Below are 57281 nucleotides of genomic sequence, written 5' to 3'. Positions count from 1 at the left end.
CGTTCATCGTCTACTTCGAGCGCGTCCGTGACGAGATCCGTGAGGGCCGCGGGATCGTCGCGGCCGTCGATCACGGCTGGGACCGTGCCCGGCGCACCATCCTCGCCTCCGACGCCGTCAACCTCGTGGCGGCCGTGGTGCTGTACGTGCTCTCCACGGGCGGCGTGCGCGGCTTCGCCTTCGTGCTGGGCGTGACGACCGTGCTGGACCTCGTGGTCGTCTTCCTCTTCACCCATCCGGTGCTGCAGGCACTCGCCCGCACGCGCTTCTTCGGCAAGGGGCATCCGATGAGCGGGCTGGACCCCGCGGTGCTGGGACGCTCCGTGCCCGCCTATGCGGGGCGCGGCCGCCTCCGGGACGCCGAGGAGCGGCGCGAGACGATCGCCGAGCGGAAGGCGCGGCTCGCGCGCGAGTCCGCCGAGGAGTCCGGCGCGACCGAGCAGGAGGACGAGCGATGAGCGCGACCCTGGCCCAGCTGGGCAACTCCCTCCACGACGGCACCCGCTCCGCGCCGATCGTGCGGCGCCGCCGCCTGTGGTACCTGATCAGCGTCGCCGCGGTGCTCCTGCTCGGCACGCTCGCCGTGCTGCGCGGCCCCAATCTCGGGATCGAGTTCACCGGCGGCTCCGAGTTCCAGATCTCGGGGGTCCAGGACACCTCGCAGACCGCCGCCCGCGACATCGTGCGCGAGCACGTGCCGGACTCCGAGCCGAAGGTGACGGTGCTCGGCGGGAGCACGGTGCGCGTGCAGACCGAGCAGCTGGACTCGTCGGAGACCTCCTCGCTCGCCGCCGACCTCGCCGCGGGCTACGACGTGGAGTCCTCCGCGGTCTCGACCTCGTACATCGGCCCGGTCTGGAGCCAGGACATCACGCAGAAGATGCTCCGCGGCATCCTCGTGTTCCTGGTCCTCGTCGCGATCGGCATGGCCCTGTACTTCCGGGACCTGCGGGCCTCCGGCGCCGCGATGATCGCCCTGATCCACGACATGCTGCTCACCGCGGCCGTGTACGGGGTGGTGGGCTTCGAGATCACGCCGAGCACGGTGATCGGCTTCCTGACGATCCTCGGCTACTCGCTCTACGACACGATCGTCGTCTTCGACAAGGTGCGCGAGAACACCGCGGGGATGCGGGTGCTCAACGGACCCGACTACGCCGACCGGGTGGAGCTCGCCGCGAACCAGACCCTCGTGCGCTCGCTGAACACGTCCGTGGTCGCGCTGCTGCCCGTCGGCTCGATCCTTGTGATCGGCGCCTTCGTGCTGGGAGCCGGCACCCTCAAGGACATCTCGCTCGCCCTGTTCGTGGGCATCCTCGTGGGCACCTACTCCTCCGTCTTCCTCGCCCCGGGGCTGCTCGTGGACCTCCACCGGCTCACCTCCCGCTCGCCGCGCGAGCCCGTCGCCCCGGAGCGCCGCACGACGCTCGCCGAGCGCCGTGCCGCCGAGCAGCGGGCGACGGCCGACGGGACCGAGGTCGGCCCCGGCATCGAGGAGGGGACCGACGAGGCTCCCGACGACGAGACTGCCGACGGCGAGGACACGGTCAGCGAGCACACGTCCGAGGACCCTGCCTCGCCGGGTGACGCCACGCCGGTCTCCGAGGACGACGGGTCGTCCCCGAGCGCCGCCCCCGCCCGCCGTGTGCAGCCCCGCCGCAGCACCCGCAGCGGCCGATCCCACTCCCGACGAGGACAGCGATGAGCACCCACCAGGACGCCCCCGGATCCGCGCGGCTCGCGGAGATCCTCGCGACCCGGATCGACGAGTACCCCGACTTCCCGGCCCCGGGGGTCCTGTTCCGCGACATCACCCCGCTCCTGCGGGACGCCGGTGCCTTCCGCGAGATCATCGCGCACTGGCGGGCGATGATCCCCGAGGGCGTGGAGTACGTGGTGGGCACCGAGGCGCGAGGCTTCGTGCTCGGCGCCCCCCTCGCCTTCGAGCTGGGCGCGGGCTTCATCCCCGTGCGCAAGGCCGGCAAGCTCCCCGGGTCACCGGCGAGCCTCCGCTACGACCTCGAGTACGGCAGCGCCGAGGTGCAGATCCCTGAGGGCTCGCTCCCGGCCGGGGCGCGCACCCTGGTGGTCGACGACCTGCTCGCCACCGGCGGCACGGCGGCGGCCACGATCGAGCTCACCCGGAGCTTCGGCGTCGAGCTCGTGGGGGCGTCCTTCCTGATCGAGCTCGAGGGCCTCGGCGGTCGCGAGAAGCTGCCCGCCGACGTCCCCGTCACGACCGTCTGGTCGATCCCCGACTGACCGCTCCCGGTCGGCCCCGGCCGGGAGCCCGCGGAGGCCCCGGACGGGCACCCGCGGCGGGCCGGCCCGGCGACCGGGGCGGACGACGGTCATCGGCACGATGACCCGCGCGTAGACTGACGGGCCACGGTCAGGAGGCGCGCGATGCAGGACAGATCACCGCAGGACGGGACGTCCGTGCCCCCCGAGGTCGACGGCGGCGCCAGCGCGACCCGCTCGGGAGGGCCGGGGACGAGCGCGGCCTCCTCCCCGTCGAGCCCGTCGCCGTCCGGGCGGAGCACCTCCTCCGTCCCGCGGCGCTCCCGCTCCCGGCTGTCGTTCTTCGGCGGTCGCGGCGGTCCGAGCGTCGATCCGCTGCTCGCGCCCCTGCTCGACACGATGGCCTCCGTGAGTCCCAAGGAGGACACCGCGCTCGTCCAGCGCGCCTTCACCGTCGCCGAGGCCGCCCACCGCGGCCAGATGCGCAAGAGCGGTGACCCGTACATCACGCATCCGGTCTCCGTCGCGACGATCCTCGCGGAGCTCGGCTCGCCCTCCGAGGTCGTCGCCGCAGCGCTGCTGCACGACACGGTGGAGGACACCGACTACCCCCTGGACCGGCTGCGCTCCGACTTCGGCGACGTCATCGCGGTGCTCGTGGACGGCGTCACCAAGCTCGACAAGGTGACCTACGGCGAGGCCGCGCAGGCGGAGACCGTGCGCAAGATGATCGTGGCGATGAGCCGCGACGTGCGCGTGCTCCTCATCAAGCTCGCGGATCGCCTCCACAACGCCCGCACCTGGAAGTACGTCCCGGCCGCCTCCGCGGAGCGCAAGGCCAAGGAGACGCTCGAGATCTATGCGCCGCTCGCGCACCGGCTGGGCCTGAACACCATCAAGTGGGAGCTCGAGGACCGCTCCTTCCAGGTGCTCTACCCCAAGGTGTACGAGGAGATCGTGGCGCTCGTCGCGCAGCACGCCCCCGCCCGCGAGCAGTACCTGCGCACCGTGTCCACGCAGATCCACGAGGACCTGCGCAAGGCGCGCATCAAGGCGGAGGTGACGGGCCGCCCGAAGCACTACTACTCGATCTACCAGAAGATGATCGTGCGGGGACGGGACTTCGCGGACATCTACGACCTCGTGGGCGTCCGCGTGCTCGTGGACTCGGTGCGGGACTGCTACGCGGTGCTCGGTACGCTGCACGCGCGCTGGTCCCCGGTGCCCGGCCGTTTCAAGGACTACATCGCGCTGCCGAAGTTCAACCTCTACCAGTCGCTGCACACCACGGTCATCGGGCCCACCGGCAAGCCGGTGGAGATCCAGATCCGGACCTGGGAGATGCACCGCCGCGCCGAGTACGGCGTCGCGGCGCACTGGAAGTACAAGGCGATGGCGGGCGGCGCCGCGGCGGCCGCGAAGCCCGTTGCGAGCGAGAGCGCCTGGCTGCGCCAGCTCATGGACTGGCAGAAGGAGACCACCGACTCCGGTGAGTTCCTCGACTCCCTGCGCTTCGAGATCGCCTCCCAGGAGGTGTACGTCTTCACCCCGAAGGGGGACGTGCTCGCGCTCCCGCAGGGGTCCACGCCGGTGGACTTCGCGTACGCGGTGCACACCGAGGTGGGGCACCGGACGATCGGGGCCCGCGTGAACGGGCGGCTCGTCTCCCTGGACTCGACGCTGAGCACGGGCGACGTCGTCGAGGTGTTCACCTCGAAGTCCTCCGAGGCGGGGCCCAGCCGCGACTGGCTCGGTTTCGTCACCTCGCCCCGTGCGCGCTCGAAGATCCGCCAGTGGTTCACGAAGGAGCGGCGCGAGGAGGCGCTCGAGCGCGGCCGGGAGGAGCTCGCCAAGGCGCTGCGCCGGCAGGACCTGCCGATGCGGCGCCTGCTTACCCACGAGACGCTCGCCGCCGTCGCCGGGGACCTCAACCTGCAGAGCGTCGATGCGCTGTACACGTCGATCGGCGAGGGGCACACGGGCGCGCAGAACGTCGTGGACAAGCTCCGGGCGACCTTCGGCGGCTCCGACGGCGCGGAGGAGGACGTCGCCGAGGCGACGATCCCGACCTGGGTGCGGCCCAAGCCGAGCACCCGCACCGAGCGCCACACCTCGGAGACGGACCAGGGGGTCATCGTCGAGGGCCATGCGGATCTCTGGGTGAAGCTCGCCAAGTGCTGCGCCCCGGTGCCCGGCGACCCGATCGTGGGCTTCGTGACCCGCGGGAACGGCGTCTCCGTGCATCACCGCGAGTGCGCGAACGCGATCCAGCTGACCGAGCAGCAGGGCGATCGGATGGTGGAGGTCAGCTGGTCCGGCCGTCACAGCACGGCCTACCTGGTGCACATCAAGGTCGAGGCGCTGGATCGACCCCGACTGCTCACCGATCTCGCGCTCGTGATCTCGGAGCAGCAGGTGAACCTGCAGTCCGCCTCGGCGCAGTCGAACGCGGACCGGCTCGCGGCGACCTTCTTCTCCTTCGAGCTCGCCGAGCCGAGCCACCTGCAGGCCGTGCTCGCTCAGGTGCGACGTGTGGAGGGCGTCTACGACGTCTACCGCGTCACCGCGGACGGCAAGCCCGTGGGCGCGGGGGAGCCGCTCACCCGCGGCTGAGCCCCGGGGTGATCGGTGCGGGGCGCCCTCATGCGGCGCGCGTGCCCCCGCCCACGTCGGTGACCGGCACGAGGGCGCAGGCACGGTCCATCGCCTCCTGCGCGGAGCGCGACCCGGGATGGTGGGTGATCGCCTCGAGCCGGCGGCGGATCCCCTCGGGTGAGGCGTGCCCCGCGGCGATCAGACGGGACACGGCCGCGAGCCGCTCGGCATCGGGGGAGAAGCGGAGCAGATCCATCGCGGTGCGGTCGGGGATCGTGAGCGGCGCCCCGCCGACGGTCTCCACCTCGTCCATGGCGACGCGGGAGCCGCGCAGGATCGTCCCGGCGATCGGTCCTCGGTGCGCGGTCGAGATGAGCTCGACCTGGACCGGCGCCGTCCCACCGAGCACGACCCAGGCGGCCGTCACGCCGGCGAGCACGTGATGGGGCCGCAGCGACGTCCCGAGCGCACTGCCCACGGCGAGCGCGCGACCCACGGCGGTGCCGACGATGTCCGGCGGGACGTAGATGCCCGGCAGCAGCCTCACGAGGTAGCCGTCGGCGACCATCCGCGCGGTGGTGGGGGTGTCCTCCCAGCGCTCGAGGGCGCGGGAGACGGGCACCGCGAGCTCCGCCGCATGGCGGGACCAGGCGAAGCAGGCGGGACCCAGGGGCGGCATCCGGGGACCGGGGGAGCAGGGAGGCGGGAGACCGTCGTCCTGCGGTGGCAGGGGCGGGCCGAAGGGCGCGGGCGGCGAGTTCTGCATGCACCGACTCTGGGGGCACGGAGGCCGCACGGCAACGCCCCGCCCGTCCTTGTGGACGGGCGGGGCGTGGGGAGGACCGACCGGGCCGTCCTCGTCAGCGGTGATCGCGGCGGTCAGCCGAGGTCGCGGGCCGAGCGCTCGATGACGGCGAGCCACTCGCGGCGGGCCTCGAGGGCGGCCTCCGCCTTCGCGATCCTCGCCGGGTCACCGGTCGCGCGCGCCTTCTCGAGGTCCTCCTCGTAGCCGGCGATCGCGGAGTGCAGCTGCGAGGAGGCGCCCTCGACGCGCGCCTTGGTGCGCGGATCGGTGCGTCGCCACTCGGCCTCCTCGGCGTCCTTCACGGCGCGCTCGACGCTGCGCAGACGGTCGTCGATCCGACGCATGTCGCCGCGCGGGACCTTACCGGCCGCCTCCCAGCGCTCCTGCACGGAGCGCAGGGCGTCCTTCGCCTTGTCGAGATCCTTCGTCGGGTCGATCTGCTCGGCCTCGGCCAGCAGCGCCTCCTTGACGACGAGGTTCTCGCGCTGCTCCGACTCGGAGGCCTCGAGATCGGCGTTCCGGGCGGCGAAGAAGGTGTCCTGCGCGGCCTTGAACCGGGCCCACTGGGCGTCGTCCTTCTTGCGCCCACCGCGCGGGGCGGCGCGCCACTCGGCCATGAGGTCCTTGAAGGCGCGGACCGTCGGACCCCAGTCCGTGGAGTCCTGCATCTCCTCGGCGCGGGCGATGAGCTGCTCCTTGACGGCCGCGGCCTCCTCGTGACGCTCGTCGAGCTGCGAGAAGAACTGCTTGCGGTGGCGGTCGAAGGTGGACCGCGCCGCGGAGAGCCGCTTCCAGAGGGCGTCCTCGGTGGGACGGTCGATGTTCACGTCCTCGCTCTGCATCTGCTTCCAGGTGGGGACCATCTGGCGCATGGTCTCCCCGGCGCTCTTCCACGAGATCTGCTCGGGCGGCGTGGCGACGAGCTGCTCGATCGACTCGACGAAGGCGGTGCGTCGGGCGATCGCCTCCTGGCGGGCGGCGGTGCGCGCGCTCTCGAGTTCGGCGATCTGCGCCTTCGCCTTCTCGCGGAGCTCGTGGGCGCGGGCCCGCAGCGCGGGGACGTCACCCACGACCTGCGGCTCCTTCATGTTCTTGCGCAGGTTCTCGAGGAGGCGGTTGAGCTCGTTGTGGGTGTGCCCGGTCGTGGAGAGCTTCTTCTCCGTGAGATCGAGGAAGGCCACGAGATCGAGGTAGGCGCGGGCGAACGGGTCCAGCGCGGTGTCGGGGTCGACGCCCTGGGCCTGGCCGGCCTCGCCGAGGGTGCGCACCTGGGTGCCGTCCTGCACGGTGACGGTGCCGTCCTCGGTGACGGAGCCGAAGGTCTTCGCCTCGGCGAGGAGGGCGGCGTCGTACTCGGTGACCGAGGGCGCGGCCGGCAGCAGCGGGGCGGCGGGCTTGCGCCCGGCGAGCGCGGCGGGGGAGGGCGCGCCCCCCGGCGTGGGCCCGGGGCGGCCGGGACGCGGTCGCGGCGAGGGGGCGGGTGCGGGAGCCGCGGCGGCAGGCGCCTCGGTCTCGGGAGCATCCGCGGCGGGAGCTTCCGCGGCGGCCGGCTCGGCGGCCTCCTTCGCAGACGCCTCCGGGGAGGCGTCGTCCGCGGCGGGTTCCGGAGCCGGGGCGGAGGGGGTCTCGGCGGCCTCGGCGGGCTCGACGGCGGCGACGTCGTCGGCGGGGGCGGCCATGTCGGCGGCGTCGGCCGCGGCGGTCTCCTCGGGCTCGGGGGAGGTGGGGACGGGAGTCTCGGACTCGCTCACGATGGAGCTCCTTCGAACGGATCCGCTGCGCGGCGGGACACTGCCGCCACGAGGGCGGCCGGGCGGTGCGGGACCCTCCCGCGGAGCGGGGTGGGAACCACGTCACGGAACTCTACAGCGAGCAGGCGTGCGCCCCGCCCCCTGCCCGCGCACGCACCGGGCCCCGACCGGGCGGAGCCCCGGGCGAGGAGGACGGGACGACGCCAGCGCGCCGAGGAGGGGATAATGGACCGGCCCGCTCTCCCCTCACCCTCGAAGGACGTGCACCCGCATGGCGAAGATCGCCGCTCTGTCCGGCTTCCCCGAATGGCTCCCCGCGGAGCGCCAGGTGGAGCAGCACGTGATCGACGTGTTCCGCGAGGTCGCGGAGCTCCACGGGTTCTCCGGCATCGAGACGCGCGCGGTCGAGCCCCTCGACCAGCTGCTGCGCAAGGGGGAGATCGACAAGGAGGTCTACCTCCTGCGCCGTCTGCAGGCCTCGGAGGAGGAGGACCCCGCCGCCGACGCCTCGCGGACCCTCGGTCTGCACTTCGACCTCACGGTGCCGCTCGCCCGCTACGTGCTCGAGCACCAGAACGACCTCGCCTTCCCGTTCCGCCGGTTCCAGATCCAGAAGGTGTGGCGCGGGGAGCGGCCCCAGGACGGCCGGTTCCGCGAGTTCTACCAGGCCGACCTCGACGTGATCGGGCAGGACGTCCTCCCCGCGCACGTGGAGTCCGAGGTCGCGATCGTCATGGCGGAGATCCTCTCGCGCCTGCCGCTGCCCGCCTTCAGCATCCACGTCAACACCCGCAAGCTCTCCGAGGGGTTCTTCCGCTCCCTCGGCTTCGAGGACCACACGGCGGTGCTGCGCAGCCTCGACAAGCTGCCCAAGATCGGGGAGGACGCCGTGCGCGCCCTCCTCGTCGACGAGGCCGGGGCCACCGCCGAGCAGGCCGACGCCGCCCTGGCCTTCGCGGGGATCCGCTCGCGGGACGCGTCCTTCGGGGACCGGGTCCGCGCGCTCGGCGGGACCGGGGGCATGGTCGAGGAGGGCATCGCCGAGCTGACCGCGGTGCTCGAGCGCGTCGAGGCGGCGGTGCCCGGGGTGATCCTCGCGGACCTCTCGATCGCCCGCGGGCTCGACTACTACACCGGCACCGTCTTCGAGAGCTTCGTCGAGGGCCACGAGTCGCTCGGCTCCGTCTGCTCGGGCGGCCGCTACGACCGTCTCGCGGAGGACAACCGCCACAGCTACCCGGGGGTGGGCCTGTCCATCGGGCTGTCCCGTCTCGTCTCGCGGCTGCTCTCCGCGGACCTCGCCCGGCCGAGCCGCCCGGTGCCCACCTGCGTGCTCGTCGCCGTCTCCGACGAGGCGTCCCGCGGGGCGAGCGAGGCCGTGGCCCGCACCCTGCGCGGGCGTGGTGTGCCCTGCGAGGTGGCGCCGACCGCCGCGAAGCTGGGCAAGCAGATCCGCTACGCCGACCGGCGGGGGATCCCCTTCGTCTGGTTCCCCGGGGCCGACGGCGCCGAGGACGAGGTCAAGGACATCCGCACCGGCGACCAGGCCACCGCGTCGGCCGGGTCCTGGGAGGTGCCCGAGGAGGACCGCACGGTGCGGATCCTCCCGGCGTCGGAGGTCGCGCGCCCGCGCTCGTGACCCGTCCCCGGGTACTCGCCGTCACACACGGCGGTGAGCACCCTCACCGTGTGCGACAGTGGGAATGATCCCCGCACCGAGATCGTTGGAGGAAGCATGGCTACTGTCACCCTGACCACCGAGAACCACGACACGACCGTCGAGGACGGCGTCGTCCTCATCGACTTCTGGGCGGGCTGGTGCGTGCCGTGCCAGCGCTTCGCCCCCATCTTCGACAAGGCGTCGGAGGAGCACCAGGACGTCACCTTCGCGAAGGTCGACACCGAGGACCAGCAGGAGCTCGCGATGCGCTACGGCGTCACCTCGATCCCCACGCTGGTCGCGTACCGTGAGGGCATCCCCGTGTTCTCCCAGCCGGGTGCGCTGCCCCAGGCCGCGCTCGAGGACCTCATCGGCCAGGTGAAGAACCTGGACATGGAGGAGGTCCGCAAGGCCTACGCCGAGGCGCAGCAGCCCTCCTGATCCGCGCCCGGCCCGCAGGGCCACGCCGATCGCACGACGAAGGGCCCGCATCCGTGAGGATGCGGGCCCTTCCCGCGTGCCGGGACGGGGCGGCGGTCGCCCGCCGCCCCGTCGGATCAGCCGTCGTGCCGGCGACCGCCGCTCCGCTTCGCGTCGTAGCGCGAGGAGCCCTCGCGACGGGCGCCGCCGCGGTAGCCCCCACGATCGCCGTCGCGGTGGCGCGGGCGGTCGTCGTCGAAGCGACGACGGGGACGATCGTCGCGCCCGCCGCGGCCGCCGCCGCCGCGGGGGCCGGTGTCCTCGCTGATGCGAAGCTCGCGGCCGGCGATGCGCGCACGGCTGATGTCGTCGATCTGCTTCGGGGAGAGGCTGCCCTTGATCTGGACGAGCGCGAAGTTGCCGAAGATCGAGATCTTGCCGACGTCCTTGCCGTTCAGGCCGCCCTCACCGGTGATCGTGCCGAGGATCGACGGCGGCTTCGCCCCGTGGGTGTGGCCCACGCCGATGCGGTACTGGGTGTAGCCGTGCTCGGTGCGCGATCCGCCGGAGCGATCGTCCCGACGGTCGCCGTGACGGTCGTCCCGACGGTCGTCGCGGTCGTGGCGACCGGTCTGCTGGGTGAACTCCTCGTCCTCGTTCGGCGCGCCCGGGCCGGCGTCGCCGACGGTCATCGCTCCCAGCACGGCGGCCAGCTCGAGCGGGTCGATGCCCTGGCTCTCGACGAACTCGCCGATCAGCTCGCGGTACAGCTCGAGGCGTCCGCGCTCCTGGCGGGCGGGGACCTCCTTGAGGAGGGTGGCCAGGCGATGCTTCGAGACGTCCCGCGGGGACGGGATCACGGCCTCCTCGAGCGTCTGCTTGGTGGCCTTCTCGATGGTGCGCAGCGTGCGGCGCTCGTGCCCGCCGATGAAGGTCAGCGCCTCACCGGAGCGGCCCGCGCGGCCGGTGCGGCCGATGCGGTGCACGTAGGCCTCGGGCTCGCGGGGCACGTCGAAGTTCACGACGAGCCCGATCTTCTCGACGTCGAGGCCGCGGGCGGCGACGTCGGTCGCGACGAGGATCTTCAGGGAGCCGTCGCGCAGGCGCTCCACGATCTTCTCGCGGTCCTTCTGCGGCACGTCGCCGGAGATGGTCGCCGCGATGTGACCGCGGGCCACGAGCTCGGTGCCCACCTCCTCGGCGGCGGCGCGGGTGCGCACGAAGACGATCGCGGCCTCGGCGTCGGAGGTCGCGAGCACGCGGGAGAGCGCTCCGGTGCGGTGACGGAAGGGGACGACGGCGAAGGTCTGGTGGACGCTCGAGACCGTCGAGGACTGCGGGGTGATGCTGATCCGCTCGGGGTCGGTCATGTGATCGGCCGCGACCTTGCGGATCGCGGGCGGCATGGTGGCGGAGAACAGCGCCACCTGGCGGGAGGCGGGAGCCTTCGACAGGATCTCCTCGACGTCCTCCGCGAAGCCCATGCGGAGCATCTCGTCGGCCTCGTCGAGGACGGCGAAGCGCACCGTGTCCAGTCGCAGGCTCGAGCGGCGCATGTGGTCCATGACGCGGCCGGGGGTGCCGACGACGACCTGGGCGCCGCGGGCCAGCGCGCGCTCCTGGGGCGGGTAGGGGGAGCCGCCGTAGACGGCGACGACCTCGAGGCCGCCGATCGAAGAGGCGAACGAGGTGATGGCATCGGCCACCTGCATGGCCAGCTCGCGGGTCGGGGTGAGCACGAAGGCCTGGACCTCGCGGAGGGACGGATCCACCGCGGCGAGCAGCGGGAGGCCGAAGGCGGCGGTCTTGCCGGTGCCGGTCTGGGCGACGCCGATGACGTCGCGACCCTGGAGCAGCACGGGGATGGCCTTGGCCTGGATGGGGGAGGGGCGCTCGAAGCCGAGGTCGGCGACCGCGCGGCGGAGCGCCGGCGGCAGGTCGAGGTCCTCGAAGGTGGGGCCCTCGCTGCGCGGGGCCGGTGCCTCTGCCGAGGGCTGCGCGGCGCTCTGCTCGTCCGTGCCGGGCTCGGCGGGGACGGAGGAGGCGGCGGCGCCCTCGTGATCAGGGGCAGGGGAGACGTCGGTCATGGTGTCCTTCGACGGAGGTGGGTGGTTTCCCGCACCAGGTCGAAGCGCAGGAGGCGGGCCCGCTCGGGGCCGTGACGGACCGGCGATGCCGCAGGTCGGCCGCTGGTCGGAACCCGCTCAGTCTACGGACGCCCCTTGCGCCGCGACAGGGGGCGCGGTGGCGAGATCGCTCACCTTGCGCGGTACTCTGAACCGGTGCCCCCGCGGCACGCCGACCTCTCGGCGGAGCCCCGCTCCCGCCGCCCCGAAGAACGAAGGACGACCTCGTGCTGCGCACCCACCACGCCGGCGAGCTCCGCACGGAGCACATCGGACAGACCGTCACCCTGACCGGTTGGATCGGCCGACGCCGTGACCACGGCGGAGTGACCTTCCTCGATCTGCGCGACGCGAGCGGCGTCGCCCAGGTCGTGGTGCGCGAGGACGAGGCGATGCACCTGCGCAACGAGTACGTCCTCAAGGTCGTGGGCACGGTCGACCGCCGCCCCGCCGGCAACGAGAACCCTCAGCTGCCCACCGGTGAGATCGAGGTCACCGCGACCGAGGTCGAGGTGCTCAACACCTCCGCGCCGCTGCCCTTCCAGCTCGACGAGCACACCGAGGTCGGCGAGGAGGCGCGGCTGCGCTACCGCTACCTCGACCTGCGCCGACAGGGCCCCGCCGCCGCGCTGCGACTGCGCTCGCAGATCAACCGCGCGGCGCGCGAGACGCTGCTGGACGACGGCTTCGTCGAGATCGAGACCCCGACCCTCACGCGCTCCACCCCCGAGGGCGCCCGGGACTTCCTGGTCCCCGCGCGCCTCTCGCCGGGCTCCTGGTACGCGCTCCCGCAGTCGCCGCAGCTGTTCAAGCAGCTGCTGATGGTCTCCGGCATGGAGAAGTACTTCCAGATCGCCCGCTGCTACCGCGACGAGGACTTCCGAGCGGACCGCCAGCCCGAGTTCACCCAGCTCGACATCGAGATGAGCTTCGTGGACCAGGAGGACGTCATCGCGCTCGCCGAGCAGCTGCTCGTGAACGTGTGGCGGACCGCCGGCCACGAGGTCAGCACCCCGATCCCGCGGATCACCTACGAGGAGTCGATGCGGCGCTACGGCTCCGACAAGCCGGACCTGCGCTTCGACCTCGAGATCGTCGAGATGACGGAGTACTTCGCGAACACGCCGTTCCGCGTGTTCCAGTCGCCGTACGTGGGCGCGGTCGTCATGGCCGGCGGCGCCTCGCAGCCGCGTCGCACGCTCGACGCCTGGCAGGAGTGGGCCAAGCAGCGCGGCGCGCGCGGCCTCGCCTACGTCCTGATCCAGGAGGACGGCAGCCTCACCGGCCCCGTCTCCAAGAACATCTCCGAGGAGGAGAAGGCCGGGCTCGCGGAGAAGGTCGGGGCGAAGCCCGGCGACTGCGTGTTCTTCGCCGCGGGCGAGGCCAAGCCGTCCCGCGCGCTGCTCGGCGGCGCCCGGGCCGAGATCGCCGAGCGCCTGGGCCTCATCGACCACGACGCGTTCTCCTTCGTGTGGGTCATGGACGCGCCCATGTTCGAGCCGGCCGGTGACGCGGTCGCCGCGGGCGACGTGGCCGTGGGCTCCGGCGCCTGGACCGCCGTGCACCACGCCTTCACCTCCCCGAAGCCCGAGTTCCTCGACAGCTTCGACAAGGAGCCCGGCGAGGCCCTCGCCTACGCCTACGACATCGTCTGCAACGGCAACGAGATCGGCGGCGGCTCGATCCGCATCCACCAGCGGGACGTGCAGGAGCGGGTGTTCTCCGTCATGGGGATCGACGAGGAGCAGGCCCGCGAGAAGTTCGGGTTCCTCCTCGACGCCTTCGCCTTCGGCGCCCCGCCGCACGGCGGCATCGCCTTCGGCTGGGACCGCGTCGCGGCCCTGCTCGCGGGCACCGACTCGATCCGCGAGGTCATCGCGTTCCCGAAGTCCGGCGGCGGCTTCGACCCGCTCACCCAGGCGCCGGCGGCGATCACGCCGCAGCAGCGCAAGGAGGCCGGGGTCGATGCGAAGCCCGAGCCCAAGGCCGTCGCGAAGGAGCAGCAGGCGACCGCCGAGGGCGCCGCGCAGGGCTCCGCCGAGGCCTGAGCGCCTGAGCCGACGCCACGACGAGGGAGGGCCCCGCACCGTTCGGTGCGGGGCCCTCCTCGTGCTGTCGGCCTGCCCGGCATCCGGTGTCCCGACGGACCGGGCCCGGGCGGGGCGGGAGCTCAGCGCTTCGCGCGGGACTTCTTCGGCTCGACAGGCGCGCCGCCGTGCTTGACCTGGGGCTTGGGCAGGCGGAAGCGGCGGATCTGGATCGCCCGCATGATGCCGTAGCCCACGAGCCCGCGCTTCACCTCGCCGAATTCCTCGGTGAGGGCGGCACGGAGCCGGCGGCGCAGGAAGAACGCGTCGATCACGCAGATCGCGATACCACCCCACAGCAGCGCGATGAGCAGGGTGCTCATCGCGAGGTACAGCGACTGGTCGATCAGCGGCAGGACGAGCGCGACGATCATGAACACGAGCGCGACCGGGAAGAAGTACTCGGCGACGTTGTGGCGGGTGTCCACCAGGTCCCGCACCCGGCGGCGCTCGGGGCCGCGGTGCTGGAGCGGCATCTTCGCTTCGTCACCGGTCACGAGGGCCTGCTGGGCCTCCATCTGACGGGTCCGCGAGCGCTCGCGGTCCCGGCGGCGGGCCTCCTTGCGGTCGGAGACGACGAGAGGCCGGCGACGGGCGGCCTCCGCCTCCTTGCGGGAGCGGGTGGGGCGGCCCTTCGCGGCGGTGCGCGCGGCATCCGTGTCGCGGGATGCGGGGCTCTCGGGGGTCGGCGGCTGGGAGGAGTTCACCACGGCAGTCTAGGCGGAGCGTCCCCAGGGACGCCTCCCAGGGGGCCGGTACGGTGGGAGCCATGAGCACGACCTCCTCCGCCCATCCCGTCCCGGCTCCCGATCCCGCCCTGGTCCAGGAGCTCCGAGCGCGGCTCGAGCCGATGCTCGAGCGCTCCGTCGCGGACCTCGAGGACCTCGTCCGCATCCCCTCGATCGCCTTCCCGGGCTACGACCGCGAGCCGGTGCAGCGCAGCGCCTCCGCCGTCGCCGCGCTGCTCGAGGACGCCGGGCTCCCGGACGTGCGGATCACGGCCGTCGAGGACGGTGCGCCCGCGGTGATCGGCCGTCTCCCCGCCGCGCCGGGACGCCCCACCGTCATGCTCTACGCGCACCACGACGTCCAGCCCACCGGGGACGTCGACTCCTGGTCGAGCGAGCCCTTCGCGCCCGAGCGTCGTGGGGACCGGCTCTACGGCCGCGGCGCGGCGGACGACAAGGCCGGCGTCATGGCTCATGTCACGGCGCTGCGTCTGGTGGGGGAGCGGCTCGCGGCCGAGGGGATCGGCGTGACCGTCTTCGTCGAGGGGGAGGAGGAGGCCGGATCGCCGACCTTCCGCCCCTTCATCGAGGCGCACCGCGACGCCCTCGCCGCGGACCTGATCATCGTCGCGGACTCCGCGAACTGGGCCGTCGGCACCCCTGCGATCACCGCCTCCCTGCGCGGCCTCGTGGACGCGGTGGTGGAGGTGCGCGTCCTCGAGCACGCCGTGCACTCGGGCATCTTCGGCGGCCCCGTCCTGGACGCGCCGACACAGCTCGCCCGGCTGCTCGCGACGCTGCACGACGACGAGGGCGAGGTCGCGATCGAGGGGCTCGTCCACGCCCCGGACCCGGCCGTCGAGATGCCCGAGGAGGACTACCGCCGCGATGCTGGCGTCCCCGAGGGGCTCGAGCTCTCCGGCCGCGGGTCCATAGCGGCGCGGATGTGGACGAGGCCCGCCCTCTCGGTGATCGGCATCGACGCGCCGTCCGTGCGCGAGGCGTCCAACACCCTCGTCCCGGTCGCCCGGGCCAAGGTCTCCCTGCGCATCCCGCCGGGCCAGGACCCGCAGGCCGCCGAGGACGCTCTGCTGGCGCACCTCGAGCGCCACACCCCGCGCACCGCCCGGCTGACCGTGCATCCCGGCGAGCAGGGCCGTCCCTACGGCGCGGATCTCGCGAGCCCGGCGACGGCGCTCGCCCGGCAGGCGCTCGGCGCCGCCTGGGGGACCGAGGCGGTGGACACCGGGCTCGGGGGATCGATCCCCTTCATCGCCGACCTCCTCGAGGTCTTCCCGCAGGCCTCCGTGCTCGTGACCGGGGTCGAGGACCCGCAGTCCCGCGCCCACGGGATCGACGAGTCCCTGCACCTGGGGGAGTTCGCCCGGGTCTGCCTCGCCGAGGCCCTGCTGCTCCTCGGTGCGGGCTCGCTCCCGCAGGCCGAGGGATGAGCCCGCTCGAGGAGGAGCGCCGTGCGGAGCCCGTGAGCGCCGCGGCCGTGCCGCTGCTCGGGCTGGGCCTCGTGCTCGGCTTCCTCGGCGGCTACATGCTCGGGTGGTGGGGAGCCGTCGTGGTGGCGCTCGTGCTGATCGCCGCGCTCTCGGCGGTGCTCGGCGGGCGCAGCCGCGCGGCCGCCGGGGCAGCGGCGATCGGTGTGGTCGTCGGCTACGTCGCCATCATGCTGGTCGCCGCGTTCCGCGGTCTGCTGTGGTGACCGGATCCTCCCGGGAAGGGGAGGGCCTGCACGAGCGGCAGGACGGGCCGTCCACGCGTGCGGTGCCACACACCATCCGCGGCGCCCGAGGCGTACGCTGGACCCATCCGCAGCACCCGAGGAGGACCGCATGACCACGACGACCGAGCGTCCCACCGCCGCGCACCAGGTGACCCTCACCCCGGAGGCGGCCGGCAAGGTGAGCACTCTGCTCGAGCAGGAGGGTCGCGACGACCTGCGCCTGCGCATCGCTGTGCAGCCCGGCGGCTGCTCAGGCCTCATCTACCAGCTCTACTTCGACGAGCGCCTCATGGACAACGACCTCACGGTCGACTTCGACGGCGTCGAGGTCGTGGTGGACAAGATGAGCAGCCCGTACCTCACCGGTGCGGTGATCGACTTCTCCGACACCATCGAGAAGCAGGGCTTCACGATCGACAACCCCAACGCGCAGAGCTCCTGCGCCTGCGGCGACTCCTTCGCCTGAGCCGCGAGACGGTCCGCGACGGCGGGCGACCCCTCGGGGGGTCGCCCGCCGTCGTGCGTCCTGCCCGGTCCCGGTCCTGCGAGGGCCGCGTCCGTGCACCGGTGACCGCGGCAGGTGGCAAGGGACACACCCTCCTTCGGTGAAGCCTCGTTCCCACAGCGTGCCGGTGGCCCGGGGCCCGCGAAGAGCACGTATGATGACGGGGTGCCGTGACGTGGAGGGCGCGCCGCCGTCGTGCGGATCGTCCCCCTCAACCCTCGTCCCCACGAGGCGCGGCGCCATGGGCACGTCCCCGCCCATGTGAGTACCAGCCCTGGCCCCCGCAGCAGTCCCGCCCTCCACGAGCGGGTCGCGCCACGGAACCGGTCGGGGACGACGAGCGGAAGGTCATCCTTGTGATCCCCCAGGCCCCCCAGCGCGCGCGGCGCAGTCGCCGCATGGCCGCCGGCATCGCTCTCGCAGCACTGGCCCTGGCCGGCTGCACCGAGAAGCAGCAGCGGGGGTTCCTCCCCGGATACAGCGACGGTCAGGTCACCGACCAGACCCAGCGCATCACCGACCTGTGGGTCGGGTCGTGGGTCGCGCTGGTCGTCGTCGGCCTCATCGTGTGGGGTCTGACGATCTGGTGCGCCGTCGCCTACCGTCGCCGCAAGAACGACACCGGCTTCCCGATCCAGCTGCGCTACCACGTGCCGCTCGAGCTCATGTTCACGCTGCTGCCCGTCGTCATGGTGCTCACACTCTTCTACTTCACCCAGCGCGACATCCACGAGATCGAGTCGCTCGACAAGGACCCCGCGGTCACCGTCACCGCCGTCGGCAAGCAGTGGAGCTGGGACTTCAGCTACGAGACCGCCGACGGCCAGCAGGTGCACGAGCCCGCCGGTGTGCAGTCCTTCGAGACCGGCGTGGAGGGCGCGTCCGACTCGCTGCCCGTCCTGTACCTCCCCGAGGGCGAGACCGTCGAGTTCCAGCTCGAGTCGCGCGATGTCATCCACTCGTTCTGGGTCGTGGACTTCCTCTACAAGAAGGACATGATCCCGGGGCACACCACGACCTTCCAGGTCACTCCCGAGCGCTCGGGCACCTACCGCGGCAAGTGCGCGGAGCTGTGCGGCGAGTACCACTCGGACATGCTGTTCAACGTCGTCGTGGTCCCGGCCGACGAGTTCCAGGCGCACCTCGACGAGCTCGAGGCCGAGGGCAACACCGGCGAGCTCGGCATCGACCTCAACCGCAACCAGGACGACTGGTCCATGCGCGAGAAGTACGACGAGGGCGTGGACCGCACGCAGCGCACCGCCGACACCACGACCACGCAGGAGGGGGACAAGTGAGCGCCCAGACCGAGACCCGCCCGGGAGCAGAGGCTCCGGCGCGGTTCAGGAAGACGCCCGAGACCGGCCTCGGCAAGCAGTTCTTCACCCTGCTCACCACGACCGATCACAAGATGATCGGCCTCATGTACATGGGGATGGCGTTCGCCTTCTTCTGCTTCGGCGGAATCCTCGCGCTCATGATCCGCGCCGAGCTCTGGGAGCCCGGCCTTCAGGTCGTGGTCTCCAAGGACCAGTACAACCAGCTGTTCACGATGCACGGCACGATCATGCTGCTCATGTTCGGCACCCCGCTGTTCAACGGCTTCGCGAACTACCTCGTGCCGCTGCAGATCGGCGCCGTCGACATGGCGTTCCCGCGCCTGAACATGTTCGCTTTCTGGCTGACCCTGTTCGGCTCGCTCATCGCCGTCGCCGGCTTCCTCACCCCGCAGGGCGCCGCCTCCTTCGGCTGGTTCGCCTACGCGCCGTTGTCGGACACCACGTTCACACCGGGCCTCGGTGGTGATCTCTGGGTCTTCGGACTCGGCCTGCAGGGCTTCGGCACGATCCTGGGCTCGGTCAACTTCATCACCACGATCATCTGCATGCGCATGCCCGGCATGACCATGTTCCGGATGCCGATCTTCACCTGGAACATCCTCATCACGGCCGTGCTCGTGCTGATGGCCTTCCCGCCGCTGGCCGCCGCGCTGCTCGCGCTGGGAGCGGACAGGCGGTTCGACGCCCAGATCTTCAACCCGGAGAACGGCGGCGCCATCCTCTGGCAGCACCTGTTCTGGTTCTTCGGCCACCCCGAGGTGTACGTGCTCGCGCTGCCGTTCTTCGGCATCGCCTCGGAGATCATCCCGGCCTTCAGCCGCAAGCCGATGTTCGGCTACAAGACCCTCGTCGGCGCGACGATCGCGATCGCCGCCCTCTCCGTGACCGTGTGGGCGCACCACATGTACACGACCGGCGCGGTCATGCTGGACTTCTTCTCCTTCATGACGATGCTCATCGCCGTGCCGACGGGCGTGAAGTTCTTCAACTGGCTGGGCACGATGTGGCGCGGCTCGATCACCTTCGAGACGCCGATGCTGTTCACGCTCGGCTTCCTCACCACCTTCACCTTCGGCGGCCTGACCGGCGTGATCCTCTCGTCGCCGGTGCTCGACTTCCACCTCTCCGACACGTACTTCGTGGTGGCGCACTTCCACTACGTGATCTTCGGGACCGTGGCCTTCGAGATGTTCGCGGGCTTCTACTTCTGGTGGCCCAAGATGTTCGGCCACAAGCTCCACGAGGGCCTGGGCAAGCTGCACTTCTGGCTGCTGATGATCGGCTTCCACACGACGTTCCTCGTCCAGCACTGGCTGGGCGTTGAGGGTGCGCCCCGCCGTTACGTGAACTACCTCGCGGAGGACGACTTCGGCTGGATGAACCAGCTCTCGACGGTCGGTGCCTTCATCCTCGGCGCCTCGACGCTGCCGTTCATCCTGAACGTGGTGCTCACCCACCTCAAGGGCAAGAAGGTCGAGGTCGACGATCCGTGGGGCTACGGCGCCTCCCTCGAGTGGGCGACCTCCTGCCCGCCGCCGCGCCACAACTTCCACTCGCTGCCGCGCATCCGGTCCGAGCGCCCCGCCTTCGACCTGCACCACCCCGAGGTCGCCGCGCAGGACCACATGCTGCACGAGGAGCCCGTGCAGAACCCGAGGAGCAACTGATCCATGAACACCACGTCGAAGATCTTCTACATCATCGGGACCTTCTTCCTCGTCGTCGGTATCGTGTACGGCGTGCTCTCGCACGGCAGCGAGCCGATGGGGATCGAGCCCGTGGGCGCGATCGCGCTCCCCGGCGCCTTTGCCATGTCGTTCATGATCGCGGCCTACACGGGCTTCAAGGCGAAGTCCTTCCCGGGCCGGCCCGATGACGACCACGACGCCGAGGTCGAGGCCGAGGCCGGCGTCCAGGGCAGCTTCGCCCCGTACAGCTGGTGGCCTCTCTGGACGTCCCTCGGCGCCGCGATGGTGTTCCTCGGTGTGGCCGTGGGCTGGTGGCTCTCGACCTTCGGGATCATCCTCGCCATGTACGGCGTGATCGGCTGGGTCCTCGAGTTCTCCCGCGGACAGCACGCGCACTGACACCCGGCTCCGCCTCGTGCGGATCCTCCGAACGGCCCCGCTTCTCTCCGGCGACGCGGGGCCTTTCCGCGTCCCGGGACGTCGAGGGGCCGTTCCGCGCCCCGAGATGCTGGACGGCGCGACCGCCACGCGGCAGGCTGTCGCTCGACGGCGCCCGGTCCGGGCAGCCGCGAGCCCCCGGAGGTCCCCATGTCCTTCTACCTGATCACCTTCCCGTCCCGCGCCATGCGGATCCCCGCCGAGGAGTTCCAGGACGTCGTGGACGCCTCCCATGCGGTCGTGGAGGAGGCGAAGGCCGCCGGGGTGTACCGCTTCGGCGGTGGGATCGACGAGAGCGTGGCGCCCGTGCTGATCGGGGCCGACGGCTCGCGGCAGGACGGGGCGCATCCGCTGCGGGCCCCGCTCGACGGCGGCTACACGGTCCTGGACCTCGCCAGTCGGGCGGAGGCGGAGCAGTGGGCCGCGCGCATCGCCGCCGCGTGCCGGTGCCCGCAGGAGCTCTACGTGTTCGGCGACGACCCGGCCAGCTGAGATCGCGGCAGCGGGGGAGCAGGCGGACCCGCACACGTCCGGAGGACAGGATTTAAAGGCTGTAGTAATGAGTACGTCCGGTCGAGTGTGTTCTGCAATGGCACTGCCCATCGGCGCCGGGCGGAGACGTGCTGGCCTCGGCAGAGCGGCCCACGATGAGCACGATCGGCAGCAGCCCGACGGACGAGCGCTGGGAGGTCCGCCTCTTCGACGGGACGAGGTGGGACGACTTCGCCGAGCTCGTGGAGCGCAACGGCGGCGTCCTCGGCGGCTGCTGGTGCAAGGGGCATCACGCCACGGCGGAGGGCATCTCGCATCATCAGGTCCCCGGGATCGACAAGAGGGCCACCAAGGAGGAGCTCGTCCGTTCGGGACGGGCGCACGCCGCCCTCGTGTACGACACGCACGGGGTCGCCCAGGGATGGGCCAAGTACGGAAGGCACGAGGAGCTGCCGCTGCTCGCGCAGCACCGTCGGGAGTACGAGAAGGAGCCCGGGACGCTGCCCGACTGGCGCATCCCCTGCCTCTCCACCGACACGCGTCATCGCCGTGTGGGGATCGCGAGAGTGGGTCTCGCGGGGGCGCTCGCCCTCATCGCCGCCGACGGCGGGGGAGTCGTCGAGTCGACGCCGGAGATCGTCGGGGGCCGGGTCGCCCTCGGGCGCTTTCTGTTCCACCAGGCGTCGGTGGAGCTGTTCGAGGAGCACGGCTTCGCGCGGATCCGCCGGCTCGGGACGTGGGCCTGGCTGGTGCGCCGCACCGTGGCGGCCGCGCCGCAGGAGTAGCGACGCCCGCGATCACGCCGCCTCCGCGGCGCATCACCGCCGGACACGAAGGAGCCCGGGAGAGTGGCTCTCCCGGGCTCCTGCGATCAACGGCGGCGGATGCTCAGTGCATCGCCTTCTCCGCAGGGATGCGGTAGTCGCCGTCCGTGACCTCGTCGATGACGTGCTTCTCGTGGTGCGCATGCTCCATGGCCTCCCGCAGCTCGGCGGGGGAGACGGGGGCGATGCGGTCCTTGAAGAAGAACGACGTGGCCTTGGCGCGCAGCGCCGAGACGCCGTTGCCGGCCTTGAGCGGACGGAAGTCGTCGTGCTGCACGAGGACCCAGCGCTCGAACTCGTCGAGCGGCTCGTGGATCTCGAGCATGTCGCCGGTCTTCGTCCGGACCACGCGTGAGGTCTCCTCGCCATGGAGGACGAGATTGCGCTTCTGACGCTGGATCGAGAGGCACAGGCGCTTCGTGATCCAGAACAGCAGCACCGGGGCGACGAAGATCGAGATCCGGAACAGCCACGTCAGGTCGTTGATCGACAGGTGCATCTTGAGCGCGATGAGGTCGTTCGTCGCGGCCATGGCGAGGATCAGGTAGACGCTGATCCAGGCGACGCCCAGACCCGTGCGGACCGGTGTGTTGTACGGAAGATCGAGCACGTGGTGCTCACGGTCGTCACCCGTCACCCACGCCTCGATGAAGGGGTAGAGCGCGAGGAAGGCGAGCAGACCGCCGTACACCACCATGGGCAGCAGGATGTTCAGGGACACCGTGTAGCCGAAGATCGTGAACTCCCAACCCGGGATCAGGCGGAGGCCGCCGTCGGTCCAGAGCATGTACCAGTCCGGCTGGGATCCCGCGGAGACCGGGGAGGGGTCATAGGGCCCGTACACCCAGATCGCGTTGATCGCCGTCGTGGCGGAGACGAGGGTGATGATGCCGAAGACGAGGAAGAAGAAGCCGCCTGCCTTCGCCGTGTACACCGGGAACAGCGGGAAGCCCACGACGTTGCGGTCGGTGCGGCCCGGGCCCGGGTAGTGCGCGTGCTTGTGGGCCACCAGCATGACGAGGTGGATCGCGATGAGCCCCAGGATCATGGCCGGCACCAGCAGGATGTGCATGGTGAAGAAGCGCGGGATGATGTGGGTGCCCGGGAACTCGCCGCCGAACAGCAGCATCGAGATGTAGGTGCCCACGATCGGGATCGCCTTCATCAGGCCATCCACCACGCGCAGGCCGTTGCCGGAGAGCACGTCGTCGGGGAGCGAGTAGCCGGTGAAGCCGGCGACCATGCCGAGGACCATGAGGGAGAAGCCCACGAGCCAGTTGAGCTCGCGCGGCTTGCGGAAGGCGCCGGTGAAGAACACGCGGAACATGTGCACGAAGATCGCGACCATGAACACGAGCGCGGCCCAGTGGTGCATCTGCCGGAACAGCAGGCCGCCCTTGACCTCGAAGGAGATGTAGAGGGTCGACTCGTAGGCGCGGGACATGTGCATGCCCTGCAGCGCCTCGTACGGCCCGTCGTACTCGACCTCGGTCATCGAGGGGTCGAAGAACATGGTCAGGAACGTGCCCGAGATCAGCAGGATGACGAAGCTGTACAGCGCCACCTCGCCGAACATGAAGGACCAGTGGTCGGGGAAGATCTTCCGCGCGAAGAACTTCACCAGGCCGCCGCCGCCGACGCGCTCGTCGAGCCAGTCGCCGCCCACGGCGCCGAGCTTCATCACGCGTCCGGGCTTCTCGCCGGCGCTCTGCGTCCGGGAATCAGAAGTCGTGGTCGTCACGTGATCACTTGTCCTTGTGGATGTCCCAGAAGCTGGGACCGATCGGCTCGGGGAAGTCTCCGGTGGCCACGAGGTAGCCCTCGGCGTCGACCTCGATCGGGAGCTGGGGGAGCGGGCGGTGCGCCGGGCCGAAGATGACCTTCGCGCCGTCCGTGACGTCGAACGTGGACTGGTGGCACGGGCAGAGCATGTGGTGCGTCTGCTGCTCGTAGAGGGCCACCGGGCAGCCCACGTGGGTGCAGATCTTCGAGAACACGAGGATGCCCTCGTGGCCGTTGGCGAGGCTCTCCTCGTTCTTGCCGAGGGCGGGGTCGATGCGGACGATCACCGCTGCGGCCTTCGCGCGCTCCTCGAGGAAGTGCTCGGTCTCCTCGGTCAGGTCCTCCGGCATGACGTGGAAGATCGAGTTCATGGCGACGTCGGCGGCGCGGATCGGCGTGCCGTCGTGGTCGCGGGCCAGGCGCATGCCGGCCTTCCAGAAGGTGTGGTGCAGCTTGTTGCCCGGGAGCGGGCCCAGCGTCGAGAGCGGGGCGAGCACGGCGATCGGCAGCGCGGCGAGCGCGGCGACCATCGTCGTGACGATGAGCGGGCGACGGCCGATGCCGGACTCCTGGAGACCCTCGGTGATGATCGCCGCGGCGGCCTGACGGGTCTCGTCGGTGCCGCGCAGCGCGTGGCGCTCCTCGACCATCTCCTCGTCGGGCATGAGGGTCTTGGCCCAGTGCACCGCAGCGGCGCCGATGAAGAACACCGCGATCGCGAGGCCGAGGCCCGTGATGAGGTTCGACCACCACACTGCGCGGGTGGAGCCCTCCTCCGCGAAGATGTTCGTCCCGGTCGGTGTGACGAGGAAGTACGCCGCGATGAACACCGCGGTGCCGAGGACGGAGAGGAGGAAGAGGCCCGCGACCACGCGCTCGGCGCGGCGCTCCGCGCGCTTGTCGGAGTCGGCCTGGCGGTGGACGTGGGGGGCGAGGCCCGGATTCGGGAACCCGCCGCCCTCCTTCGGGGCGATGGCGCTGACCCCGCGGGCGGGGGAGCTGCCGTCGAGATTGTCGTTCATGTGCTCGTTCACTTGGCCTTCGCCCCCAGCCACGTGGCCGTGCCGAGGAGAAGGGCGAGGATGATGGTCCAGGCGTAGAGGCCCTCGGTGACGGGACCGAGCGAGCCCAGGGAGAGGCCGCCGGGGGAGCCGGTCTCCTCGAGGGAGTGGAGGTACGTGACGACGTCACGCTTGTCCTCGGCGGAGAGGTTCGTGTCGTTGAAGACCGGCATGTTCTGCGGGCCGGTCTCCATGGCCTCGTAGATGTGCTTCGCCTCGACGCCCTCGAGGGTCGGCGCGAACTTGCCGCGGGTCAGCGCGCCGCCGGCGCCGGCCGCGTTGTGGCACATGGCGCAGTTGATCCGGAAGATCTCCCCGCCCTTGGTCGCGTCGCCCTGGTCGGTGTCGAGGTACTCGTCCTCCGGCACCGACGGGCCGGGGCCGAGCGAGGCGACGTAGGCCGCGAGCTGACGGGTCTGCTCGTCGTCCATCTGCGCGGGCTTGCGCATGGCCTGGGCGCCGGAATTCTCCATGGGCATGCGGCCGGTGCCGACCTGGAAGTCGACGGCGGCGGCGCCGACGCCGATCAGCGACGGGCCGAGTGTGTTGCCGTCCGAGTCGGTGAGGCCCTCGGCGTTGGTGCCGTGGCAGGTCGCGCAGTTCGCGAGGAACAGCGACTTGCCGGCGTCCACGTCCTCCTGCGTGTAGGCCTCGGCCTGGGCGGTGCGCGGCTGGAAGGCGGCGTACAGCCCGCCGGTCGCGACGAGCGCGAGCAGCAGGATCACGAGTAGCGCCATCGGGTGATGGCGACGTGCGGCGAGTGCCTTCACGGTTCGAACCTCGATTCGTGGAGGGGACGAGCGGGGGAGGGATGGGCGAATCCGGTGGGACGGGCGACCGCGGGGCGGCCGACCGCACCGCGGATCAGAAGATGGTCCAGTCGAAGCTGACCGGGACGACGTGATCCGGGCTGATGGCGGTCATCATCGGATCGAGCATGTAGACGATGAAGAACAGACCGATCCACACGACGTCCACGAAGTGCCAGTAGTAGGAGAGGCAGATGACGGAGATCTGCTCGTGCTGCGTGAACTTCTTCGCGGACCACAGGCGCACCATCACGAGCAGGAACGTGACGAGACCGCCGAGGACGTGCAGCCCGTGGAAGCCGGTGGCGAGGTAGAAGATCGAGCCGAAGGGGGAGGACGAGAGCGTGACGCCCTTGTGGATCAGCTCCGTGTACTCGAAGGCCTGGCCGGAGATGAAGAAGGCGCCCATGAGGAAGGTGAGGACGAACCACTCGATCGCACCCCAGCCGGCGATGTTGAAGATCGATCCGGTGCGGCGCTTGCGCGGCGGGAAGACCTTCTTGCCGAGGCGACCCTCTGCCATGAACACACCCATCTGGCAGGTCACCGAGCTGAGCACCAGGATCGTGATGTTCAGCAGGGCGAAGCCGTGGGTGAAGTGGGCCTGGCCGTCCGCGAACGTGTCCGGCACCGAGGATCGCAGCGTGAAGAACATCGCGAACAGGGCGCCGAAGAACATCAGCTCGCTCGAGAGCCAGACGATCGTGCCGATCTGCGTCGGGTTGGGGCGGCCGACGGCTGCTGTGGCAGCGGCGGCAGGGCGCTCAGACAGGGTCGCAGTAGTCACGTCACCATTATGTCGTGCGGTCAGATTCGGTGGATGCGGCTCACGACTCCCGCGCCCACTGCAGGGCACCGCCCTGACGGACCCCGCCAGCATATCCCTCCTGACGGCCTGTCACGAACCGGGACACGCCCCCGACGTCCCAGGTGGGTGGCCACTGCAGGTCCGGGGCCCGCCGCACGCGGGCGGCGGCGCCTCCCGCGGGCCGCGGTCGTGACGAGCATCCCACCGGTTCGTCGCCCGGCACCGGGGATCCGAGGCGTGGGAGCTGTCGCCCCCGGGCCCCGCCCGGTGGGAGGATCGGGCCATGAGCGCTGTTCCCGCCGTCCCCTTCACCTGGTCCCGGATCATCGGCCGTCTCGTGCGCGGCGAGGAGCTGGACGGCGCCGAGGCCGGCTGGGCCATGGACGAGGTCTTCTCGGGCGGCGCCACCCCCGTGCAGCTCGCCGGCTTCCTCGTCGCCCTGCAGTCCAAGGGGGTCACGAGCACGGAGCTCGAGGCGCTCGCGGACGCGATGATCGCCCACGCGCGGCCCGTCTCGCTGCCGGAGCGAGCGATCGACATCGTCGGCACCGGCGGCGATCTCGCCCACACCGTCAACATCTCGACGATGGCCTCGGTCGTCATCGCGGCGAGCGGTCGCACGGTCGTCAAGCACGGCAACCGCGCCTCGACGTCGAAGTCGGGCTCCGCGGACGTCCTGGAGGCCCTCGGCGTGCGCCTGGACCTCCCGGTGCCCCAGGTGGAGGCGCTCGTCGAGGAGATCGGCATGACCTTCCTCTTCGCGCAGGTCTTCCATCCCTCGATGCGCTTCGCGGCGGAGGCTCGCAAGGGCCTCGGCATCCCGACCGTCATGAACATCCTGGGGCCGATCACCAACCCCGGACGACCCCGGGCGAGCGCCGTCGGCGTGGCGGATCCCCTCATCGCCCCGACCGTCGCCGGCGTCTTCGCGGCACGGGGGACCTCGGCGCTCGTCTTCCGCGGTCAGGACGGGCTCGATGAGCTGACGGTCACCGCCCCGTCGGACGTCTGGGAGGTGCGCGGGGGAGAGGTGCGCGAGCACGTGCTCGACCCCGTCGCGCTGCTCGACGTTCCCCGCGCGGGGCACGACGCGCTCCGCGGCGGCACCGCCGAGGAGAACGCCCAGGTGGCGCGCGACGTCTTCGACGGGGTCCGGAGCGGGAGGCTCGAAGCCGTGCGTCACGCGGTGCTGCTCAACGCGGCGGCCGGGATCCAGGCCCATGACGGGATCGATCTCCCGGCGGAGGGAGGCTTCGAGGAGCGCTTCACCGCCGCCTTCGCCGAGGCCGAGGCGACCCTCGAGGCGGGCGGGGCCTCCGACCTCGTCGATCGGTGGGCCCGCGCCTCCCAGCGGGCGCAGGCCGAGGGCTGATCCTCCGGGGCGACCGGAGGGGGGATCCGCTCCGGTCAGCCGTCGAGGCCGAGGTCGAAGGCCGCGTCGAGATCCTGCTTGGAGTAGGTGCGGAAGGCGATGTTGGTCGAGGTGTCGACGATGCCCTCGACCTTCCCCAGCCGGTCCGCGATGACGTCGGCGAGGTCCTCGTGGGCCCGGACGCGGACCACCGCGATGAGGTCCACGTCCCCGGTCACCGAGTAGACCTGCTCGACCCCGTCGATGTCGACGACGGCCTGGGCCACCTCCGGGATGCGCTGGGGCTGCACGACGATCGAGACGATGGCGGTGATCATGGGGCTCCTCCTGGGACGACGGGCCGCTCCCGGCCCCGGGGCGCGGGAGGACGGCATGCAGTGCCGACCCTATGCCCCGGCGGCGTCCGCGTCCGGGTCCTCGTCCGCGTCCGTTCCGGTGTCGGTGCTCTCGTCATGATCGGGAGCGGTCCTCGCGAACCGCTCCGCGAGGGCCTCGGCGTCGAAGCGGGCGCGCGCCGGCTGCTCCCACGTGCCCTCGACGAGCACTGTGCGCACGCCCTCGCCCTCGAGCCACCCCAGGAGGATCTCCGCCTCCTGATGGTGGCCCTGGCACATGGGTGCCGGGACGGGGAGATCGGGGTCGCGGCGCGCCGCGAGCTCCTGCGCGGCGGCGACCGGGTCCGTGGACCACGGGACGAGCGCGGTGGCCGCGAAGGCGCCGTGCCGCACCGCCAGCAGCTCCCACCCGCGGCCGCCGATCACCGGGTCCGAGCTCGGCCGCGCCGCCACGAGGAGGTCGACCGCTCCGATCGCGCGGAGCCGGGATGCCCTCCGCGCGGCGGCGAGATAGGTGAGGGTCGTGCGGCGAAGCCTCTCCGCCTCCTCGTAGCGGCCCGCCGCGACGTGCGCCCGCAGTCGGCCGGCGACGTGGTCGAGGACCTCGGAGGGGTCCTCGAGCAGCGCGCGGCGGATCCGCGCGCGATGACCGCCCTCGAGGGGCGTCCCGGACGCCCCGTGCTGCTCGAGCGCGCGGCCGCGCCCCATGACCGCATCGGTGAGCAGGGCCTTGAGGGGCTCGAGGTCGTGGCGGCTCACGAGCGGTCCGATCTGCGCGGAGCCGTCCTCCTCGGGACGGGCGAGCCGCGCGGCGCGCAGCCCCTCGCGCCCCGGCCCGAGCCGGAGCCAGAGCGCCTTCTCGGGGGTGAGGCCCTGGCGGTTCGACGGGGGCTTCTCCGCGGCGATCATCCGCAGCTCCCGGACCGATGCCTCCGTGGGGGTCCGGCACTCGAGGATCCGCACCTGCTCCGCCCGCGGGAGCATGTCGAGCACCTTGCGCCGCGTCTCCGCTGCCGTGAAGTACGTGCGCACGCGGGAGCGGAGGTTGCGGGAGGTGCCGACGTAGAGGGCGTTCCCCGCGATGTCGACGAAGGAGTAGACCCCCGGAACCGCCGGGATCCCCTCGGCGAGGTGCTTCTTGCGCATCTGCGCGGGGCTCGTGCGCCGGTGGGCGGATCCGAGGTCCTCCAGGGTCCCCGCCGCCGGGCCGAGCCGCGCGATGATCGCGTGCAGGACGTCCACGGTCGCGCGGGCGTCGGAGAGCGCGCGGTGATCGGGGGTGACGGAGGCGCCGACGTGCGCCGCGAGGGTGCCCAGCTTGTGATCGCGCACCTCGTCGCGCCGGAAGACCGTCCGGGCGAGCGCGAGGGTGTCCAGGACCGTCGGGCGAGGCCAGGTGAGCTCGAGCCGCGCGGCATGGGCGGTGAGGAAGCCGACGTCGAAGCGGGCGTTGTGGGCCACGAGCGCCGCGTCCCCCACGAAGTCGAGGAACATCGGCAGCACCGTCCCGATCACGGGGGCGTCGCGCACCGTCGCGTCGCTGATCCCCGTCAGCGCCGCCACGTACGCGGGGATCGGCCGCTGCGGGTCCACGAAGCTGCGGAACTCCCCGAGCACCTCCCCTCCGCGCACCTTCACCGCGCCGATCTCGGTGATGCCGTCCGTGCTCGGATCCGTCCCGGTGGTCTCGAGGTCGACGACCACGAGCGTCGCCTCCGCGAGCGGGGTGCCGAGGTCCTCGAAGCTCATCTGTCGGCGGCGGGCGGGCATGGCGGCAGACTACGACGGGGCCCTGACGAGCGGGTGGGGACCACCGGCCGTCAGGGCCCCGTCGGGACCGGGACGCTCAGGCGCGGGGCCGGGAGTAGATGCCCTCGATGACCTCGGAGAAGTCCTTGACGACGATGTTCCGCTTGAGCTTCAGCGAGGGCGTGAGGTAGCCGTTCTCCTCGGTGAAGTCCGTGTCGATGACCTCGAACACGCGGATCGACTCGGCCCGCGAGACCGTCTGGTTCGCGCGGTCCACGGCCGTCTGGAGCTCCGCGTGGATCCGCTCGTCCTTCGCGGCCTCGGCGACGGTCATCTCCGGGAGCCCGTTGTTCCGCAGCCAGGTCGGCAGCATCTCCTCGTCTAGGGTGAGGACGGCGGCGACGAACGGCTTCTGATCGCCCACGACCATGCACTGGCTGATCAGCGGGTGCGAGCGCAGCACGTCCTCGAGCGGCGCGGGGGAGACGTTCTTGCCGCCCGCGGTGACGATGAGCTCCTTGGTGCGCCCGGTGATCGAGAGGGAGCCCTCCTCGTCGAGGGAGCCGAGGTCACCGGTGTGGAACCAGCCGTCCTGGAGCGCCTCGGCCGTCGCCTCGGGGTTGTCGTGGTAGCCCTTGAACACCATGACGCCCTTGACCAGGATCTCGCCGCTGTCGGCGATCGCCACGGCGGAGCCCGGCAGCGGCGGGCCGACGGTGCCCGGCTTCACGTCCCAGGGCATGTTCACCGCGACGGGCGCGGTGGTCTCGGTGAGGCCGTAGCCCTCGAGGATCGTCACGCCGATGCCGCGGAAGAAGTGCGCGAGGCGCTCGCCGAGCGGGGCGCCACCCGAGACGGCCCAGCTCACCTGACCGCCCATCGCGTTGCGCAGCGTCGAGTAGACGAGGCGGTCGAACAGGGCGTGGCGGAGCCGGAGCGTGACGGGCACCGATCCGGCCATCTTCGCGCGGGACCAGGCGATGGCGGTCTCCGCGGCCATGGCGAAGATCTTCCCCTTGCCGCCGGCGACGGCCTTCGCCTCCGCGCCGTTGTAGACCTTCTCGAACACGCGCGGCACGGCGAGCAGGAAGGTGGGGCGGAAGGCCTCGAGGTCCGGCAGCAGGTTCTTGGTGTCCGGGGTGAACGCCGTGGTCGCCGGGTGCGAGACGGCGAGCACCGTGAGCAGGCGCGCGAAGACGTGCGCGAGCGGGAGGAACATGAGCATCCGCGACCCCGGGGGCAGGACGATGTCGCCGAGCAGGGTCACCGCGCTGCGGGTGGTGTCCACGAAGTTGCCGTGCGTGAGCTCCACACCCTTGGGCCGGCCGGTGGTGCCGGAGGTGTAGATGATCGTGGCGACGTCGGAGAGCGACTGGGAGGTGCGACGGGCCTCGAGCTCGTCGTCGGTCACCTTCGCGCCACGCTCCTTGAGGACGTCGAGGATGCCGTCCTCGAGCACGCCGATCTGCTCGAGCGCGGGGAGCTCGCCGCGCACGGACTCCATGTCCTCGCGGTGACGGGCCTGCTCGACGATCGCGAAGCGCACCCCGGAGTTCGAGGCGATCCACTGGATCTGGCTGGGGGAGGAGGTCTCGTAGATCGGCACGGGGACGCCGCCGATCCACCAGGTGGCCCAGTCCACGAGGGTCCACTCGTAGGAGGTCCGGGCGAGGATCGCGACCGCGTCGCCGACCTGCATCCCGGAGGCCATCAGGCCCTTCGCCACCGCGCGCACCTCGTCGAGGAACTCCTGGCCGGACATCGGCACGAAGGCCCCGGCGTCGTCCCGACGCTCGAAGACCGGGATCGAGGGGTGGGACGCCACCCTCCCCAGCAGAAGGTCCGTGATGTTCTCGTCCTCGCGGCTGGTGTGCTGGGCGGCCGTGCCGTACTGCTTCATCGAATCTCCTTCGATCCGGGTCGTGCCCCCGCTCCGCGAGCGGCGCGGGCGTCCGGATGCGCTGGTGGGGGTCGAGGCGAGTGTACGGCAGGGCACCGTACGATGTGGGCGGCCAGCCGGCCGGACGACCTGGATGACTTGGACGACGTGGAAGGGGAGCCATGCTCTCGATCGGTGTGGACATCGGCGGCACGAAGATCGCGGCGGGCGTGGTCGACGAGGACGGACGCATCATCGCCTCGACCACCCGACGCACCCCGGCCACCGATGCCGAGCTCATCGAGGCGGGTGTGGCGGACGCCGTCACCGAGCTGCGGGCGCAGCACGAGGTCGTGGGCGTCGGGGTGGGGGCCGCGGGCTTCGTGGACGCCGACCGTCGCGTGGTGCGCTTCGCCGCGAACCTCGCCTGGCGCGACCGGGCGCTCGCGGAGCACCTCGAGACCGCCACCGGCCTGCCCGTCGTCGTCGAGAACGACGCGAACGCGGCCGGCTGGGCGGAGTACCGCTTCGGCGCCGCGCGCGACGCGGCCCACATGCTCATGGTCACGGTCGGCACGGGCCTCGGCGGTGCCGTCGTCCTGGACGGCCGCATGCTGCGGGGCAGCGGCGGATTCGCCGGCGAGATCGCGCACATGACCGCCGTGCCCGACGGCCAGTGGTGCGGCTGCGGCCGCCGCGGCTGCCTCGAGCAGTACACCTCCGGCACCGCCCTCGTGCGGTCGGCGAAGCACCGGGCGGCGATTGGCGACCCGGTCATGGAACCGCTCGTCGCCGCCGCCGGCGGGGACCGGGAGGAGATCACGGGACCGCTCGTCACGCGCCTCGCGCAGCAGGGTGATCCGGGGTCGGTGGATCTCCTCCACGACCTGGGCACGGCGCTCGGCCGGGGCGTCGCCTCGATCGCGGCGCTGCTGGACCCCGGGGCGATCGTCGTGGGCGGCGGCGTCGCCGCGGCCGGCGACCTGCTGCTCGAGCCGGCGCGCGCCGCCTACGAGGCGGACGTCACCGCGCGGATGCACCGTCCGATGCCCACCTGGGCGATCGCCGCGATGGGCAACGAGGCAGGGATCGTCGGAGCGGCGGACCTCGCCCGCTGAGGCGCCGCGGGACGGACGCGCGAGGGGATCAGAGCTCGATCCCCTCGTCGTCCCCCGTCCGGCGGGTGGGCACCTGCAGCAGCAGCGCGATCAGCCCACCCACGGCGATCAGCCCGCCGAGACCGCCGAGCCAGGCCGGCAGGGTCGCGGAGACGGTCGCGACGAGCAGCAGCACGAGCCCGCCGACGAGCGCCGTCCAGGACCACAGCATGGGGGAGGACGCCGGCTCGAGGTCGGGGTCCGGCGGCACGAAGTCGCCGAGCAGGGCGGCCTCCTCCTCGTCCTCGGCCTCCCGGTCCCCGGGAGCGGGGCGCGCGCCCGCCGAGGGGTGAGCGGCGCGGGCACGGGCACGGGACTCCTCGCTCGTCACGGCGGGGGCGTCGTCCGTTCCGCCCTCCCACGGGTCCACGTCCTCGTCACGCCGGGCGGAGTCCTCCGCGGCCGGCTCGCGGGGCGCCTCGCCGGGGCCCACCACGAGCCCCTCGTCGGCGAGCATCCGCGAGAACTCGGCGTCGACGTCCCGGTCCTCCGGGCGCTCCTCCCGCGGCGCGGTCACGTCGGCCGCCCGGGAGCGGGGACGTGCCGGTCCAGGAACGCCGCCGAGCGCGCGAAGAGCAGCTCCGCGTCGTGGTCCAGCGGCGCCAGGTGATAGCTGCGGGGGAGCGGCAGGCGCTCGACGGGGCCGCTCACGCCGGACGCCACGATGTCGCTGTCGCTCGCCGGGACGGTGTGGTCCTGCGGCGAGGTCGCCAGCAGCAGCGGGACCTCGACCGCGCCGAGACCGGACCGCGTGCGGGCGAAGAGCCGGCGGAGCTGGGCGACGGCCCGCGTGGGCGTGCGGTCGTAGGCCTCCTCCACGGCGCCGGGCAGGGCGACGTCCGAGCCGATCGGGGCGACGGAGCGCACGACGGGGGCGATCACCCCTGCGACGCGGGCGACCGGGGGCACGGTCATTCCCGGGTTCACGGCGACGAGCGCCGCGATCCTCCCGCGCAGCTCCGGGTCCTCCCCGAGGGCGAGGGTCAGCGCGCCGCCCATCGACAGCCCGCCGATCGCGATCGGGCCGTGGTCCTCGGAGAGCGCGAGCGCCCCGTCCCGCAGGGCGCCGTACCAGTCCTGCCAGGTGGTGCCCGCGAGGTCCTGCCAGCGCGTGGCGTGGCCGGGCAGCAGCGGCAGCTCGACCTCCCAGCCGCGCTCCGCGTGGTGCTCCGCCCAGGGCCGCAGCGACTGCGGCGATCCCGTGAACCCGTGGCACAGGAGCAGCCCGCCGCGGGGGCTAGAGTGACCCCGCGCACGCCACGGCCGGGACAGTTCGCTGAACGTCATGTGCCCATCGTCGCACCCGCGCCCGCGTGCTTCATCACGGGCCCGTCCCCGACCCCGGGCCGACCGCCCGCGGGAGCACCCCGCCGCCCCAGGAGGAGACCGGATGCTCTACGACATCGCCAAAGGACCGGTGCGGACCGTGATCCGCGTCGTGTGGCGACCCGACCTGCGCGGCGCCGACCGCATTCCCACGACCGGCCCCGTCGTGCTCGCGTCGAACCACTGCGCCTACTCCGACACCGTCATCCTCCCCGCGCTCATCGAGCGCACCGTCCACTTCCTCGGCAAGTCGGACATGTTCTCGAGCCGTTCGGCGGCCGGACGGATCGGCGGCTGGATCATGCGCCAGCTCCGGGTGATGCCCGTGGACCGTGCCGGGGGCAGCGCCTCGGAGGCCGCGATCGGCGCCGGGCTCGCGGTGCTGAGGTCCGGCGGCGTGCTCGGCATCTACCCGGAGGGGACGCGCAGCCCGGACGGCCGGCTGCACCGCGGCAAGACGGGCGTCGCACGGCTCGCGCTCGCCGTGGACGCTCCGATCGTGCCGGTCGCGATGATCGGCAGCTTCGAGGCCCAGCGGGGCCGCCGGTTCCTCCCGCGGCGTCACCCGCGGATCCGGGTGCTGGTGGGGGAGCCGATCGACGCGTCCGCGATCGCCCGATCGCTCGGCGACGCGGAGAGCGCCGTCGTGCTCCGCGCCGTGACCGACGCGGTCATGGACGCCATCGCGGAGATGTCCGGGCAGGAGCGGGTCGACGAGTACGCCGGTGACGTCAAGCGCCGCCTGCGAGAGGCGGGGAGCGCGACCTCCCCGGGGGGCCGCCGCCCCTGAGCGCGCTCGCCGCGCGGTCGGACCTCCGACGTCCGGGCCGCCCACGGTCCGAGGCCCGGACCGTGGGCGGGAGAGCTCCGCGGGGCCCGTACCCTGTGGGGGTGACCCAGTTCAGTCCCGATGCCCCTGCCCGCGCCCACTCCTTCACGCTCTCGGCGGCCGACGACGGCCTCGCTGCGCTCGGGGGCTGGCGCGAGTATCCGCGGGTCCAGCAGCCGACGTGGCCGTCGGAGGACGCGCGCGCGCAGGTCTTCGACCGTCTGCGCTCCGCGCCGCCGCTGGTCTTCGCCGGTGAGGTGGACGTGCTGCGCTCGCGGCTCGCGGCCGCCGCGCAGGGCGAGGCGTTCCTGCTCCAGGGCGGGGACTGCGCGGAAACCTTCGCGGACTCCACCGCGGACAGGATCCGCAACAAGATCCGCACGATCCTGCAGATGTCCGCGGTGCTCACCTACGGCGCGTCCGTGCCGGTGGTGAAGATGGGCCGCATGGCGGGCCAGTTCGCCAAGCCTCGCTCCTCGGACACCGAGACCCGTGACGGCGTCACCCTGCCGACCTACCGCGGTGACGCCGTGAACGCCTACGCGTTCACGGAGGAGTCGCGACTCCCGGACCCGCAGCGCCTGTGGGAGACCTACACGACGAGCGCCTCGACGCTGAACCTGCTGCGCGCGTTCACGGGCGGCGGGTTCGCGGATCTCCGCGAGGTGCACTCGTGGAACCGCGGCTTCACGTCGGGCCCCGGCTACGACCGCTACGAGGAGCTCGCCGGTCAGATCGACAAGGCGATCCGGTTCATGGACGCGATCGGCGCGGACTTCGACTCGCTCAAGGTCGTCGAGTTCTTCTCCTCCCACGAGGCGCTGCTGCTCGACTACGAGGAGGCGCTGTCCCGCGTGGACTCGCGGACGGGCGAGATCTACGGCTGCTCGGGCCACTTCCTGTGGATCGGTGAGCGCACCCGCCAGCTCGACGGCGCCCACGTGGACTTCATGTCCAAGCTGCGCAACCCGATCGGTGTCAAGCTCGGGCCGAACGCCTCGGTCGACGACGCGCTGCGTCTGATCGACCGCCTCGATCCCGACCGTGAGCCGGGGCGTCTGACCTTCATCACCCGGATGGGCGCCGACAGGATCCGCGACGCGCTCCCGGCGCTCGTCGAGGGCGTCCGCGACGCGGGTGCCCGGCCGGCATGGGTCACCGACCCGATGCACGGGAACACGATCACCTCGTCCAACGGCTACAAGACCCGCCGCTTCGAGGACATCCTCGACGAGGTCGTGGGCTTCTTCGAGGTGCACCAGTCGCTCGGCACGGTCCCGGGCGGGCTCCACATGGAGCTCACCGGCGACGACGTGACCGAGGTGCTCGGCGGCAGCGGCCACATCGACGAGGCCGGTCTCGAGCGGCGCTACGAGACGCTCGTGGATCCTCGTCTGAACCACCAGCAGTCCCTCGAGCTCGCCTTCCTCGTGGCGGAGATGCTCTCCCGACGCTGAGACGGCACGACGCCCGGCTGCACGCAGGGGCGGTGCGATCCTCGGATCGCACCGCCCCTGCGTCGTCCCGGGAGCGGGAGGCTCAGAAGACCGAGATGGTGACCGTGGAGCCCTTGGCGACCTGGTCGCCGGCGGTCGCGGACTGCTGGTAGACGAGGCCGAAGGCTGGGTCGCCCTTGGGGTGCTCCACGGAGACCTTCAGGCCGGCGGCCTCGAGCGTCGAGCGCGCATCCGCCTCGGACTTCTTGAAGACGTCGGGGACCGTGACCATCTCGGGTCCCTGCGAGATCACGAGGTTCACCGTGTCCTCACGGTGGAGGGTGCCGGAGGCCGGGGACTGGGAGACGACCGAGCCCTTGGGCACGCTGCTCGAGTGGGCGCTCGAGGTGGTGACCGTGAACCCGGCCGCCTCGAGCGCGCTGCGTGCGGCGTCCGCGCCGCGGCCGGTCTGGTCGCTCACCGCGATCGGGACCCGGCCCTGGGAGACGACGACGTGGACCTCCCCGCCCTCGGGGAGGGAGTCGGCCTCCTGGCTCTGGGAGATGATCTCGCCCTTCGCGACGTTCTCGGAGTACTCCGGGTCGTCCTCGACGAGCACGAGGTTCTGCGCCTCGACCGCGTCGCGCGCCTCGTCCACGCCGAGCCCCGTGAGATCGGGGACCTCGAAGACCTGCTCGCCGCGCGAGACGACGAGCTCCACCGCGGTCCCCTTCTTCACGACGCCCCCGCTGCTGGGGCTCGCGGTGATGACGTGGCCGGCGGGGACCGTGTCGTCGTAGCGCTCGACGGTGCGGACGGTGAGATCGGCGGAGTCGAGAGCCTGCTCGGCGTCGGTGAGCTGGGTCCCCACGAGCACCGGGATCGTGCGGTCGGCCCCGGGGCCGGTGTTCGCGTACCAGTCGACACCGCTCCAGGCGCCGGTGCCGAGCGCCGCGACGAGCGATCCGATCGCGAGCATCGCGGCCGGACGCGAGCGGCGACGCGCCGCGAGCGGCAGGTGGCGTCCGCGCCGGGCGCGGGGTGCACGCATGACGACGGTCCGCGGAGGCTCGTCCGCCCCCTCGCCGTGTCCGTCGGAAGGGACGTCGTCCCCGGCATCCCCGGTCCCGGTCGTCGCCCCGTCGCCGTCCTCACCCGGGGGGAGGGCGGTCCGGCCGGTGTCGGCCCCGTCATCGGGGAGCGGCTCGGGGCCGACCGCCGCACTCGCACGTGGACCGGCGTCGGCGGCGGTGTCGGTCCCGGGCGCGTCGACGTCGGGGGCCTCCGCGGCGAAGGGGCGCGGCCCGGTGCGCAGGGACGCGAGCGCCTCGTCGAGCCGCGCGGTCGCCAGGCGCACCTCGCCCGTGCTGGTGTCCGGTCCGTTCTCGAGCGAGCGCGGCCGGGTGGCGAGCACCCCGGCCGGGAGGGTCCGGCGCAGGTCCTGGACGCTGCGGAGCAGCTCGGCGGCGCTCGAGGGACGGTGCTCGACCGTGCGCGAGCTCGCCCAGGTGATGAGCGAGTCGAGCTCGGTGGGCACGCCCTCGACGCGGCCCGAGGGGGCGGGGATGTCCTCGTGGACGTGCTGGAAGGCGATGTGCACGGGCTGGTCGCCGGTGAAGGGCTGAACGCCGGTGAGCATCTCGAAGAGCACGACCCCGAGCGAGTACAGATCGCTGCGCTCGTCCATCTGCCCGCGCGTGACGACCTCGGGGCTGATGTACGCGACCGTGCCGAGCAGTGTCGCGCTCGCGGAGGAGTTCGAGGTGCCGATCGCGCGCGCCAGCCCGAAGTCGGCGACCTTCACCGTCCCCTCGCGGTCGATGAGGATGTTCTCGGGCTTGATGTCGCGGTGCACGATCCCCGCGGCATGGGCGGCGACGAGCGCCTGGAGGGTCTGTGCGGTGACGTCGAGCGCATCCCCCACGGTGAGGCGCCCCTGGTCGGCGATGCGGGAGCGGAGGGTCACGCCCTCGACGAGCTCCATCGCGAGGTAGATGCGGTCCTCGTCCTCGCCCTGGTCGAAGACGCCCACGACGTTGCGGTGCGCGAGGCGGGCCGCGGCGCGCGCCTCCCGGCCGAAGCGCCGGCGGAAGTTCTCGTCGGTCGCGAGGTGGGGATGCATGATCTTGAGCGCCACGACACGGTCGAGGCGCTGGTCATGACCGCGATACACGGTGGCCATGCCGCCGCGCGCGATCGGCTCCTCGACCCGGTAGCGGTCATCGAGGAGCAGGCTGATGCCGGGGGAAGTCGACGTCGCCGCGCTCACGAGGCCCACTGTAGGTCGGGCATCCGGGGAGAATCATGTGCGACACGGCGGCGGAGCGACCGGGATGCCCCGTGATGTCGGGAACACCCCGTGCGGCCGCACGGCCCGCGGCAGGCGCCGGGAGCGGCGCTGTGGCACCCTGGGGGACGTGGACGACCTCGAGAACCTCATCACCCAGTGGCTCCCCCTGCCCGACGTCGCCGAGCGCCTCGATGCCGAGGTCTCCCAGGTGCGACGGCTCATCGAGGAGGGGAAGCTCGTCGCCGTCCGCCGCGGCGACCCCGTGGTCCGCTCGGTCCCCGAGGAGCTGCTCGTCGACGGCGAGATCGCACCGCACCTCGCCGGGACGATCACCCTGCTGCGCGACGGCGGCTTCTCCGACGTCGAGCTGCTGGCCTGGCTCTTCCAGGCGGATGACACGCTCCCGGGGCGGCCGATCGACCAGCTCCGGGCCGGACAGCGCGGAGAGGTGCGCCGGCGCGCGCAGGCGCTCGCCTTCTGACCGCCCGCTGACGGCCCGCCGCCCCGTGGCCGGCCAGGAGCCGGGGCTCCCGCTCAGCCGCCGATCGACTCCACGTCGGTCGCGGAGTCCGCGATCGACTGCAGCCCGGTGACGCCCAGCGCTCCCAGCTCGCCGCCCTCCGCGGCCCGGGAGAGGATCGACCGGGCCCGCTCCGCGGCGGCGCGCACATCACGCACGACGGAGTCCACCGCGCCCGTCCGCACCATGAGCTCCTGCACCGCCGTGACGTCCTCGGCCGCGGCATCGGGCCTCCCGACGGTGCGCTCGAGCAGGCGGCGGCCCGCCGCGTCCGTCGCGGCCACCGTGCGGGCCAGGAGCACGGTGCGCTTCCCCTCGGCCACGTCACCGCCGATCGGCTTCCCGGTCGCGTCGGCGTCGCCCACGACGCTGAGCAGGTCGTCGCGCAGCTGGAAGGCGGTGCCGATCTCGGCGGCCCAGGTCGACAGCAGCTCGAGCGCCTCCGCCCCCGCGCCCATGAGGGCGGCCCCAGCGCGGACGGGGCGCAGCACCGTGTAGGGGACCGTCTTCCACCGGATCACGGCGAGCGCGGCCTCCTCCTCCGAGGGAGCGGACGTGAAGCCGCCCGCCTGGTGGAGGACGTCGAGGTACTGGCCGCTCATGACCTCCGTGCGCAGGCGCGCGAACTCGACCGCGGCGGCGGCGGGACGGGGGCCCGCGCCCGGGGACGCGACCTCGGCGGCGAGCTGCTCGGACCAGCTGAGCGCGAGATCGCCCAGGACGATCGCGGTCGCGATGCCGAAGTCCGCGGCGGAGCCGTCCAGGCCCCGTTCGCGGTGCGAGGTCGCCGCCTCGACGTGGAGGGCGGGGCGCCCGCGACGGGTGGGGGAGTGGTCGATGACGTCGTCGTGCATCAGAGCGGCGGCCTGGACGAGCTCGATCGCCGTGCCGAGCGCGGCGAGACGCGACACCTCGTCCTCGTCGGGGGCGCGGTCGAGCGCCGCGATCCCGCCCCAGAAGCAGAAGCGCGGGCGCAGCAGCTTGCCGCCTGCGAGGTAGTCCTCGACCACGCCGACGAGCTCCTCGGCCTCGGGGGCGACGGCGCCGAGGTGGGCGCGGTGCGCGGCGAAGGTGCGCTCCCGGCTCTGCGCGATCGCGGCGACGAGCTGCGCGTCCAGCGCCTGGGGTGCGGTCGTGGTGCCGGTGGGTCCAGCGGAAGTCATCGGGGCGTTCCTCCGTACGGTGCGTCCCTGGATCCTCCCACGCCCCGCCGGGACCTTTCCTCCCCAACGTCCCGGCGTCCACACCGTCGGCCGTGCCTCCCCGGGCCGGGCCGGCACCGGTCAGGGTCGGGACATGACCACCCACGTCCCTGCGGCCGACGGCCCCCGCGCCCTCCGCCTCCACGACCCCGCCGAGCTCCTCGCCGGCATCCGCCTCTCCTTCGGCGAGCTGATCGCCGACGCCCTCGTGCTCGTCGGCCACGCCGGCGACGGCGGCACGCCCGTGCTCGCCCGCTCCGACCTGGTGACCCTGCTCGTCCCCGACGCCGAGCTCCAGCTGCGCCACCAGCTGGCCCTGCTGAGGGAGCAGGGCTGCACCGCCGCCGCGGGGGTCCTCGTGATCGGCGACGGCCGGGAGAGCCTGCTCCCCGGCCTCGTCGAGGACGCCGCGCTGTTCCTGGGCCCGCTGCTCCTGGGCGCCGCCCGGGTCGAGGGGTGCTTCGCCCTCGGCCCGATGTGGGTGGTCGGCGACGGGACGGGCGTCGAGGTGATGCTCGGCGAGCGCTCCGGGTCGTGCGTCGAGGTCCTGGTCTCCCCTCCCCGGAGGCTCCGGGACTTCGAGGAGACGGACGTCGCCGTACGGGCCGTCCTCTCCGGGGAGTCGCTCGTCGCACCGGTGACCGCAGGTCCCGGGCTCGAGGAGCTCGGGCGGTCGCTGCGCCTGGGCGGCGAGCGGATGCCCGCCTTCGGACGCCCCGGGGACGCGCACCTCGTGCAGCTGCTCGAGCGCAGCGGGGACACGATCGCGCGCCGCTGCGGCCCCGGCCCGGCGGGAGGTCACGACGGCTCGGTGACGGACTGTGAACACCTCGAGGAGCTGCTCAGCGCACTCGCCCTGGACAGCGTGCACTGGGCGGTCATCGGGATCTGCGCCGACCGGGGACGCGAGGGGCGGGTCCCGCGCGACGAGCTCCTCCAGGCCATCACGAGCGACCCGGATCTCCGGCCTCATCCCGACGTCTGCGCAGGTGGGAGATGGTACGAGACGCTCGAGGGGCTGCGGCTCCTCGCGCTCGCCGCGCAGGGCTCCGGGGACGCGGAGCATCGCGGGACCGCTGCGGCGGCGTGGAAGGGGGCGACCGTCGCCCTCACGGTCCTGGCCTGGTGGAACCATCGTGGCGCGACGGCCGGGCATCTCGTGGAGGAGCTCCGGATCCACGATCCCGCCTCCACTCTGGCACCCTTGCTGACGCGCCTGATCGACACCCCGATCCGCCCGGCCTGGTGGCCGGAGCGCTGAGGAGGGCGCCGGACGAGAGGAGAGCGAGGCGGTGACCATGATCGGCGAGCGCAGGCCAGCCGCGGTGACCCTGCAGGACGACCGCGCACTCTCCGGCGGCGCGTGGCACCCCGAGCTGGGCCCCGGGCACCGGAGCTTCGCGGGGATCGGCGATCTCCCCCTCGAGAGCGGCGACGTCCTCGCGGACGTCACGATGGCCTACGAGACCTGGGGGACGCTCGACGAGGAGCGCGGCAACGTCGTGCTCGTCCTGCACGCCCTCACCGGCGACTCGCACGTCATCGGCGCCCAGGACGCGTCCCACCCGAGCCCGGGCTGGTGGGAGGACCTCATCGGCCCCGGGAAGGCGATCGACACCGACCGCTGGTTCGTCATCGCCCCGAACGTGCTCGGCGGCTGCCAGGGCAGCACCGGGCCCAGCAGCCCGGCACCCGACGGCAGGCCCTACGGCTCGCGGTTCCCCCTGCTGACCGTCCGTGACCAGGTGGCCGCGGAGCGGGCGCTGTGCGACCACCTCGGCCTCCTCGACCTCGCTCTGGTCATCGGCGGGTCGATGGGCGGCATGCGGGCGATCGAGTGGGCGTGCACCCACCCCGGGTCCGTGCAGCGCCTCGCCGTCATCGCCTCCTCCGCCCGGGCGAGCGCGGACCAGATCGCCTGGAACAGCGCGCAGATCGCCGCGATCCGCGCCGACGCCGGTTTCCACGGCGGCGACTACTACGACCTGCCGGCGGAGGGGGGGCCGCATCGCGGGCTCGGCGTCGCCCGCCGGATCGCCCACACCACGTACCGCACGGCCTCCGAGCTCGAGTCGCGCTTCGGGAACCAGGCGCAGCCGGGGGAGGACCCCTTCCGCGGCACGGGCCGCCACCAGGTGACGAGCTATCTCGACCACCACGCGGCGAAGCTCTCCCGCCGCTTCGACGCGAACTCCTACCTCGTGCTGGCCCAGTCGATGAACACCCACGACGTCGGCCGCGGCCGGGGCGGCACCGCAGCGGCGCTCGCCGCCGTGCGGGCCCGCACGCTCGTCGTCGCGATCGACTCCGACCGGCTCTTCCCGCCCGCCCTCGTCGAGGAGACGGCGCGGTACGTCCCGGGCGCCGCCTGGCACGTGGCCTCCTCGCCCGTCGGGCACGACGCCTTCCTGCTCGCGCACCCCGATCTGGACGAGTGGATCGCCCGCCTCCTGGCCAGCTAGGCTGGCGGGAGCCGGATCGGCGCGGAGTCGTCGCGGACCGGTCCGCACGCAGCGCACCCGCAGGAGGTTCACGCATGACGATCGTCGTGGGATTCACCCCGTCCGGTCAGGGCATGGCGGCGCTCGCCGCCGCCGTGCGCGAGGCGCGCCGCAGCCGGGACGCGCTCGTCATCGCCTCCCACACGTACCACCACTCCGAGCACGGTCCCGCCGTCGCCGGGGAGGAGGAGACGCGAAGCGCGCTCGCCGAGGTCGGGGGTGAGGACGTGGACTGGTCGCTCCGCCGCAGCGGGGACCAGGAGGACGTGGGGGAGTTCCTGCTCTCCGCCGCCGCGGAGTCCTCCGCGCGCCTCCTCGTGATCGGCCTGCGACGGAAGTCGCCGATCGGCAAGCTGAACCTCGGCGCCGCGGCCCGGCGCGTGGTGCTCGGCGCCGACATCCCGGTGCTCGCCGTCAAGGACGAGACCCCGTCCGGCGCCCTCGCGTCCTGAGGTCCTCCGCGCACGGTCGCACCGCTCCTGCATCTCGCGCTCCCCGTCGGAGCGCGGCTCCGCCCCCGGGCGAGGTCTGCGTCACCGGTTCCCGCCCTCGGGGGGCCATGGGAATAGACCGTGCCCGGAGACGTTATACTTTCCAGGCTTGACGGCACCGTGCCTTCGTGCGCCATGAACCCGGTGGGGACCGGGACGGAGTGAGGCGCCGGTACCTGTCAGCCGCGCGAGAAGACCGAACGCCACAGCGCGCTCGCACCGCAGGGTGCAGCGCCGGAAGAAGGAACTCTGTGACCTCCTCCAAGACCCTTGAGACCACCGCCGACACCACGACCGAGGTGGATGTGCAGGCCGAGGAGACCCCTGCCGCCGGCACCGCGGCGAAGAAGACCGCCGCGAAGCGCGCCGGGGCGAGGACCACCGCCAAGAAGCCCGCCGCCAAGAAGGCCACCGCCAAGAAAGCGGCCGCGAAGGCCTCCGGCGAGGAGCCCGAGGTCGAGGAGCCCGAGGCCGAGGAGGCCGACGAGGCCACGGCGGAGAACACCGCCGCCGATGCCAAGGTCGAGGACCGCGGCGGCTTCGTGTTCAACGCCTCCGAGGACGATGCCCCCGCGCAGCAGGTCGTCACGGCCGGTGCGACCGCGGACCCGGTCAAGGACTACCTCAAGCAGATCGGCAAGGTCGCGCTGCTGAACGCCGCGCAGGAGGTCGAGCTCGCCGAGCGCATCGAGGCCGGCCTGTTCGCCGAGCAGCTGCTCAAGCGCGACGAGTCGATCGTCAAGACCAAGCAGGGCCGTGAGCTCGGCATGATCGCCGAGGACGGCCGCGCCGCGAAGGACCACCTGCTCGAGGCGAACCTCCGTCTCGTCGTGTCCCTCGCCAAGCGCTACACCGGTCGCGGCATGCTCTTCCTGGACCTCATCCAGGAGGGCAACCTGGGCCTCATCCGCGCCGTCGAGAAGTTCGACTACGCCAAGGGCTACAAGTTCTCCACCTACGCCACCTGGTGGATCCGCCAGGCGATCACGCGCGCCATGGCCGACCAGGCTCGCACGATCCGCATCCCGGTGCACATGGTCGAGGTCATCAACAAGCTCGCCCGCGTGCAGCGCCAGATGCTCCAGGACCTGGGTCGCGAGCCCACCCCGGAGGAGCTCGCCAAGGAGCTCGACATGACCCCGGAGAAGGTCGTCGAGGTCCAGAAGTACGGTCGCGAGCCGATCTCCCTGCACACCCCGCTGGGTGAGGACGGCGACAGCGAGTTCGGCGACCTCATCGAGGACTCCGAGGCGGTCGTCCCCGCGGACGCCGTGAGCTTCACCCTCCTCCAGGAGCAGCTCCACTCGGTGCTCGACACCCTCTCCGAGCGCGAGGCGGGCGTGGTCTCGATGCGCTTCGGCCTCGAGGACGGTCAGCCCAAGACCCTCGACGAGATCGGCAAGGTCTACGGCGTGACCCGTGAGCGGATCCGTCAGATCGAGTCGAAGACGATGAGCAAGCTCCGTCACCCCTCGCGCTCGCAGGTCCTGCGCGACTACCTCGACTGAGCCCCGCGCTCCCGGCCCTCGCGGCCAGGTCGCACGAGACGGCGCCGGCACCCTGTGAAGGGGGCCGGCGCCGTTCGGTGTCGGTGGCTGAGGCTGGAGCAGGGGAGACGGGACGAGGGCGCCCACCATCAGGTGGACGCCCTCGGATGCTCGGGTCCCGCAGGGGACGGGAGATCAGTCCTCGACCGGCTCCGGCTTCGCGTGGAGGCGCTCGGTCTCGTCGATGACCTCGGAGGCGATGTCCTTCAGGGCATCGCCGTGGGCGCGGGCGTGGTGCGCGCAGAACAGCAGCTCGCCGCCGGCCTGCAGCACCACCTTGACGTACGCCTGGGCACCGCAGCGATCGCAGCGGTCCTTCGCCGTCAGGCGGGGGGCTTCGAGAGTGAGGTTCATGGGTCCTTTTGTAGCACCTGGGCCCGCGCGGGGGGAGGGAGTCGTGACCCGGTTCGCCAGGGGCGCAACACCCTGTGACCCCGGTCCCCGTCGTGCCTGCGTCGGCGACGCCGACGGCGTGCGGGAGCGGGCAATGCCGGGCCCGGAGGCCTCGCGGCCGTAGGATCGCAGGGTGTCCAGCTCCTCCACCTCCTCCCGTCCCGCGGCCTCCGCCTACGACGCCCGCAACCTCCAGGTCCTCGAGGGTCTCGAGGCCGTCCGCAAGCGTCCCGGCATGTACATCGGGTCCACCGACTCGCGCGGCCTCATGCACTGCCTGTGGGAGATCCTCGACAACGCCGTGGACGAGGCCCTCGGCGGCAACGGCGATTCCATCGGCGTGCTGCTGCACCCCGACGGCTCCGTCGAGGTCCGGGACACCGGGCGAGGCGTCCCCGTCGACACGGAGCCCCGCACGGGCCTGACGGGCGTCGAGGTCGTGTACACGAAGCTCCATGCGGGCGGGAAGTTCGGCGGCGGCTCGTACGCCGCCTCGGGCGGCCTGCACGGCGTCGGCGCGAGCGTCGTCAACGCGCTGTCCGCGCGGCTCGACGTCGAGGTCGACCGTGCAGGGAAGACGTACGCGATGAGCTTCCAGCGCGGCCAGGCGGGTGTCTTCGAGGACGACGGCGACCCGAGTCCCGCCGCGCCGTTCACCCCGGCGGACGGCCCCGCCGAGCTGCGGATCGTCGGCAAGGCCAAGCGGGGTGTCACCGGCACCCGTGTGCGCTACTGGGCGGATCCCCAGATCTTCATCAAGGGCAGCCACTTCTCCCTCGACGACCTCACCCGCCGCGCTCGCCAGACCGCCTTCCTCGTCCCCGGGCTCGAGATCGCGATCACCGACCACCGCCCCGAGGCGTCCCCGGACCAGCCCGCGACCCGCACCTACCGCTACGACGGCGGCATCTCCGAGTTCGTGGACTACCTCGCCCAGGACCAGCGGATCACCGATGTCGTGCGGCTCCAGGGCACGGGCGAGTACACCGAGACCGTCCCCGTCCTGGACAGCAAGGGGCACATGGTCTCCCAGGAGGTGTCCCGCAGCTGCGAGGTGGACATCGCCCTGCGCTGGGGCGCGGACTACGACACGACCCTGCGCTCCTTCGTGAACATCGTCGCGACCCCCAAGGGCGGCACCCACGTCGCCGGCTTCGAGCAGGCCCTCGTGAAGGTCATGCGCAAGCAGGTCGAGAACCAGGCGCGGCGCGTGAAGTTCAACGTGAAGAACGAGAAGATCGAGAAGGACGACACCCTCGCCGGCGTCACCGCCGTCGTGAGCGTGCGCATCGACGAGCCGCAGTTCGAGGGGCAGACCAAGGAGGTGCTCGGCACCCCCGCGATCCGCCAGATCGTCGGCCGCGTCGTCGAGGAGCGCCTGACGGCCTTCCTCACCTCGACCGCGAAGGGCGAGAAGGAGCAGGCCGCGCTCGTCATCGACAAGGTCGTCTCCGAGATGCGCGCCCGCATCGCCGCGCGCATGCACAAGGAGGTCTCGCGGCGCAAGAACGCCCTGGAGTCCTCGACCATGCCCACCAAGCTCGCCGACTGCCGCTCGACCGACGTCGAGCGCTCCGAGCTGTTCATCGTCGAGGGCGACAGCGCGCTCGGCACCGCGAAGCACGCCCGCTCCTCGGAGTTCCAGGCCCTGCTGCCCATCCGCGGCAAGATCCTCAACACCCAGAAGGCGTCCATCACGGACATGCTCAAGAACGCCGAGTGCGCGGCGATCATCCAGGTGATCGGCGCGGGCTCGGGACGCACCTTCGATCTCGACGCGGCCCGCTACGGCAAGATCATCATGATGACCGACGCCGACGTCGACGGGGCCCACATCCGGACCCTCCTGCTCACGCTCTTCCACCGCTACATGCGTCCGCTCGTGGAGGCGGGGAGGGTCTACGCCGCGGTGCCCCCGTTGCACCGCGTCGAGATCGTCCACGGCGGGTCCAAGAAGAACGAGCTCGTCTACACCTACTCCGAGGCGGAGCTGCTGCGGCTGCTGAAGAACCTCGAGAAGCGCGGCAAGCGCTACAAGGAGCCGATCCAGCGCTACAAGGGCCTCGGCGAGATGGACGCCGACCAGCTCGCGGACACCACCATGGACCCCCGTCACCGCACCCTGCGGCGGGTCCGCATCGAGGACGCCGAGGCGGCGAGTTCCATGTTCGAGCTGCTCATGGGCTCCGACGTGGCGCCCCGCAAGCAGTTCATCATCGAAGGAGCCGAAGAGCTCGACCGGGAGAGGATCGACGCATGAGCGTCTCCGTGCGCGTCATCCCCTGCCTCGACGTCGACGCCGGTCGCGTCGTCAAGGGCGTGAACTTCCAGGACCTGCGGGACGCCGGTGACCCGGTCGAGCTCGCCGCCCGCTACGACCTCGAGGGAGCGGACGAGCTCACCTTCCTCGACGTCACGGCCTCCTCCTCCGGCCGCTCGACCATGATCGACGTGGTCCGTCGCACTGCCGAGCAGATCTTCATCCCGCTCACCGTGGGCGGCGGCGTGCGCAGCGTCGAGGACGTCGACCAGCTGCTGCGCGCCGGCGCGGACAAGTGCGGGGTGAACACCGCCGCGATCGCCCGCCCCGCGCTCGTGTCGGAGATCGCCGAGCGCTTCGGCAACCAGGTCCTCGTGCTCTCGATCGACGCCCGCCGCGTCACCGAGGGCACCCCCGAGGGCAGTGCGCGCACGGGCTCCGGCTTCGAGGTGACCACCCACGGGGGCCGCCGCGGCACCGGTATCGACGCGATCGCCTGGATCCGTGAGATCTCCGAGCGGGGTGCGGGGGAGATCCTGCTGAACTCGATGGACGCCGACGGCACGAAGGACGGCTTCGACCTCGAGCTCATCACGCTCGCCCGGGAGGCGACCGGGGTGCCGCTCATCGCCTCCGGCGGGGCGGGCACGCCCCAGGACTTCGCCCCCGCCGTGCACGCCGGGGCCGATGCGGTCCTCGCGGCGAGCGTCTTCCACTTCGGGACGATGACGATCGGCGAGGCGAAGGCCGCGATGGCGGCCGACGGCATCTCCGTGCGGTGAGCATCCCGCTGGGCACCGGGCCGGACGACAGCGGCTCCGGCGGCGTCCTCGCACCCCTCGACGTCGCCGCACCCGTGCTGGAACCGCACAGTCGGCGGCGCGTCCTGGCGGCCCGCGCCGTGCTGGCCCTCCTGCTCGCCCTCGCGGTCGGAGCGGCCTGGCTCGTGTGGGACAACCGCAGGCTCGTCGTCACCCCGGTCGCCGTCGCCGCGAGCACCTGGCCCGCGGGGGAGCGGCCGCTGCGGATCGCCCATGTCTCCGATCTCCACGGCGGCGGGGACAGCGCCGCCCGCGCCGCGCTCGTGGAGGCCGTCGCCGCGCAGCACCCGGACCTCGTCGTGATCACCGGAGATCTGGTGGACCGCCGCACCCGGGACCTCTCCGGGGCGCTCGAGGTCGCGTCCTCACTGGCCGGCATCGCGCCGACGACGATGGTGCTCGGCAACCACGAGGCGGACTCCCCGCTGCGCGACGAGCTGCTCGCGGGCATGACGGGCGCCGGGGTGCAGGTGCTCCGTGACGAGGCGACCACGATCGAGGTGCGGGGCACGACCGTGACCGTCGCCGGGATCGACGACCCGCGGGTCGCCTCGGTGGACGGCGTCGTCCCCGCGGACCCGGGCACGGTGCTCGACTCCCTGCGCCTCCCCACGGACGCTCCGGTCGTGCTGCTCGCCCATCGCCCCGAGCTCTGGGAGCACTACGTGCGCGAGGACGTGGACCTCGTGCTCTCCGGCCACGCCCACGGAGGGCAGGTGCGTGTGCCCGGGATCGGCGGTCTCTACGCCCCGCACCAGGGATGGCTCCCGGCGCTCACCGAGGGCGCGCACGTGAGCGGGACGACGACCATGGTGATCAGCCGGGGCCTCGGCGACGGCATGCTCCCGGTGCGCGTGAACAACCCGCACGAGCTGGTGATCGTGGATCTCGCCGCGTCGCCCAGCGGCTGACGCTCCGTCGCTGACCCTCAGCGGGACCTGCCGTGCACTGGGCAGCACGGACGAGACGGCCCCCGGTCCCACGAAGGGACCGGGGGCCGGTCGTCCGCGGCCGGGGTCACAGCACGTGCAGGACGCCGGAGGCGAGCAGCGCGCGCTGATGGCTGCGCTCCCGCTCCCTCAGGCGCTGCTCGTGGCGGAGCACCTCCTGGGGTGAACGGCGGCGCAGGAGCCTCCGCGCGAGGAGCAGGGCGCCCGGGAGCGCGGGCTCCTGGGGGCGGGCCGGCACGGTGCCCGGCGCCGTACGGTGCTCGTCCTCCGCGCGTTCGGCGAAGCTGTGATCGTCGAACACGGGGTGGTGGAGCGGAGCAGGATGGCGCGCGGTGACGGGGAAGGAGGGATCGGTGGTGTCGGTGGGGGGATGACGGCGGTCGACGTCGAGCTCGATGCTCATCTGGGGTCTCCTGAGTCGGTGGTCACGATCCTTCGCCGGTGCGCGGACAGCACCTGACCGCGGATCGGGAGGGATCCGGGCAGGGGAGGGCGCGCGGCAGGACCGCAGGGGTGAGGGGGGGGCGGAGCGGGCTCCGCCGGTGAGGGACGGGGACGCGGTGCGTCACCGGGCCCTGTCGGGTCTCCGCCCGGTCAGGACGGGAGGCGGGTGGCCGTCAGCGGACGGCGGCGGTGCCGGTCGGCGTGCCGGGGCGGGAACCCCCGGGGCCGAACGCCTTCCGCGCGGCGGGCTGCCGCAGGGACCGGGGGATCGTCGCGCCCAGCACGGCCGGACCGGCCGCGGGGGCCGTGGTCGTGGTCGGGGTCGTGATCTCCATGGGATGTACTCCATCACGGCGCCTCGCCCGGGTCCAGCGAATAAACCTGCAGGCAGCACGACGCCCCGTCACCGGGCTCGGGACGAGCGGCGGTGACGGGGCGAGGGGAGCGGGCGGCGGCCCGGAGCGGGCCGGGCCGGGAGGGTCAGCCGAGGACGGTGTAGGTGACGCCGATCGTGAGGCTGTCGCCGGTGGTGAGCTCCACTGCCGCGTCCTTGGCGACCGCCGGCTCGACGCACAGGAAGCCGGGCCAGGAGTCGTCGGGCACGTCGGCCATGCCGGCCGCGAGCTCGGTCCAGGGGTTCCAGACGACGGTCTTCGCGGTGCCCCGCGGGCTCGAGACGATCGTGCGGCCCGCTCCCTCGTCGACGATCCGCACCTCGCCGGCGCGGTCCACGACCCGGTCGGTGGGGCCGGTGAGCACGAGGTCCCCGGCGGGGAGGACGTCGGCGGCGAGGCCGCGCGTGTTGTCGAGGTACTCGGCGCCGCCGAGGCCCTCGATCCGCACCCGGCGCACGTCGGACACGGCGAGGTAGGTGTGCAGGGCCGCCTCGACCTCGAGAGCGATGCCCGCGGTGAGCGTGAGGTCCAGCGAGAGCTCCGCACCGATCCGCACCACGAGATGTGCGGAGAGCTCGGTGCGACCGGCGGGGGAGACGAGGTGCAGGACCACGTCCTCACCGGCGGTCTCGGCGCGCTCGAGCGTCCATCGGACGTTGCGCAGCCACCCGTGCTTGACCTCCTGGTCGCCATGCCGGCCCGGGCCGAACCAGGGGCCCACGAGCGGCACGCCGCCGCGGATCGCCGCCCCGTGCCCGAACGCCGAGTCGGGGGAGAGCCAGAGGACGTCCGTGGTCCCCGCGGGCGCCCAGCTGGTGAGGTGGGCGCCGTCGAGGTGCAGGGCCGCGCGGGCGGCGGGGGTGTCGACGAGCACGGCGTCGGCGCCGTGGTCCTCGCCCCGGCGCACGCCGGCCGGGAGGGGGAGGTCTGCGGGTGCTGTGGTCATGGCCCCATGCTCCCATCCGGGGCGGCGAGCGCGTCGTCGCCGTTCGTCGGCGGGTGCTCCTGCGCGTCCTCGGCCCGGGCCTCCTCGGCGCCGTCGGCCGCGGCGGAGACGATGCGGATGAACAGCAGCAGCCACGCGTAGACGATCGCGGCGGCGCCCATCTCGAAGGCCGTCATGTTGAGGTAGCGCACCTCCACGAACATCACGGTGATCGCGACGAGGAGCGCGAAGGCCGTGATCGTCACCGGCAGCAGCCCGCCGGGCATCCGGCGCAGCAGCACCGGGGTCACCACGAGGAGCGCACCGAACACCACCACGAGGGTCTGGGCGATGACGTCGTGCCAGGTGACGCTCACGTCGCGGGAGACGAGCGCGACGAGGGCCACGAGCACCCCCACGGCGGAGAGCAGGGTCCGGACCACGGCGGTCACCCAGGCCGGCTCCCCGGCGGAGGCGGCCCAGCGGTCGAGGTCGTGGGCGAGGAACTCGGTGACCGTGAGCAGCGCGACGCCGGTGAGGAGCAGCGTGAGGTTGAAGGTGACGCTCGCGAGGTCGCCGCCCTCGCCGAGCTCCGAGAAGTACCGCTCCCACCAGTACCGGTCCGTCGCGTTCATCGCGCTCGCGAGGACCCCGGCGGTGAGGAACACCGCGAGCAGCGTCGCGAGGGAGCGACCGGTGAGCGCGGACCCGGCCGCGGAGGTCGCATAGGCTCCCGCCGCGCTCGCCACGACCACCCAGAAGGTTCCCGCCATGCGGTCCAGGGCGACGCCCTGGAACGCCTGCTGGAACACGCCGAACAGCGCGCTCGTGAGGAAGAGCCCCAGCAGCCCGTACACGAGGGCGAGGCCCACGATGTCCAGCGCCCTGCGCCACCGGTGGGCGCCGCCGAACCACGGCATCGACCGCGGCGTGACGACGGCGAGGACGAGCGCCGCGGTCGCCGCGGCGCAGCCGAAGACCGACAGCGCCGCGACCTGGCCGATCGACCCGGTCCCCGCGAGCGGAGCGGTGCCGCGCAGGAACACGAGCCCCACGGCGAGGCCCACGACCGCCCCGCCGCCGCCGAGCACGAGGTGCAGCGACTCCTCCCTCGTCGCGCGGGAGGCCATGAGGGCGAGGCGGGGAGCCATGGGGGAGGTCAGCCCACCGCGGCGATCGGGACCGCGACCGGGGTGCCCGAGCCGTCGCGGCGACCGAGCGGATCGGGCAGGTCGATCGGCTGCCCGGCCTCCGAGCAGGCGCGCGCGGGGTGCGGCACGACCCAGGCGCCGATCAGCACGTCCTCACCGCGCAGGAAGCGGTGGCAGCGGACACCGCCGGTCGCACGGCCCTTCGCGGGGAACTCCGCGAGCGAGGACACCTTGAGCGAGCCCGTCTGCAGTAGCGGCAGGGTCGCCGAGGAGCCGGAGACGGTGACGACGTCCGCCGGGGCGGTGACGTCGACGACCCCGAAGGAGAGGACCCGCGCACCGGCGCCCAGCTTGACGCCCGCGACGCCGCCCGCGGAGCGCCCCTGCGGGCGCACGCCCGACGAGGGGAAGTGCAGCAGCTGCGCGTCGGAGGTGATGAGCACGAGGTCGAGGTCCGCGTCGTCCTCGAGGTCCACGACGCCGACGACCTCGTCGCCCTCCTTGAGCGAGATGATCTCGAAGCCGTCGGAGCGCGGGAAGTCCAGCTGGACCCGCTTGACGACCCCCTGCCGGGTGCCGAGCGCGATCGCCCCGCCGCGCTCGAGGTCCGCCGGCGCGAGGCGCACGAGCGCGAGCGCCCGCTCGCCGTCCTCGAGGTCGACGAGGTCCGCGAGGCGCGTGCCGCCCGCGAGCGAGGGCGCCCCGGCGGTGGGGGCGAGGGAGGGGAGGTCCACGACGGAGAGCTGCAGCACCCGGCCGCGGCTGGTCGCGACGCCGGCGGTCGCGCGGGTCGTCGTGACCACCCGCGAGACGATGACGTCGTGGGAGGCGCGGCCGCCCTCGCGCACGAGATCCTCGGTGCCCGCCGTGCGGGCGACGAGCCCGGTGCCGGTGAGCAGGACCGTGCAGGGCTCGTCGGCCACCTCGAGCCCGGCGCCGGAGGCCGCGGGGCGGCTCTGCTCGGAGGCCTCGAGCAGCACGGTGCGGCGGGGCGTGCCGTGCTCGGCGGCGACCGCGGCGAGCTCGTCGGAGACCAGGGCGCGCAGCACCTGGTCCGAGCCGAGGATCTCCTCGAGGCGCGCGATCTCGGCGAGCAGCTCGTCCCGTTCGCCCTCGAGCTCGATCTGGGAGAACTTCGTCAGCCGGCGCAGCCGCAGCTCGAGGATGTACTCCGACTGGACCTGCGAGAGGTCGAAGACCTGCATGAGCCGCGTCCGCGCGGAGTCCACGTCGTCGCTCGTGCGGATGATCTGGATGACCTCGTCGATGTCGACGAGCGCGAGCAGCAGGCCCTCCACGAGGTGGAGGCGCTCGGAGCGCTTGCGCAGACGGTGCTCGGTGCGGCGGCGCACCACCTGCAGACGATGGTCGACGAACACCTCGAGCAGCTGCTTGAGGCCCAGGGTGCGCGGCTGCCCGTCCACGAGCGCCACGTTGTTGATGCCGAAGGACTCCTCGAGCGGCGTGTAGCGGTAGAGCTGCTCGAGCACCGCCTCGGGCTCGAAGCCGGACTTCACCGTGAGCACGAGGCGCAGGCCGTGGTGGCGGTCCGTGAGGTCCTGGTAGTCGGTGATGCCCTGGACCTTCTTCGCCTGCACCGCGTCGCGCAGCTTCTCGGCGACCTTCTCCGGGCCCACCTGGTAGGGCAGCTCGGTGACGACGATGCCCTTGCGGCGGGTCGTGACGTTCTCGATGCGCGTGGTGGCGCGCATGCGGAACGAGCCGCGGCCCGTGCGGTAGGCGTCGCGGACCCCGTCGAGGCCCGTGATCCGGCCGCCGCTGGGCAGGTCCGGCCCGGGCACGAGGCGCATGAGCTCCTCGAGGGGGGCGTCGGGATGGGCGATGAGGTGGCGGGCCGCGGCGATCGTCTCGACGAGGTTGTGCGGCGCCATGTTCGTCGCCATGCCGACGGCGATCCCCGAGGCGCCGTTGACGAGGAGGTTCGGGTACTGGGCCGGGAGCACCTCCGGCTGGGTCAGCTGGTTGTCGTAGTTCGGGACCAGGTCCACGACGTCCTCGTCGAGGGAGTCCGTCACCAGCTGCGCCGCCCGGGCGAGGCGCGCCTCCGTGTACCGGGGCGCGGCGGGGCCGTTGTCGAGGGAGCCGAAGTTGCCGTGGCCGTCCACGAGCGGCAGGCGCATCGAGAAGTCCTGCGCCATGCGCACGAGCGCGTCGTAGATCGCGGTGTCGCCGTGGGGGTGGAGCTTGCCCATGACCTCGCCGACCACGCGCTGGCTCTTGACGTGCCCGCGATCCGGGCGCAGGCCCATCTCCGCCATCATGTAGAGGATGCGGCGCTGCACCGGCTTGAGCCCGTCGCGCGCGTCGGGCAGCGCCCGGGAGTAGATCACCGAGTAGGCGTACTCGAGGAAGGACGTCTCCATCTCGCTGGTGACGTCGATGTCGACGACGGTCTCCTCGAACGGCTCCTCGGCGGCCGGGGACTTCGTGGTGCGTGAACGGGCCATGGGGGCCATTCTTGCCCATGACCGGCACGGGGACGGGGAGGCGTGGCCCGGCGCGGGACCGTGGTCCCCGTCTCCCGGACCGTGCGCGACGATAGGATCCCGGCATGGCGGATCGGCACGGACCCTTCCCGTCCCCCTCGGAGCGGAGCGCGGGACGACGCTCGCGGCGCCGCGGCGCCCCCGCGCCGGCGCCGGCGGCGTACCCCGCCCACTGGGAGGCGGACATCGCGCTGCGCGACGGCTCCGCCGCGCACCTGCGCCCCATCCTCCCCGAGGACGCCGACGCCCTCCAGGACTTCCACGTGCGCCAGTCCGAGCACTCCCGGTACCTGCGCTTCTTCGCCCCGATGCCGCGGCTCTCCCCCCGGGACCTGGAGCGGTTCACCGTCGTGGACCATCACGACCGGGTCGCGCTCGTCGTGCAGCGGGGCGAGGAGATCATCGCCGTCGGCCGCTACGACCGGACCTCGCCCGAGGAGGCGGAGGTCGCCTTCAACGTCTCCGACGCGAGCCAGGGCACGGGGCTCGCCTCTGTGCTGCTCGAGCACCTCGCGGCCGCGGCCCGCGAGGTGGGGATCTCGGTCTTCACCGCGGAGGTCCTCCCGCAGAACGCCCGCATGCTCTCCGTGTTCACGGACGCCGGCTTCGACGTGCGGCGCGTGCTCGACGACGGGGTGGTCATGGTCACCTTCCGCATCGACCCGACGGCGCGATCGCTCGAGGTCATGGCGGAGCGCGAGCACCGCGCGGAGGCCCGGGCCATGGAACGGCTGCTGCATCCCTCCTCCGTGCTCGTGGTCGGCGTCTCCACGCGCGCCGACTCGATCGGCGGCCGTGTGCTCTCCGCCCTCGAGGGCTCGGGATGGCAGGGCGATCTGCACCTCGTCTCCCGTGACGCCTTCGAGGTGCGCGGGCACCTCGCCCGGCCCCGCATCGCGGACGTCCCCGGACCCGTGGACCTCGCCGTGATCGCCCTGCGCCCCGAGTCCTGGCTCGAGGCGATCGAGGAGTGCGCCGCGATCGGCGTGCGCAGCGTGCTCGTCCCCACCGAGGGGCACACGGACAGCGTGGAGGGCCGGCGCCGGCAGCGCGAGCTCGTCGCCGAGGTCCGACGCCACGGCATGCGGCTGCTGGGCCCCGGCTCGCTCGGCGTCCTGCGCACGGGGGAGGACGCGCTGAGCGTCTCGCTCTCGCCGCGCCTCCCGCGGCCGGGCACCGCCGCCGTCGCCGGCCAGTCCAGCGCGCTCGGCGCGATGCTCCTCGCGGGGGTCGACGAGCGCGGCACCGGCGTGCACGAGTTCGTGGCCGTCGGGAACCGGGCCGACGTCTCCCTCAACGACGTGCTCCAGCACTGGGAGGACGACGAGCGCATCGAGGTCATCGGCCTCGCCCTCGAGACGATGGGGAACCCGCGCAAGTTCACCCGGATCGCCCGCCGCCTCACCCGCAGCACGCCCGTGGTGGTGCTCCGCCCACCGGGGTTGCGGGTGAGCGGCACCCCCGGTCACGACGTGCGTGAGTCCTCCCTCCCGCGGCGCGCGCTCGACCAGGTCCTCGCCTCCTCCGGGGTGGTGCAGGCGCGGACGGTCGACCACCTGCTCGACGTGGTCGACGCCGTCTCCCGCCAGGGCGTCCCCAAGGGGCCGCGGGTCGCCCTGCTCTCCAACACGGCGGCGCTCGGCGCGAGCCTGCGCGGCGCGGCCGACGAGGCCGGCCTGCAGATCGTCATCGACGACCGGAACGTGCCGCTCGCGGCGGACCCCCGCGTCATGCAGCGCGCCCTCACCGCCGTCGCCGGTCCCGATCGCGCGGACCTCATCATCGCCGGGGTGATCGACCCGCTCGCGGGGGACCACCTTGGCGCCCTGCGGGAGATGGCGACCATCGCCCGGCACAGCGAGGTCGCGCTCGTCGTCTGCCTGGTCTCCGAGCGCAGCCGCTTCCAGGAGGTGCACGAGGCGGTCCGGGAGGACCTCGCCCTCCCGCCCGTCCACGTGACCCCCGCGCTCGCCGTGCGCGCGGCCGCCGGCATGCTCGCCGCCGCCGAGCGGCCCGCGGCGGACCGCGAGGAGCTCGCGGTGCGGGAGGACGTGGACCGCGCCGCCGCCCGCAGGATCGTCGAGCGGCACCTGCCGCCGGTGGGGGAGCGGGTCACCCTGGACCTCGAGACCACGCGCGCGCTGCTCGCGGCCTACGGGCTGCCGCTGCTGCCCTCGCTCCCCGCCGCGGACGCCGAAGAGGCCGTCCGCGCGGCCTCAACGGTGGGCTACCCCGTCGCGCTCAAGAGCACCGACCCGGTGCTGCGCCACCGCGCGGACCTCGGCGGCGTGCGGCTGGACATCACCGACGCCGTGCAGCTGCGGCACGCCCACGCCCGGATGCGCGAGGACCTGTCCTTCTCGAGCGCGCCGCTCGAGGTGCAGTCCATGGCCCCCACGGGCGTGCCGATGGTCGTGCGCAGCGTCGAGGACCCCTCGCTCGGCCCCGTGGTGTCCCTCTCCGTGGCCGGGGACGCGACGGACCTGCTCGAGGACATCGCCTACGCGATCCCGCCCTTCTCGCAGCGCGCCGCGCGGGAGCTCGTGGACGCCCCCGCGAGCGCCGTGAAGCTCTCGGGGGAGCGAGGGCTCCCGCCGGCGGACAGGGACGCCCTCGCGGACGTCGTGGTCCGCACCGGCCTGCTCGCCGAGGACGTCCCGGAGCTCGCCTCCTTCGAGCTGTACCCGGTCGTCGTCGCGCGGGAGGGCGCCTTCGTGGTCGGTGCGCGGGCGGAGCTCGCCCCGGCCCCCAACCGGACGGACGGCGCCCGCCGCGCGCTGCTGGGCGGCCGCTCCGGCTGAGCCGCTCCGCCGTCCCCTCCCGCATGGGACAATCGGAGGATGACGACCGCGCTCCCCGCCTCCCTGACCGCGGACCTCGAGACCGCGGGCTACTTCCCGCAGACG

Annotated in this window: 50 protein-coding genes (2 of these 50 cut by a window edge); 29 read left to right on the top strand and 21 right to left on the bottom strand. The window is 72.6% G+C overall.

The features are described 5' to 3' along the window. The 4 genes from secD to C1N80_RS11890 all read left to right on the top strand — a co-directional run. Positions 1-458 carry the 3' portion of a protein translocase subunit SecD gene (gene secD / locus C1N80_RS11905; RefSeq protein WP_137770964.1) on the top strand. Its footprint begins 1318 nt before the window's first position, so only the last 458 of its 1776 coding nucleotides appear in the window; its start codon lies off the left edge, out of view; the stop codon is at positions 456-458. Further along, the gene (gene secF / locus C1N80_RS11900; RefSeq protein ID WP_137770963.1) at positions 455-1705 is read left to right on the top strand and encodes a protein translocase subunit SecF; all 1251 of its coding nucleotides are present in this window, start codon (positions 455-457) and stop codon (positions 1703-1705) included. The genes secD and secF overlap by 4 nt, the downstream gene beginning before the upstream one ends. Beyond that, on the top strand, positions 1702-2262 hold the full coding sequence (locus C1N80_RS11895; RefSeq protein WP_137770962.1) for an adenine phosphoribosyltransferase: 561 nt from the start codon (positions 1702-1704) through the stop codon (positions 2260-2262). The genes secF and C1N80_RS11895 overlap by 4 nt, the downstream gene beginning before the upstream one ends. A 144-nt stretch (positions 2263-2406) precedes the next feature. Continuing rightward, on the top strand, positions 2407-4854 hold the full coding sequence (locus C1N80_RS11890; RefSeq protein WP_137770961.1) for a bifunctional (p)ppGpp synthetase/guanosine-3',5'-bis(diphosphate) 3'-pyrophosphohydrolase: 2448 nt from the start codon (positions 2407-2409) through the stop codon (positions 4852-4854). A 28-nt stretch (positions 4855-4882) separates the two neighbouring features. Here the strand turns inward: C1N80_RS11890 and C1N80_RS11885 are convergent, their stop codons facing one another. Then, positions 4883-5515, bottom strand: coding sequence for a hypothetical protein (locus tag C1N80_RS11885; RefSeq protein ID WP_137770960.1), 633 nt, complete (start codon positions 5513-5515; stop codon positions 4883-4885). A gap of 200 nt (positions 5516-5715) precedes the next feature. Further along, on the bottom strand, positions 5716-7392 hold the full coding sequence (locus C1N80_RS11880; protein WP_305038361.1) for a DUF349 domain-containing protein: 1677 nt from the start codon (positions 7390-7392) through the stop codon (positions 5716-5718). 271 nt (positions 7393-7663) lie between these two features. On the opposite strand from C1N80_RS11880, the gene hisS reads away from it, so the two are divergent. Next, positions 7664-9031 (top strand): histidine--tRNA ligase, encoded by a 1368-nt coding sequence (gene hisS / locus C1N80_RS11875; RefSeq protein WP_137770959.1) that lies wholly within the window; start codon positions 7664-7666, stop codon positions 9029-9031. A 96-nt stretch (positions 9032-9127) separates the two neighbouring features. Beyond that, positions 9128-9493, top strand: coding sequence for a thioredoxin (gene trxA, locus C1N80_RS11870; RefSeq protein ID WP_137770958.1), 366 nt, complete (start codon positions 9128-9130; stop codon positions 9491-9493). Positions 9494-9609: 116 nt separating this feature from the next. Here trxA and C1N80_RS11865 read toward each other — a convergent pair whose 3' ends face one another. Beyond that, positions 9610-11559: a DEAD/DEAH box helicase gene (locus tag C1N80_RS11865; protein ID WP_137770957.1), complete on the bottom strand. Its 1950-nt coding sequence runs from the start codon at positions 11557-11559 to the stop codon at positions 9610-9612. A 266-nt stretch (positions 11560-11825) separates the two neighbouring features. Here C1N80_RS11865 and aspS point away from each other — a divergent pair, with 266 nt between their 5' ends. Beyond that, positions 11826-13646 carry an aspartate--tRNA ligase gene (gene aspS, locus C1N80_RS11860; RefSeq protein WP_137770956.1) on the top strand — a complete coding sequence of 607 codons (1821 nt, stop codon included), beginning with the start codon at positions 11826-11828 and terminating at the stop codon, positions 13644-13646. Positions 13647-13768: 122 nt separating this feature from the next. Here aspS and C1N80_RS11855 read toward each other — a convergent pair whose 3' ends face one another. Beyond that, on the bottom strand, positions 13769-14392 hold the full coding sequence (locus C1N80_RS11855) for a DUF3043 domain-containing protein (RefSeq protein WP_137770955.1): 624 nt from the start codon (positions 14390-14392) through the stop codon (positions 13769-13771). Positions 14393-14454: 62 nt separating this feature from the next. On the opposite strand from C1N80_RS11855, the gene C1N80_RS11850 reads away from it, so the two are divergent. From C1N80_RS11850 to C1N80_RS11815, 8 genes are all read left to right on the top strand, one after another. Further along, on the top strand, positions 14455-15864 hold the full coding sequence (locus C1N80_RS11850; RefSeq protein ID WP_137770954.1) for a dipeptidase: 1410 nt from the start codon (positions 14455-14457) through the stop codon (positions 15862-15864). Further along, on the top strand, positions 15861-16127 hold the full coding sequence (locus tag C1N80_RS11845) for a hypothetical protein (RefSeq protein WP_137770953.1): 267 nt from the start codon (positions 15861-15863) through the stop codon (positions 16125-16127). Before C1N80_RS11850 ends, C1N80_RS11845 begins: the two co-directional genes overlap by 4 nt. A 130-nt stretch (positions 16128-16257) precedes the next feature. Continuing rightward, a complete protein-coding gene (erpA, locus tag C1N80_RS11840; protein ID WP_137770952.1) occupies positions 16258-16614 on the top strand; it encodes an iron-sulfur cluster insertion protein ErpA in 357 nt (118 codons plus the stop codon). 395 nt (positions 16615-17009) lie between these two features. Continuing rightward, positions 17010-17951, top strand: coding sequence for a cytochrome c oxidase subunit II (coxB, locus tag C1N80_RS11835; protein ID WP_137770951.1), 942 nt, complete (start codon positions 17010-17012; stop codon positions 17949-17951). After that, positions 17948-19660, top strand: a complete 1713-nt coding sequence (ctaD, locus tag C1N80_RS11830) for a cytochrome c oxidase subunit I (protein ID WP_137770950.1) — start codon at positions 17948-17950, stop codon at positions 19658-19660. Before coxB ends, ctaD begins: the two co-directional genes overlap by 4 nt. A gap of 3 nt (positions 19661-19663) precedes the next feature. Next, complete coding sequence (locus C1N80_RS11825) at positions 19664-20080, top strand: cytochrome c oxidase subunit 4 (RefSeq protein ID WP_137770949.1); 417 nt, start codon at positions 19664-19666, stop codon at positions 20078-20080. A gap of 189 nt (positions 20081-20269) precedes the next feature. Further along, a complete protein-coding gene (locus tag C1N80_RS11820) occupies positions 20270-20611 on the top strand; it encodes a YciI family protein (RefSeq protein ID WP_137770948.1) in 342 nt (113 codons plus the stop codon). 155 nt (positions 20612-20766) lie between these two features. Further along, the gene (locus C1N80_RS11815) at positions 20767-21396 is read left to right on the top strand and encodes a GNAT family N-acetyltransferase (protein WP_137770947.1); all 630 of its coding nucleotides are present in this window, start codon (positions 20767-20769) and stop codon (positions 21394-21396) included. Between the two features lie 103 nt (positions 21397-21499). Here the strand turns inward: C1N80_RS11815 and C1N80_RS11810 are convergent, their stop codons facing one another. From C1N80_RS11810 to C1N80_RS11795, 4 genes are all read right to left on the bottom strand, one after another. Next, positions 21500-23116 (bottom strand): cytochrome bc complex cytochrome b subunit, encoded by a 1617-nt coding sequence (locus tag C1N80_RS11810; RefSeq protein WP_168198173.1) that lies wholly within the window; start codon positions 23114-23116, stop codon positions 21500-21502. Positions 23117-23180: 64 nt separating this feature from the next. After that, entirely contained in the window at positions 23181-24239 is a 1059-nt protein-coding gene (locus C1N80_RS11805) for a ubiquinol-cytochrome c reductase iron-sulfur subunit (protein ID WP_137770945.1), read from the bottom strand. Between the two features lie 8 nt (positions 24240-24247). Continuing rightward, positions 24248-25048 (bottom strand): c-type cytochrome, encoded by an 801-nt coding sequence (locus C1N80_RS11800; RefSeq protein ID WP_137770944.1) that lies wholly within the window; start codon positions 25046-25048, stop codon positions 24248-24250. A 94-nt stretch (positions 25049-25142) separates the two neighbouring features. Beyond that, complete coding sequence (locus C1N80_RS11795) at positions 25143-25874, bottom strand: heme-copper oxidase subunit III (protein WP_137770943.1); 732 nt, start codon at positions 25872-25874, stop codon at positions 25143-25145. Positions 25875-26178: 304 nt separating this feature from the next. Here C1N80_RS11795 and trpD point away from each other — a divergent pair, with 304 nt between their 5' ends. Further along, the gene (gene trpD, locus C1N80_RS11790) at positions 26179-27267 is read left to right on the top strand and encodes an anthranilate phosphoribosyltransferase (protein WP_137770942.1); all 1089 of its coding nucleotides are present in this window, start codon (positions 26179-26181) and stop codon (positions 27265-27267) included. A 35-nt stretch (positions 27268-27302) separates the two neighbouring features. Here trpD and C1N80_RS11785 read toward each other — a convergent pair whose 3' ends face one another. The 3 genes from C1N80_RS11785 to C1N80_RS11775 form a co-directional block, all read right to left on the bottom strand. Beyond that, positions 27303-27584 (bottom strand): Lrp/AsnC family transcriptional regulator, encoded by a 282-nt coding sequence (locus C1N80_RS11785; protein WP_137770941.1) that lies wholly within the window; start codon positions 27582-27584, stop codon positions 27303-27305. Positions 27585-27653: 69 nt separating this feature from the next. Next, the gene (locus C1N80_RS11780; RefSeq protein WP_137770940.1) at positions 27654-29372 is read right to left on the bottom strand and encodes a DEDD exonuclease domain-containing protein; all 1719 of its coding nucleotides are present in this window, start codon (positions 29370-29372) and stop codon (positions 27654-27656) included. 76 nt (positions 29373-29448) lie between these two features. Then, positions 29449-31251 (bottom strand): long-chain fatty acid--CoA ligase, encoded by a 1803-nt coding sequence (locus tag C1N80_RS11775; RefSeq protein WP_137770939.1) that lies wholly within the window; start codon positions 31249-31251, stop codon positions 29449-29451. Positions 31252-31412: 161 nt separating this feature from the next. Between C1N80_RS11775 and C1N80_RS11770 the strand changes: the two genes are divergently transcribed. After that, a complete protein-coding gene (locus C1N80_RS11770) occupies positions 31413-32348 on the top strand; it encodes an ROK family glucokinase (RefSeq protein WP_137770938.1) in 936 nt (311 codons plus the stop codon). 28 nt (positions 32349-32376) lie between these two features. On the opposite strand, the gene C1N80_RS11765 is transcribed toward C1N80_RS11770, so the two are convergent. Both C1N80_RS11765 and C1N80_RS11760 read right to left on the bottom strand, forming a co-directional pair. After that, positions 32377-32904 (bottom strand): hypothetical protein, encoded by a 528-nt coding sequence (locus tag C1N80_RS11765; protein ID WP_137770937.1) that lies wholly within the window; start codon positions 32902-32904, stop codon positions 32377-32379. After that, a complete protein-coding gene (locus C1N80_RS11760; protein WP_137770936.1) occupies positions 32901-33674 on the bottom strand; it encodes a carboxylesterase in 774 nt (257 codons plus the stop codon). Before C1N80_RS11760 ends, C1N80_RS11765 begins: the two co-directional genes overlap by 4 nt. A gap of 103 nt (positions 33675-33777) precedes the next feature. On the opposite strand from C1N80_RS11760, the gene C1N80_RS11755 reads away from it, so the two are divergent. Next, entirely contained in the window at positions 33778-34503 is a 726-nt protein-coding gene (locus C1N80_RS11755) for a 1-acyl-sn-glycerol-3-phosphate acyltransferase (RefSeq protein WP_137770935.1), read from the top strand. A 101-nt stretch (positions 34504-34604) separates the two neighbouring features. Continuing rightward, on the top strand, positions 34605-35999 hold the full coding sequence (locus tag C1N80_RS11750) for a class II 3-deoxy-7-phosphoheptulonate synthase (protein ID WP_168198099.1): 1395 nt from the start codon (positions 34605-34607) through the stop codon (positions 35997-35999). An 82-nt stretch (positions 36000-36081) separates the two neighbouring features. On the opposite strand, the gene C1N80_RS11745 is transcribed toward C1N80_RS11750, so the two are convergent. Continuing rightward, positions 36082-38247 (bottom strand): Stk1 family PASTA domain-containing Ser/Thr kinase, encoded by a 2166-nt coding sequence (locus C1N80_RS11745; protein ID WP_137770933.1) that lies wholly within the window; start codon positions 38245-38247, stop codon positions 36082-36084. Positions 38248-38395: 148 nt separating this feature from the next. Here C1N80_RS11745 and C1N80_RS11740 point away from each other — a divergent pair, with 148 nt between their 5' ends. After that, positions 38396-38749: an Rv2175c family DNA-binding protein gene (locus tag C1N80_RS11740; protein ID WP_137770932.1), complete on the top strand. Its 354-nt coding sequence runs from the start codon at positions 38396-38398 to the stop codon at positions 38747-38749. A 53-nt stretch (positions 38750-38802) separates the two neighbouring features. Here the strand turns inward: C1N80_RS11740 and C1N80_RS11735 are convergent, their stop codons facing one another. Beyond that, a complete protein-coding gene (locus tag C1N80_RS11735; protein WP_137770931.1) occupies positions 38803-39951 on the bottom strand; it encodes a polyprenyl synthetase family protein in 1149 nt (382 codons plus the stop codon). Positions 39952-40084: 133 nt separating this feature from the next. On the opposite strand from C1N80_RS11735, the gene C1N80_RS11730 reads away from it, so the two are divergent. The 4 genes from C1N80_RS11730 (at position 40085) to C1N80_RS11715 (ending at position 44490) form a co-directional block, all read left to right on the top strand. Further along, positions 40085-41251 (top strand): hypothetical protein, encoded by a 1167-nt coding sequence (locus C1N80_RS11730; RefSeq protein ID WP_137770930.1) that lies wholly within the window; start codon positions 40085-40087, stop codon positions 41249-41251. Positions 41252-41288: 37 nt separating this feature from the next. Continuing rightward, complete coding sequence (locus C1N80_RS11725; RefSeq protein ID WP_137771746.1) at positions 41289-42452, top strand: homoserine O-acetyltransferase; 1164 nt, start codon at positions 41289-41291, stop codon at positions 42450-42452. A gap of 74 nt (positions 42453-42526) precedes the next feature. After that, positions 42527-42943 (top strand): universal stress protein, encoded by a 417-nt coding sequence (locus C1N80_RS11720; protein WP_137770929.1) that lies wholly within the window; start codon positions 42527-42529, stop codon positions 42941-42943. Positions 42944-43110: 167 nt separating this feature from the next. After that, positions 43111-44490: an RNA polymerase sigma factor gene (locus tag C1N80_RS11715; protein ID WP_370296990.1), complete on the top strand. Its 1380-nt coding sequence runs from the start codon at positions 43111-43113 to the stop codon at positions 44488-44490. Between the two features lie 174 nt (positions 44491-44664). Here C1N80_RS11715 and C1N80_RS11710 read toward each other — a convergent pair whose 3' ends face one another. Next, entirely contained in the window at positions 44665-44883 is a 219-nt protein-coding gene (locus C1N80_RS11710; protein WP_137770928.1) for a hypothetical protein, read from the bottom strand. A 172-nt stretch (positions 44884-45055) separates the two neighbouring features. Between C1N80_RS11710 and C1N80_RS11705 the strand changes: the two genes are divergently transcribed. Genes C1N80_RS11705 through C1N80_RS11695 form a run of 3 tightly spaced genes read left to right on the top strand, consistent with a single transcriptional unit; the run spans position 45056 to position 48914 of the window. Continuing rightward, positions 45056-47182 carry a type IIA DNA topoisomerase subunit B gene (locus C1N80_RS11705; RefSeq protein ID WP_137770927.1) on the top strand — a complete coding sequence of 709 codons (2127 nt, stop codon included), beginning with the start codon at positions 45056-45058 and terminating at the stop codon, positions 47180-47182. Next, positions 47179-47964 (top strand): imidazole glycerol phosphate synthase subunit HisF, encoded by a 786-nt coding sequence (gene hisF, locus C1N80_RS11700; RefSeq protein WP_137770926.1) that lies wholly within the window; start codon positions 47179-47181, stop codon positions 47962-47964. Before C1N80_RS11705 ends, hisF begins: the two co-directional genes overlap by 4 nt. Further along, positions 47961-48914 (top strand): metallophosphoesterase, encoded by a 954-nt coding sequence (locus tag C1N80_RS11695; RefSeq protein WP_137770925.1) that lies wholly within the window; start codon positions 47961-47963, stop codon positions 48912-48914. The genes hisF and C1N80_RS11695 overlap by 4 nt, the downstream gene beginning before the upstream one ends. 106 nt (positions 48915-49020) lie before the next feature. On the opposite strand, the gene C1N80_RS11690 is transcribed toward C1N80_RS11695, so the two are convergent. The 5 genes from C1N80_RS11690 to C1N80_RS11675 all read right to left on the bottom strand — a co-directional run bounded on the left by C1N80_RS11690 (position 49021) and on the right by C1N80_RS11675 (position 54336). Continuing rightward, complete coding sequence (locus C1N80_RS11690) at positions 49021-49356, bottom strand: hypothetical protein (RefSeq protein ID WP_137770924.1); 336 nt, start codon at positions 49354-49356, stop codon at positions 49021-49023. Between the two features lie 214 nt (positions 49357-49570). Then, a complete protein-coding gene (locus tag C1N80_RS15575; RefSeq protein WP_168198097.1) occupies positions 49571-49732 on the bottom strand; it encodes a hypothetical protein in 162 nt (53 codons plus the stop codon). Positions 49733-49877: 145 nt separating this feature from the next. After that, positions 49878-50738: a D-hexose-6-phosphate mutarotase gene (locus C1N80_RS11685; protein WP_137770923.1), complete on the bottom strand. Its 861-nt coding sequence runs from the start codon at positions 50736-50738 to the stop codon at positions 49878-49880. Beyond that, on the bottom strand, positions 50735-51868 hold the full coding sequence (locus tag C1N80_RS11680; RefSeq protein ID WP_205750646.1) for a hypothetical protein: 1134 nt from the start codon (positions 51866-51868) through the stop codon (positions 50735-50737). The genes C1N80_RS11685 and C1N80_RS11680 overlap by 4 nt, the downstream gene beginning before the upstream one ends. An 8-nt stretch (positions 51869-51876) precedes the next feature. Next, positions 51877-54336, bottom strand: coding sequence for a DNA topoisomerase (ATP-hydrolyzing) subunit A (locus C1N80_RS11675; RefSeq protein ID WP_137770922.1), 2460 nt, complete (start codon positions 54334-54336; stop codon positions 51877-51879). A gap of 104 nt (positions 54337-54440) precedes the next feature. Between C1N80_RS11675 and C1N80_RS11670 the strand changes: the two genes are divergently transcribed. Together C1N80_RS11670 and C1N80_RS11665 are read left to right on the top strand one after the other, a co-directional pair. Further along, a complete protein-coding gene (locus C1N80_RS11670) occupies positions 54441-57176 on the top strand; it encodes a GNAT family N-acetyltransferase (RefSeq protein ID WP_137770921.1) in 2736 nt (911 codons plus the stop codon). Positions 57177-57215: 39 nt separating this feature from the next. Continuing rightward, a protein-coding gene (locus tag C1N80_RS11665) for a DUF5998 family protein (RefSeq protein ID WP_137770920.1) crosses the window boundary here: on the top strand, positions 57216-57281 show its 5' end (the start). It continues 510 nt past the right edge of the window; only the first 66 of its 576 coding nucleotides appear in the window; the start codon lies at positions 57216-57218; its stop codon lies beyond the right edge, outside the window.

It is taken from the genome of Brachybacterium sp. SGAir0954, assembly GCF_005490785.1.
In the GTDB taxonomy this organism is placed as follows: domain Bacteria; phylum Actinomycetota; class Actinomycetes; order Actinomycetales; family Dermabacteraceae; genus Brachybacterium; species Brachybacterium rhamnosum.
This window is presented reverse-complemented; position numbering and strand designations above follow the sequence as displayed.

Coding starts and splice junctions, on each gene's coding strand:
- secF (WP_137770963.1), top strand. CDS start 455: ATGAGCGCGACCCTGGCCCAGCTGGGCAACTCCCTCCACGACGGCACC.
- C1N80_RS11685 (WP_137770923.1), bottom strand. CDS start 50,738: ATGACCACAGCACCCGCAGACCTCCCCCTCCCGGCCGGCGTGCGCCGG.
- C1N80_RS11680 (WP_205750646.1), bottom strand. CDS start 51,868: ATGGCTCCCCGCCTCGCCCTCATGGCCTCCCGCGCGACGAGGGAGGAG.
- C1N80_RS11770 (WP_137770938.1), top strand. CDS start 31,413: ATGCTCTCGATCGGTGTGGACATCGGCGGCACGAAGATCGCGGCGGGC.
- trpD (WP_137770942.1), top strand. CDS start 26,179: ATGAGCGCTGTTCCCGCCGTCCCCTTCACCTGGTCCCGGATCATCGGC.
- C1N80_RS11785 (WP_137770941.1), bottom strand. CDS start 27,584: ATGATCACCGCCATCGTCTCGATCGTCGTGCAGCCCCAGCGCATCCCG.
- C1N80_RS11845 (WP_137770953.1), top strand. CDS start 15,861: ATGAGCCCGCTCGAGGAGGAGCGCCGTGCGGAGCCCGTGAGCGCCGCG.
- hisF (WP_137770926.1), top strand. CDS start 47,179: ATGAGCGTCTCCGTGCGCGTCATCCCCTGCCTCGACGTCGACGCCGGT.
- C1N80_RS11725 (WP_137771746.1), top strand. CDS start 41,289: ATGATCGGCGAGCGCAGGCCAGCCGCGGTGACCCTGCAGGACGACCGC.
- C1N80_RS11810 (WP_168198173.1), bottom strand. CDS start 23,116: ATGAAGCTCGGCGCCGTGGGCGGCGACTGGCTCGACGAGCGCGTCGGC.
- C1N80_RS11670 (WP_137770921.1), top strand. CDS start 54,441: ATGGCGGATCGGCACGGACCCTTCCCGTCCCCCTCGGAGCGGAGCGCG.
- C1N80_RS11675 (WP_137770922.1), bottom strand. CDS start 54,336: ATGGCCCGTTCACGCACCACGAAGTCCCCGGCCGCCGAGGAGCCGTTC.
- C1N80_RS11890 (WP_137770961.1), top strand. CDS start 2,407: ATGCAGGACAGATCACCGCAGGACGGGACGTCCGTGCCCCCCGAGGTC.
- C1N80_RS11895 (WP_137770962.1), top strand. CDS start 1,702: ATGAGCACCCACCAGGACGCCCCCGGATCCGCGCGGCTCGCGGAGATC.
- C1N80_RS11820 (WP_137770948.1), top strand. CDS start 20,270: ATGTCCTTCTACCTGATCACCTTCCCGTCCCGCGCCATGCGGATCCCC.
- C1N80_RS11780 (WP_137770940.1), bottom strand. CDS start 29,372: ATGCCCGCCCGCCGCCGACAGATGAGCTTCGAGGACCTCGGCACCCCG.
- C1N80_RS11735 (WP_137770931.1), bottom strand. CDS start 39,951: ATGACTTCCGCTGGACCCACCGGCACCACGACCGCACCCCAGGCGCTG.
- C1N80_RS11730 (WP_137770930.1), top strand. CDS start 40,085: ATGACCACCCACGTCCCTGCGGCCGACGGCCCCCGCGCCCTCCGCCTC.
- C1N80_RS11885 (WP_137770960.1), bottom strand. CDS start 5,515: ATGCCGCCCCTGGGTCCCGCCTGCTTCGCCTGGTCCCGCCATGCGGCG.
- C1N80_RS11805 (WP_137770945.1), bottom strand. CDS start 24,239: ATGAACGACAATCTCGACGGCAGCTCCCCCGCCCGCGGGGTCAGCGCC.
- C1N80_RS11760 (WP_137770936.1), bottom strand. CDS start 33,674: ATGACGTTCAGCGAACTGTCCCGGCCGTGGCGTGCGCGGGGTCACTCT.
- C1N80_RS11755 (WP_137770935.1), top strand. CDS start 33,778: ATGCTCTACGACATCGCCAAAGGACCGGTGCGGACCGTGATCCGCGTC.
- C1N80_RS15575 (WP_168198097.1), bottom strand. CDS start 49,732: ATGGAGATCACGACCCCGACCACGACCACGGCCCCCGCGGCCGGTCCG.
- C1N80_RS11850 (WP_137770954.1), top strand. CDS start 14,455: ATGAGCACGACCTCCTCCGCCCATCCCGTCCCGGCTCCCGATCCCGCC.
- C1N80_RS11775 (WP_137770939.1), bottom strand. CDS start 31,251: ATGAAGCAGTACGGCACGGCCGCCCAGCACACCAGCCGCGAGGACGAG.
- C1N80_RS11690 (WP_137770924.1), bottom strand. CDS start 49,356: ATGAGCATCGAGCTCGACGTCGACCGCCGTCATCCCCCCACCGACACC.
- C1N80_RS11825 (WP_137770949.1), top strand. CDS start 19,664: ATGAACACCACGTCGAAGATCTTCTACATCATCGGGACCTTCTTCCTC.
- C1N80_RS11720 (WP_137770929.1), top strand. CDS start 42,527: ATGACGATCGTCGTGGGATTCACCCCGTCCGGTCAGGGCATGGCGGCG.
- C1N80_RS11710 (WP_137770928.1), bottom strand. CDS start 44,883: ATGAACCTCACTCTCGAAGCCCCCCGCCTGACGGCGAAGGACCGCTGC.
- C1N80_RS11865 (WP_137770957.1), bottom strand. CDS start 11,559: ATGACCGACGTCTCCCCTGCCCCTGATCACGAGGGCGCCGCCGCCTCC.
- trxA (WP_137770958.1), top strand. CDS start 9,128: ATGGCTACTGTCACCCTGACCACCGAGAACCACGACACGACCGTCGAG.
- hisS (WP_137770959.1), top strand. CDS start 7,664: ATGGCGAAGATCGCCGCTCTGTCCGGCTTCCCCGAATGGCTCCCCGCG.
- erpA (WP_137770952.1), top strand. CDS start 16,258: ATGACCACGACGACCGAGCGTCCCACCGCCGCGCACCAGGTGACCCTC.
- C1N80_RS11815 (WP_137770947.1), top strand. CDS start 20,767: ATGAGCACGATCGGCAGCAGCCCGACGGACGAGCGCTGGGAGGTCCGC.